53 protein-coding genes and 1 pseudogene are annotated in these 53,138 nt (G+C 57.3%); 34 read left to right on the top strand and 20 right to left on the bottom strand.

Going from position 1 to position 53,138, the window contains the following annotated elements; genetic code table 11:
* The 3 genes from AC0TNJ_RS00760 to AC0TNJ_RS00750 form a co-directional block, all read left to right on the top strand.
* Positions 1–1,076: porin (locus AC0TNJ_RS00760; protein WP_473769912.1), on the top strand; the 1,076-nt coding region annotated here is incomplete at its 5' end.
* Between the two features lie 174 nt (positions 1,077–1,250).
* Entirely contained in the window at positions 1,251–1,898 is a 648-nt protein-coding gene (locus tag AC0TNJ_RS00755) for a BON domain-containing protein (protein ID WP_122000007.1), read from the top strand.
* A 314-nt stretch (positions 1,899–2,212) separates the two neighbouring features.
* Entirely contained in the window at positions 2,213–2,869 is a 657-nt protein-coding gene (locus tag AC0TNJ_RS00750; RefSeq protein ID WP_473769911.1) for a 50S ribosomal protein L21, read from the top strand.
* Between the two features lie 32 nt (positions 2,870–2,901).
* On the opposite strand, the gene AC0TNJ_RS00745 is transcribed toward AC0TNJ_RS00750, so the two are convergent.
* Positions 2,902–5,040 (bottom strand): lytic transglycosylase domain-containing protein, encoded by a 2,139-nt coding sequence (locus AC0TNJ_RS00745; protein WP_473769910.1) that lies wholly within the window; start codon positions 5,038–5,040, stop codon positions 2,902–2,904.
* A 397-nt stretch (positions 5,041–5,437) separates the two neighbouring features.
* Between AC0TNJ_RS00745 and dapA the strand changes: the two genes are divergently transcribed.
* Positions 5,438–6,319 carry a 4-hydroxy-tetrahydrodipicolinate synthase gene (gene dapA / locus AC0TNJ_RS00740; RefSeq protein WP_473769909.1) on the top strand — a complete coding sequence of 294 codons (882 nt, stop codon included), beginning with the start codon at positions 5,438–5,440 and terminating at the stop codon, positions 6,317–6,319.
* Between the two features lie 91 nt (positions 6,320–6,410).
* A complete protein-coding gene (gene smpB, locus AC0TNJ_RS00735; protein ID WP_122000010.1) occupies positions 6,411–6,887 on the top strand; it encodes an SsrA-binding protein SmpB in 477 nt (158 codons plus the stop codon).
* A 23-nt stretch (positions 6,888–6,910) separates the two neighbouring features.
* Here smpB and AC0TNJ_RS00730 read toward each other — a convergent pair whose 3' ends face one another.
* Together AC0TNJ_RS00730 and AC0TNJ_RS00725 are read right to left on the bottom strand one after the other, a co-directional pair.
* On the bottom strand, positions 6,911–7,561 hold the full coding sequence (locus AC0TNJ_RS00730; protein WP_473769908.1) for a uracil-DNA glycosylase: 651 nt from the start codon (positions 7,559–7,561) through the stop codon (positions 6,911–6,913).
* 30 nt (positions 7,562–7,591) lie between these two features.
* Positions 7,592–8,167, bottom strand: a complete 576-nt coding sequence (locus AC0TNJ_RS00725) for a LabA-like NYN domain-containing protein (RefSeq protein WP_112592144.1) — start codon at positions 8,165–8,167, stop codon at positions 7,592–7,594.
* A gap of 394 nt (positions 8,168–8,561) precedes the next feature.
* Here AC0TNJ_RS00725 and rpoZ point away from each other — a divergent pair, with 394 nt between their 5' ends.
* The 5 genes from rpoZ to hemN all read left to right on the top strand — a co-directional run bounded on the left by rpoZ (position 8,562) and on the right by hemN (position 14,597).
* A complete protein-coding gene (gene rpoZ / locus AC0TNJ_RS00720) occupies positions 8,562–8,966 on the top strand; it encodes a DNA-directed RNA polymerase subunit omega (protein WP_022569110.1) in 405 nt (134 codons plus the stop codon).
* 277 nt (positions 8,967–9,243) lie between these two features.
* Entirely contained in the window at positions 9,244–11,490 is a 2,247-nt protein-coding gene (locus AC0TNJ_RS00715) for a RelA/SpoT family protein (RefSeq protein ID WP_122000012.1), read from the top strand.
* Between the two features lie 7 nt (positions 11,491–11,497).
* The gene (gene pyrE / locus AC0TNJ_RS00710) at positions 11,498–12,076 is read left to right on the top strand and encodes an orotate phosphoribosyltransferase (RefSeq protein WP_473769907.1); all 579 of its coding nucleotides are present in this window, start codon (positions 11,498–11,500) and stop codon (positions 12,074–12,076) included.
* Between the two features lie 226 nt (positions 12,077–12,302).
* A complete protein-coding gene (locus tag AC0TNJ_RS00705) occupies positions 12,303–12,968 on the top strand; it encodes a helix-turn-helix domain-containing protein (RefSeq protein ID WP_473767662.1) in 666 nt (221 codons plus the stop codon).
* A 294-nt stretch (positions 12,969–13,262) separates the two neighbouring features.
* Positions 13,263–14,597, top strand: coding sequence for an oxygen-independent coproporphyrinogen III oxidase (hemN, locus tag AC0TNJ_RS00700; RefSeq protein WP_122000015.1), 1,335 nt, complete (start codon positions 13,263–13,265; stop codon positions 14,595–14,597).
* Between the two features lie 178 nt (positions 14,598–14,775).
* On the opposite strand, the gene AC0TNJ_RS00695 is transcribed toward hemN, so the two are convergent.
* Complete coding sequence (locus AC0TNJ_RS00695) at positions 14,776–15,987, bottom strand: MFS transporter (RefSeq protein ID WP_122000016.1); 1,212 nt, start codon at positions 15,985–15,987, stop codon at positions 14,776–14,778.
* A 132-nt stretch (positions 15,988–16,119) separates the two neighbouring features.
* Here AC0TNJ_RS00695 and AC0TNJ_RS00690 point away from each other — a divergent pair.
* From AC0TNJ_RS00690 to recO, 8 genes and pseudogenes are all read left to right on the top strand, one after another.
* Positions 16,120–16,235, top strand: a pseudogene (locus tag AC0TNJ_RS00690) (flagellar basal body P-ring protein FlgI); the annotation flags it as partial.
* 217 nt (positions 16,236–16,452) lie between these two features.
* The gene (locus tag AC0TNJ_RS00685; protein WP_473767675.1) at positions 16,453–17,292 is read left to right on the top strand and encodes an AraC family transcriptional regulator; all 840 of its coding nucleotides are present in this window, start codon (positions 16,453–16,455) and stop codon (positions 17,290–17,292) included.
* Between the two features lie 47 nt (positions 17,293–17,339).
* Entirely contained in the window at positions 17,340–17,915 is a 576-nt protein-coding gene (bspA, locus tag AC0TNJ_RS00680; RefSeq protein ID WP_122000018.1) for a type IV secretion system effector BspA, read from the top strand.
* On the top strand, positions 17,912–18,316 hold the full coding sequence (acpS, locus tag AC0TNJ_RS00675; RefSeq protein WP_122000019.1) for a holo-ACP synthase: 405 nt from the start codon (positions 17,912–17,914) through the stop codon (positions 18,314–18,316). Before bspA ends, acpS begins: the two co-directional genes overlap by 4 nt.
* Before the next feature lie 123 nt (positions 18,317–18,439).
* Complete coding sequence (gene lepB / locus AC0TNJ_RS00670; RefSeq protein WP_473769906.1) at positions 18,440–19,222, top strand: signal peptidase I; 783 nt, start codon at positions 18,440–18,442, stop codon at positions 19,220–19,222.
* Position 19,223: 1 nt separating this feature from the next.
* Positions 19,224–19,928, top strand: coding sequence for a ribonuclease III (gene rnc / locus AC0TNJ_RS00665; RefSeq protein ID WP_122000021.1), 705 nt, complete (start codon positions 19,224–19,226; stop codon positions 19,926–19,928).
* Positions 19,929–20,079: 151 nt separating this feature from the next.
* The gene (gene era / locus AC0TNJ_RS00660) at positions 20,080–21,015 is read left to right on the top strand and encodes a GTPase Era (RefSeq protein WP_122000022.1); all 936 of its coding nucleotides are present in this window, start codon (positions 20,080–20,082) and stop codon (positions 21,013–21,015) included.
* 115 nt (positions 21,016–21,130) lie between these two features.
* Positions 21,131–21,862 carry a DNA repair protein RecO gene (recO, locus tag AC0TNJ_RS00655; protein ID WP_473769905.1) on the top strand — a complete coding sequence of 244 codons (732 nt, stop codon included), beginning with the start codon at positions 21,131–21,133 and terminating at the stop codon, positions 21,860–21,862.
* Positions 21,863–21,911: 49 nt separating this feature from the next.
* Here the strand turns inward: recO and AC0TNJ_RS00650 are convergent, their stop codons facing one another.
* Genes AC0TNJ_RS00650 through ygfZ form a run of 3 tightly spaced genes read right to left on the bottom strand, consistent with a single transcriptional unit; the run spans position 21,912 to position 23,901 of the window.
* The gene (locus AC0TNJ_RS00650) at positions 21,912–22,421 is read right to left on the bottom strand and encodes a tyrosine phosphatase family protein (RefSeq protein ID WP_473769904.1); all 510 of its coding nucleotides are present in this window, start codon (positions 22,419–22,421) and stop codon (positions 21,912–21,914) included.
* Complete coding sequence (locus AC0TNJ_RS00645; RefSeq protein ID WP_473769903.1) at positions 22,418–23,038, bottom strand: YfbR-like 5'-deoxynucleotidase; 621 nt, start codon at positions 23,036–23,038, stop codon at positions 22,418–22,420. Before AC0TNJ_RS00645 ends, AC0TNJ_RS00650 begins: the two co-directional genes overlap by 4 nt.
* Positions 23,038–23,901 (bottom strand): CAF17-like 4Fe-4S cluster assembly/insertion protein YgfZ, encoded by an 864-nt coding sequence (ygfZ, locus tag AC0TNJ_RS00640; RefSeq protein WP_473769902.1) that lies wholly within the window; start codon positions 23,899–23,901, stop codon positions 23,038–23,040. The genes AC0TNJ_RS00645 and ygfZ overlap by 1 nt, the downstream gene beginning before the upstream one ends.
* A gap of 85 nt (positions 23,902–23,986) precedes the next feature.
* Here ygfZ and AC0TNJ_RS00635 point away from each other — a divergent pair, with 85 nt between their 5' ends.
* From AC0TNJ_RS00635 to AC0TNJ_RS00615, 5 genes are all read left to right on the top strand, one after another.
* Positions 23,987–25,321: a dihydroorotase gene (locus AC0TNJ_RS00635; RefSeq protein WP_473769901.1), complete on the top strand. Its 1,335-nt coding sequence runs from the start codon at positions 23,987–23,989 to the stop codon at positions 25,319–25,321.
* Positions 25,322–25,331: 10 nt separating this feature from the next.
* A complete protein-coding gene (locus AC0TNJ_RS00630) occupies positions 25,332–25,619 on the top strand; it encodes a YciI family protein (protein ID WP_473769900.1) in 288 nt (95 codons plus the stop codon).
* Positions 25,620–25,736: 117 nt separating this feature from the next.
* Positions 25,737–26,303 carry an isochorismatase family protein gene (locus AC0TNJ_RS00625; RefSeq protein WP_122000028.1) on the top strand — a complete coding sequence of 189 codons (567 nt, stop codon included), beginning with the start codon at positions 25,737–25,739 and terminating at the stop codon, positions 26,301–26,303.
* Complete coding sequence (locus tag AC0TNJ_RS00620) at positions 26,300–27,301, top strand: GlxA family transcriptional regulator (protein ID WP_473769899.1); 1,002 nt, start codon at positions 26,300–26,302, stop codon at positions 27,299–27,301. Before AC0TNJ_RS00625 ends, AC0TNJ_RS00620 begins: the two co-directional genes overlap by 4 nt.
* Before the next feature lie 132 nt (positions 27,302–27,433).
* Positions 27,434–27,838 carry a hypothetical protein gene (locus AC0TNJ_RS00615; protein ID WP_473769898.1) on the top strand — a complete coding sequence of 135 codons (405 nt, stop codon included), beginning with the start codon at positions 27,434–27,436 and terminating at the stop codon, positions 27,836–27,838.
* Positions 27,839–28,042: 204 nt separating this feature from the next.
* Here the strand turns inward: AC0TNJ_RS00615 and AC0TNJ_RS00610 are convergent, their stop codons facing one another.
* From AC0TNJ_RS00610 to AC0TNJ_RS00595, 4 genes are all read right to left on the bottom strand, one after another.
* Positions 28,043–28,777, bottom strand: coding sequence for a hypothetical protein (locus AC0TNJ_RS00610; RefSeq protein ID WP_473769897.1), 735 nt, complete (start codon positions 28,775–28,777; stop codon positions 28,043–28,045).
* Positions 28,778–28,851: 74 nt separating this feature from the next.
* Positions 28,852–29,118 (bottom strand): hypothetical protein, encoded by a 267-nt coding sequence (locus AC0TNJ_RS00605; protein WP_122000031.1) that lies wholly within the window; start codon positions 29,116–29,118, stop codon positions 28,852–28,854.
* A gap of 156 nt (positions 29,119–29,274) precedes the next feature.
* Positions 29,275–29,649 (bottom strand): TIGR02301 family protein, encoded by a 375-nt coding sequence (locus AC0TNJ_RS00600; protein ID WP_473769914.1) that lies wholly within the window; start codon positions 29,647–29,649, stop codon positions 29,275–29,277.
* Positions 29,650–29,720: 71 nt separating this feature from the next.
* Positions 29,721–30,176 (bottom strand): NUDIX hydrolase, encoded by a 456-nt coding sequence (locus AC0TNJ_RS00595; protein ID WP_473769896.1) that lies wholly within the window; start codon positions 30,174–30,176, stop codon positions 29,721–29,723.
* Between the two features lie 214 nt (positions 30,177–30,390).
* Here AC0TNJ_RS00595 and AC0TNJ_RS00590 point away from each other — a divergent pair, with 214 nt between their 5' ends.
* Positions 30,391–31,170 carry an SOS response-associated peptidase gene (locus AC0TNJ_RS00590; RefSeq protein ID WP_473769895.1) on the top strand — a complete coding sequence of 260 codons (780 nt, stop codon included), beginning with the start codon at positions 30,391–30,393 and terminating at the stop codon, positions 31,168–31,170.
* A gap of 79 nt (positions 31,171–31,249) precedes the next feature.
* On the opposite strand, the gene AC0TNJ_RS00585 is transcribed toward AC0TNJ_RS00590, so the two are convergent.
* A complete protein-coding gene (locus tag AC0TNJ_RS00585) occupies positions 31,250–31,417 on the bottom strand; it encodes a hydrolase (RefSeq protein ID WP_122000034.1) in 168 nt (55 codons plus the stop codon).
* Positions 31,418–31,800: 383 nt separating this feature from the next.
* Here AC0TNJ_RS00585 and cysS point away from each other — a divergent pair, with 383 nt between their 5' ends.
* The 5 genes from cysS to AC0TNJ_RS00560 all read left to right on the top strand — a co-directional run bounded on the left by cysS (position 31,801) and on the right by AC0TNJ_RS00560 (position 38,400).
* Positions 31,801–33,318, top strand: a complete 1,518-nt coding sequence (cysS, locus tag AC0TNJ_RS00580; RefSeq protein ID WP_473769894.1) for a cysteine--tRNA ligase — start codon at positions 31,801–31,803, stop codon at positions 33,316–33,318.
* Positions 33,319–33,346: 28 nt separating this feature from the next.
* On the top strand, positions 33,347–33,835 hold the full coding sequence (locus AC0TNJ_RS00575; protein WP_473769893.1) for a GFA family protein: 489 nt from the start codon (positions 33,347–33,349) through the stop codon (positions 33,833–33,835).
* Positions 33,836–33,868: 33 nt separating this feature from the next.
* Complete coding sequence (gene cimA, locus AC0TNJ_RS00570) at positions 33,869–35,482, top strand: citramalate synthase (protein ID WP_122000037.1); 1,614 nt, start codon at positions 33,869–33,871, stop codon at positions 35,480–35,482.
* Between the two features lie 137 nt (positions 35,483–35,619).
* Complete coding sequence (gene rarD, locus AC0TNJ_RS00565) at positions 35,620–36,540, top strand: EamA family transporter RarD (protein ID WP_122000038.1); 921 nt, start codon at positions 35,620–35,622, stop codon at positions 36,538–36,540.
* Positions 36,541–36,657: 117 nt separating this feature from the next.
* The gene (locus AC0TNJ_RS00560) at positions 36,658–38,400 is read left to right on the top strand and encodes a peptidoglycan DD-metalloendopeptidase family protein (RefSeq protein WP_473769892.1); all 1,743 of its coding nucleotides are present in this window, start codon (positions 36,658–36,660) and stop codon (positions 38,398–38,400) included.
* Here AC0TNJ_RS00560 and rsmA read toward each other — a convergent pair whose 3' ends face one another.
* The 6 genes from rsmA to lptF form a co-directional block, all read right to left on the bottom strand.
* On the bottom strand, positions 38,401–39,237 hold the full coding sequence (gene rsmA, locus AC0TNJ_RS00555) for a 16S rRNA (adenine(1518)-N(6)/adenine(1519)-N(6))-dimethyltransferase RsmA (protein ID WP_473769891.1): 837 nt from the start codon (positions 39,235–39,237) through the stop codon (positions 38,401–38,403).
* A gap of 2 nt (positions 39,238–39,239) precedes the next feature.
* Positions 39,240–40,265, bottom strand: coding sequence for a 4-hydroxythreonine-4-phosphate dehydrogenase PdxA (gene pdxA / locus AC0TNJ_RS00550; RefSeq protein ID WP_473769890.1), 1,026 nt, complete (start codon positions 40,263–40,265; stop codon positions 39,240–39,242).
* Positions 40,266–40,376: 111 nt separating this feature from the next.
* Positions 40,377–41,336 (bottom strand): peptidylprolyl isomerase, encoded by a 960-nt coding sequence (locus tag AC0TNJ_RS00545; protein ID WP_473767642.1) that lies wholly within the window; start codon positions 41,334–41,336, stop codon positions 40,377–40,379.
* A 289-nt stretch (positions 41,337–41,625) separates the two neighbouring features.
* Positions 41,626–43,992, bottom strand: a complete 2,367-nt coding sequence (locus AC0TNJ_RS00540; RefSeq protein WP_473769913.1) for an LPS-assembly protein LptD — start codon at positions 43,990–43,992, stop codon at positions 41,626–41,628.
* Between the two features lie 20 nt (positions 43,993–44,012).
* The gene (gene lptG / locus AC0TNJ_RS00535) at positions 44,013–45,101 is read right to left on the bottom strand and encodes an LPS export ABC transporter permease LptG (RefSeq protein ID WP_122000044.1); all 1,089 of its coding nucleotides are present in this window, start codon (positions 45,099–45,101) and stop codon (positions 44,013–44,015) included.
* Positions 45,098–46,306 carry an LPS export ABC transporter permease LptF gene (gene lptF / locus AC0TNJ_RS00530; protein WP_473769889.1) on the bottom strand — a complete coding sequence of 403 codons (1,209 nt, stop codon included), beginning with the start codon at positions 46,304–46,306 and terminating at the stop codon, positions 45,098–45,100. Before lptF ends, lptG begins: the two co-directional genes overlap by 4 nt.
* A 643-nt stretch (positions 46,307–46,949) precedes the next feature.
* On the opposite strand from lptF, the gene AC0TNJ_RS00525 reads away from it, so the two are divergent.
* The 4 genes from AC0TNJ_RS00525 (at position 46,950) to AC0TNJ_RS00510 (ending at position 49,797) form a co-directional block, all read left to right on the top strand.
* Positions 46,950–48,446 carry a leucyl aminopeptidase gene (locus AC0TNJ_RS00525; protein ID WP_473769888.1) on the top strand — a complete coding sequence of 499 codons (1,497 nt, stop codon included), beginning with the start codon at positions 46,950–46,952 and terminating at the stop codon, positions 48,444–48,446.
* Between the two features lie 62 nt (positions 48,447–48,508).
* Entirely contained in the window at positions 48,509–48,958 is a 450-nt protein-coding gene (locus tag AC0TNJ_RS00520) for a DNA polymerase III subunit chi (protein ID WP_473769887.1), read from the top strand.
* Positions 48,958–49,518, top strand: a complete 561-nt coding sequence (gene bspB, locus AC0TNJ_RS00515) for a type IV secretion system effector BspB (RefSeq protein WP_473769886.1) — start codon at positions 48,958–48,960, stop codon at positions 49,516–49,518. Before AC0TNJ_RS00520 ends, bspB begins: the two co-directional genes overlap by 1 nt.
* Before the next feature lie 33 nt (positions 49,519–49,551).
* The gene (locus AC0TNJ_RS00510; RefSeq protein WP_473769885.1) at positions 49,552–49,797 is read left to right on the top strand and encodes a hypothetical protein; all 246 of its coding nucleotides are present in this window, start codon (positions 49,552–49,554) and stop codon (positions 49,795–49,797) included.
* Between the two features lie 126 nt (positions 49,798–49,923).
* On the opposite strand, the gene AC0TNJ_RS00505 is transcribed toward AC0TNJ_RS00510, so the two are convergent.
* Both AC0TNJ_RS00505 and AC0TNJ_RS00500 read right to left on the bottom strand, forming a co-directional pair.
* Complete coding sequence (locus tag AC0TNJ_RS00505) at positions 49,924–51,807, bottom strand: ATP-binding cassette domain-containing protein (RefSeq protein WP_122000240.1); 1,884 nt, start codon at positions 51,805–51,807, stop codon at positions 49,924–49,926.
* A gap of 52 nt (positions 51,808–51,859) precedes the next feature.
* Positions 51,860–52,372 (bottom strand): DinB family protein, encoded by a 513-nt coding sequence (locus AC0TNJ_RS00500; protein ID WP_473769884.1) that lies wholly within the window; start codon positions 52,370–52,372, stop codon positions 51,860–51,862.
* Between the two features lie 165 nt (positions 52,373–52,537).
* On the opposite strand from AC0TNJ_RS00500, the gene ndk reads away from it, so the two are divergent.
* Entirely contained in the window at positions 52,538–52,960 is a 423-nt protein-coding gene (ndk, locus tag AC0TNJ_RS00495; protein ID WP_006466421.1) for a nucleoside-diphosphate kinase, read from the top strand.
* The last annotated feature ends 178 nt before the right edge of the window (positions 52,961–53,138 follow it).

Raw genomic sequence — 53,138 nt, 5'->3', positions numbered from 1 at the left:
CTCAGGCTGCCGACGCAATCGTCGCGCCAGAGCCAGAAGCCGTTGAATATGTCCGCGTTTGCGATGCTTACGGCGCTGGCTACTTCTACATCCCAGGCACCGAAACCTGCCTGCGCATCCATGGCTACGTTCGTTACGACGCCAAGGGCGGCGATCGCGTTTACGCTCGTGAGCGGGCCGACCTCGAGCGCGACACCTGGGGCAAGAACGCCCGTGCAACGCTTCGCTTCTCGACCGCTTCGGAAACCGAACTCGGCACCCTGAAGACGTTCACCGAACTGCGTTACAACTGGAACGGCGGCGGCGACGGCGAAGAATACGCATACGGCTCGAGCGAAAACAGCTCGCTGCGTTATGCTTACATCCAGCTCGGCGGTCTGCGCGTTGGTCTCGACGAATCGGCTTTCGTAACCTTCCCTGGTTACCTCGGCAACGTCATCAACGACGACGTGATCCTCGCTGGCGGCTACCGCACCAACCTCATCAGCTACACCTTCACCGGCGGCAACGGCTTCTCGGCCATCCTGTCGCTTGAAGAAGGCGGCAACGGCGACTCCGACGTTGACGTAACGCTCAAGGACTACACGCCGCACGTTGTTGGCGGTCTGAAGTACGCTGGCGGCTGGGGCTCGATCGCTGGTGTTGTCGCTTACGACGCCCGCAACGAAGAGTGGGCTGGTAAGGTCCGCGCTGACGTCAACATCACCGACCGTTTCTCGGTTTGGGTAATGGGCGGTTACAAGTCCAACGACGACAACTACTACGTCACGCAGGAATTTGCTGACGGCAGCTGGCGCGGTATCCGCCGTATCGACTCGTTCTACGGCACCTGGGGCGGCGATTGGGCCGTTTGGGGCGGCGCAGCGTTCAAGGCAACCGAAAAGGCTACCTTCAACGTTCAGGTCGCTTACGAAGATGCAGAAACCTTCGCAGCAACCGCAAACGTTGCTTACGAACTGGTTCCTGGCTTCACCATCACCCCGGAAGTTTCCTACACCAAGTGGAACGACAAGCACTCCGAACTCAAGGGTGAAGATGCTTGGCAGGGCATGGTTCGCTTCCAGCGCTCGTTCTAATCCCTTCGGGATTGTTCAAAAGAACCCGGCAGCATCGCTGCCGGGTTTTTTGTTTTTCGATTTTCACGGTTGTGACCTTGCTTTCACCGGAAACTCAGTCTTTGTACGGATAAGAAAGCGATACGTGTTTCGTCGCTTCGTTTCCGATCATTTCCAGCGTGGAGACGCCACGACATGTTCAAATGGTTTTGGCCCGGCATAACGTGGACCGCAGCGCTGACGGCGCTTGCCCTCTGGTTCGGTGCGGACCGGGTTGAGACGGATATCGCGACGCGCACCGGCGAGGCACTCGCTCCATTCGTGTGGGCGGGCTTTGATGTGGACGGCCGCGATGTCACGCTGAAGGGCATTGCGCCCGATCCAGAAGTACAGTCTGCTGCCAAAGATGCGCTGGAAAAGGTATGGGGGCTTCGCGAGGTCACCGATCTGACGAGCGTTCTACCGCTCGTGTCGCCCTACGCATTGCAGATAAAGAAGAGTGCTGACGGAATTGTCCTGTCCGGTTCCGTGCCGGATAATGACGTAAGAGACCGAATCATGACTGCTGCTGAAAGTGCGGCTCCGGGCATTCCGCTTGACGATCAAATGGCGGTAGGCCGCGGCAGCCCGCCGGACTTTGCTGATTCGGTGGAGTTTTCTCTGCAACTCCTGTCGGGATTGCGGGAAGGGGAGATCGGGATTTCCGATCGCAATATTTCGATCAAGGGCAGGGCAGCAGACGCAGCAAGCTATCAAAAGCTTCAGGCTCGATTGAGTTCTTCGCTTCCCTTCGGTCTGAAGGCTGAACGGGTTGAGATTGGCGAAGCTGAGCCTTCACAGTGAGCAAGGCCGGTCCGATTTGGAATTCATCTCCGCCAGTTTTCTGTTCGGAATTGACAGCCCGCCTGTTCGGGCCTTTCCTTTCGCACTATGAATAGGCATAGCGGAGCATATGTTCCGTTTCCGGAATAGAAAGCGGACCTGACAATGCTTTATTTAGCCGTATCGTTTTGGCCGGTTCTCGTCGTGGCGGTTCTGATTGGCGCGGTTGTCGGCTGGCTGACCGGTTCAAAGTAGTGGTTGCAAATTTGGGGCGGGGAAAATTAACGGCGAATATGTTCGTCGGGCTTGAGTAATTTGGAGTACGAGGAAACCATATGCCGTTGCTGATTGTTCAACTGGCTGTTCTTGTTGCCATCGCTTTTATTGTCGGCTGCCTTCTAGGCCGCTTCGTCAGGCGCAGAAACGCTGCAGTCCCAGACCGCGAACGCACAATCATTGCCGCAGCACGCGCCACATTGCCCGTCGAAGAAAAGCAGGAAACGGCCAAGGAAGCTGAAGCACCAGCGGAAGCCGAAGGCCCCAGGACCTCACCGCAGCCGAGCGAGCCGCAGACGCTTTCGGTCAAAGTCGTGCCCGAGGCAGAAGTGGTTGGAAACTGGCCTTTGCAAGCCGAAAGCCAGGAGGCCGATGCGGAACCCGTTCTCGATCCGGGCCGTCCAGAGCTTCTTGAAGCTGCACGTCGTGGAAAAGCTGATGATCTCACCGTCATCAAAGGTATCGGTCGGGCCGTTCAGGGATTGCTCAACGGTATCGGCGTATTTCATTACGACCAGATTGCCAGCTGGAACGATGAAGAATCGCGCTGGATTGAGCGAAATATAGGTTTTCCGCGCCGCGTCGAGCGCGAGGACTGGATCGCGCAAGCCGCAAAACTGGTGAATGCAGCGAACAAAGCCAGTGCCAGGCATGCGGAAAAGCCGCGAAAGGCGACCAAACCCAAACCGCGACGGACAAAAAAAGCAGGCGAATGAGCCTGCTTTTTCTTTGTCTTGCATATTCCCGCTTAACGCCGGCCGTAAATCAGGTCAGCCTGGATATCGGCGCTGCCGGTCAGTCGGGCCTTATATACCTCGTAGTTTTCCATCACCCGCTGAACGTAGTTTCGTGTCTCGGAGTACGGGATGCGCTCTATCCAGTCCACCACCTGATCAATGGGCTTGCCGCGCGGATCGCCGTATTTCTCGATCCATTCCGATGCGCGGCGGGGGCCGGCATTGTATCCGGCGAAGGTGAGCACGTATGACCCGTTGAAACGATCGAGCTGTTCTCCGAGGAAATGGGCGCCAAGCGTGGCATTGTATCCTGCGTCCGTCGTGAGACGCGGTGCGGAGAAGTTCATGCCGTTACGGGTCGCCACATTTTTCGCTGTTGCGGGCATCAATTGCAGCAAGCCGCGTGCCCCGGCCTTTGAAACAGCACCAACGTTGAACTCGCTTTCCTGCCGGGCAATTGCATAGGCAAGGGCTTTGCCTGATCCGCTTATATTGGCGCTTGCCGGGATTGCGCCAAGCGGATGCGACAGGGCACCAACGTCGAGGCCGCGTAACGCAGCATTCTTGCCGACGCGCAGAGCCAGATAATGATTCTCGTTGCGTTCAGCCATGACCGCCAGCAGGGCCAGTTCGCCTACACTGTCGAGCTCTTGCGACAGCTGGTTATAGAGGGTGGTTGCCCGACTGCTGTAGCCCACCTGCTCCAACCGCTTGATTGCCTGTACCGCAGGGCGGCCGGCAAAACGCGTACGATCTGCCTCGGTTGGCTTTGGATAGATGAGTTCCGGTGCTTTTTCGCTTAGTTTGGCTGCTGAAAGCTGTCCGTAGAATGTCGTGCCGAAATGAGCGGAGCGGCGATAATAGTCGCGGGCATCGCCACCGGAACCGGCTTCAGCGGATCGCCCGAGCCAGTAGAAGGCACGAGACGCCGAAATTGGACGGGAAGAAATTTCTGCGATTCTGGCAAAATGCGGCGCAGCCGTCTTCGGTTGGTTCAGGGCGCGGAGCGCATACCATCCGGCATGGAATTCCGCTTCTGCGGCCATGGTGGGCGATTCGGCGGCATGGGCCGAAACCAGCTTGTAGGCGAGCTGCGGCTTTCCAAGATCAAGCAGCTCTCGTGAAAGGATGCGGCGTTCGACCCACCATGCATCCGGATCGACAAGCGCCGACGCCTGACGCGGAGCTTTCAGCATGAGGTCTGTCGCTTCATTGTAGCGTTCGGCACGCCGCAGATAGCGAATCTTCAGAAACTGATAGGCGGCATTGCCCTGCCAGCTGCGGTCGACATCCGCTATCGCCTTGGCGGCATTCGGAGATTTTTGTGCAACTGCTGCAAAGGCGTTATAGAGCGATTGCGCCTGCGCAGGGCCTGCAAGCAGCTTTGCCGACTGCATGCGGTCATTATAGAGAGAGCGCAGAATGCGGCGCTGATGATCCTCGCGGGTCAGGACGCCCGAAAACTCTTTCAGTATCTTTTGCTCGTCTTCGGCAGAAAGACGCTGCGTTGCCCACCACGGCGAAAGCAGCTCTCGCGCCTTGGCGGCATTGCCGGTGCCGATATAGGCGCGGGCAAGTACAATCATGCCTTCGGTAGTCTCTGGCCGCCTGTTGCCGAGCGATGCGATGACGGTTGCAGGGGCCGGATTTTCCTTGAGCAGAGCCCGCTCGGAATTGCGCCGCAGGACTGGAGTTCCCGGCCAGCCGCGCAGCTCTGCAACCGCCGTGGCGATTTCAGCGCTCGGAACGCTGTCGAGGCCGGAAGTGGCAATTGCCCAGGTCAATATCTGGCGGTCAAGCGAACCATGCGGCATTCCATTACGGAACGCAATCGCGCTCGCGGCGTCTCGGGAGGAGAGGGCGTCAAGGCCGCTCTTGAGCGTTCCGCCTATCGCGGCCGGATTTTCCATGCGGCTGACTGCTGACGTCATGACCGGATCGGGCGTATTCGGGCGCGGTTTCGGCGTCACAAGATTCATCGGCGACTGATGTGTCACGGTCGGCGCAAACGGGCGCGCGAGCGGAGTTGGAATATCTGTCGGTAGCGACGATTGCGCGAGCGAAATCACCGGCTGCAAGGCAACAGCAACAAAGCAACTCGCGAGGAGCGCTTTTTTCTTCAAGGATATCGCTGCGACGTGTTTTGACATTGGCTAACTAGAACAAAGACTTGGTTGATGCGCAATATGTTGTTGAAATCAGGCTTTTCTTAGCCCGGCTTTTGACGGTCTATTTCGCCATTGAGGTTAGGTCCTGAGCCTAGGCTCAAGGAATGAATCTATCCTTAATAAAGCGTTATCTCCGATCTTTGCTGGCACAGACCTCCCGCAACGTTTGATGTTCTTTTAATCAATCCGGTCTATCATCGGCAGTGCACGGAACTAGCAACAAATTTTGCCGCAAAACTGCCGCATTGCGCCTGTTTTGCCAGCATACCCCGCTTGCTCCACTCGTGCTGCAAGACTATTGTGCAACGCCTCTACCTGGTCACATGCCCAAGATGATCGGGGAATGAGGTCCCGTCTTTCTTTTCTCAGGAGTTCACTAATGCTGAAGGGCTCAATTACCGCGCTTGTCACGCCATTCGATTCCGAAGGAGCGTTCGACGAGAAAGCCTTTCGCGCATTCGTAAACTGGCAGATCGAAGAAGGCACCAAGGGTCTTGTTCCGGTCGGCACGACCGGTGAAACGCCAACGTTGTCGCATGACGAGCACAAGCGCGTCATCGAGGTTTGCATCGAGGTTGCGGCTGGCCGCGTTCCCGTGATTGCCGGTGCTGGCTCCAATAATACGGTGGAAGCGATCGAACTGGCGCAGCATGCCGAAAAGGCTGGCGCTGATGCGGTTCTCGTCGTCACGCCTTATTATAACAAGCCGAACCAGCGCGGTCTTTACGAACATTTCTCGCGTGTGGCGCGCTCTATTTCGATCCCGCTCATCATCTACAATATTCCGGGCCGTTCGGTCATCGACATGACGCCGGAAACGATGGGCGCTCTTGTTCGCGACCACAAGAATATCGTGGGCGTCAAGGATGCAACCGGCAAGATCGAACGCGTTTCGGAACAGCGTGCCACTTGCGGCAAGGATTTCATTCAGCTTTCCGGTGAAGATGCCACTGCCCTCGGCTTCAATGCCCATGGCGGGGTAGGGTGCATTTCGGTCACGTCCAATATCGCGCCGCGCCTTTGCGCCGAATTCCAGGATGCGTGCCAGGCCGGTAATTTCGCCAAGGCGCTCGAATTGCAGGATCGCCTCATGCCGTTGCACAAGGCGCTCTTCATCGAGCCGAACCCTTCGGGGCCTAAATATGCCTTGTCTCGCCTTGGTCGCGTCGAAAATGTGCTGCGTTCGCCGATGGTAACGGTGGAAGCCGCGACAGCAGAGAAGATCGATCGGGCGATGAAGCACGCGGGTCTGGTCAACTGACCTGCCAAGTTTACCGCTTTCGCTGATTTTTACGCTCCCGTAGCTTCGGGAGCGTTTTCATTTCCGGCATTGCACATTATATGGTGCCATCATGAACAAGCCCAAGAATTCTCCCGTGCGCAAGATTATCGCGGAAAACCGCAAGGCGCGATTCAATTTTGAAATTCTCGATACGCTCGAAGCCGGTCTGGTTCTGACAGGCACCGAGGTCAAGTCGTTGCGCGCCAATCAGTCCAACATAGCCGAAAGCTATGCGAGCTTCGAGAACGGCGAGTTCTGGCTCATCAATTCCTATATTCCGGAATATACGCAGGGCAATCGTTTCAACCACGAGCCACGGCGCCTGCGCAAACTGCTCGTCAGCAAGCGCGAAATGTCCCGTCTGTTCAATTCCGTATCACGGGACGGAATGACCGTGGTGCCATTGAAGCTATACTTCAATGATCGGGGCCGGGCAAAGCTGGAATTGGCGCTGGCGCGAGGCAAAAAGACTCACGACAAGCGCGAGACTGAAAAGAAGCGCGACTGGAACCGCGAAAAGGCTCGCTTGATGCGGGACAAGGGATAAATATCGGCAAAGAAAAGAGCGCTTCAGGCGCTCTTTTGATTCAGATAGTTGCGCACGTTGCGAAACACGGTGCGGAACATGGCGTCGGTCAGCCGTCCGGTATTCGTGTTATAGCGTGAACAGTGATAGCTGGAGAAAATCCGCAAATTGCCGATGTCACTCGCCTTGTCGTGACCGAACGGATGTCGCGCTACCGGTGCTCCAAGCGCACGGACAGTCGATTGATGTGCAATCGTTCCCAGCGTGACGACGGCCTGCAGATTTGGAAACCGGGTCAGCATTGGCGACAGGAACTGGCGGCAATTGTTGATTTCAGAGCCGATAGGCTTGTTTTCCGGTGGCACGCACCGCACCGCATTGACAATGCTGGCATCCAGCAGGCGCAGGCTGTCATCGGGGCGGGCCTCGAATTTGCCGGTCGCGAATCCGAATTCGCACAATGTACTGTAGAGAAGATCCCCGGCATAATCGCCGGTAAAGGGGCGCCCGGTTCTGTTGGCGCCACGCAAGCCCGGTGCCAGTCCGACAATCAGGAGCCGGACATCGTTATCATGCGCAGGCAGAAACGGCGGAACCGGTGAATTATGCCACGAAGGTTCCTTGCGCCGCCATTCCTGCAGGAAAGCATGCAGCCTTGGACAAATATCGCAATTGGGAGATGGTTCGGAAATCATGCCCTTGCATGAACCGGCTCGACGACGGCGTCAATAGCTGTCGTCGAGATCATCATCCTGACGGCGCGCCGGACGTTCTGACGGATCGCGACCGATCTCGGCCTTGAGGGAGACCAGATCGATGAAATGATCGGCCTGACGGCGCAGTTCATCCGAAATCATGGCGGGCTGTGTGGTCAGGGTCGAAACGACCGAAACCTTGCGGCCCTTGCGCTGAAGAGCTTCAGCGAGCGAGCGGAAATCACCATCACCGGAGAAAATCACAAAATGATCAACCGTATCGGTGAGCTGCATGGCATCCACGGTCAATTCGATGTCCATGTTGCCCTTCACCTTGCGGCGTCCCGTGGAATCGGTAAATTCCTTGGCAGCTTTGGTGACGACCTTGTAGCCGTTGTAATCCAGCCAGTCGATCAAGGGCCGGATTGACGAATATTCCTGATCTTCAACCAGGGCGGTGTAATAATAGGCGCGGAGCAGATAGCCGCGCTTTTGAAATGCTTTCAAAAGCTTCCGATAATCAATATCGAACCCCAAGGTTTTTGAGGCAGCGTATAAATTGGCGCCATCAATAAAAAGCGCAATCTTTTCACGAGAATCGAACATCGTGCAATATATCCACTCTACGGCCGGACGGGAGTGGACCGGCGACCGCTTATTCAGTTTGTTTTCTAAACGGCGGGTGGTATCGAATTTTACCAGTGCGTTTATTGCCTTCTAAGGACATATCACAGAAAAACAAGCAACCATTGGTTGTTATTTGCCTGCACTAAATTACCTAAGAGGGAGCCTTATATCAGTAATCTCTTTTTGGTTTATAAATTATTGTGCCGTTTCGACGCATTACGGGGTTTTTTGAGGCAAATCCGTGAAATCGGCGTTAATTTGCCAGATTTCATGCGGTGATGCACGAGCAATTCCGCTTTTGCTTGTAATTTGGCTCCGCACGCGTTATGTGGAAAAAAATCCAATAAAGTTCGAGAAATGAAAGGGACCGCGCATGGCCCGCGTCACTGTTGAGGACTGCGTAGATAAGGTCGAGAACCGTTTTGAGCTGGTTCTGCTGGCTGGTCACCGTGCTCGCCAGATTTCCCAGGGTGCACAGATCACCATCGACCGCGACAACGACAAGAATCCCGTCGTTGCCCTGCGCGAGATCGCCGATGAAACCCTGTCGCCGGACGATCTGAAAGAAGACCTTATCCACTCGCTGCAGAAGCATGTGGAAGTCGATGAGCCGGAAGCGGCTGCGCCTGCACAGATCGCCTCTTCGTCGGAAGACGTTGCGGAAGGCATTGCAGAAGCTGCCGAGGAAGACGTCGTTGCTTTCGACCGCATGTCGGAAGAAGAGCTGCTCGCCGGTATTGAAGGCCTCGTCGCACCAGAGAAGAACGACGATTTTTAATCGTCCTCTGGATTAATTCTTTTTGCATGCGCTGCGACTTTCCCGTCGTGGCGCATGTTTTTATGCGCGTGCTCGTGCGCGAGGGTCGGCAGCTGCGATGCTGGGCGCCTGCCCGGAAGACGCGCCGCGCTCCAAATGACGAGCGGTTTCTGCCGGAAATTAATATTGTCGGCAGAAAATTAAACCTAAACGTCGAGAACTGTTCGATTTTCGGTGATTTTGGGTCACAATACCCGATATGTTTCCAAACATCGGTTTCGAAAGGGAGTTCTCGTAGATGATGCGCCAATATGAGCTTGTGGAGCGTGTGCAGCGATACAAGCCTGACGTGAATGAGGCGCTTCTCAACAAGGCATATGTCTATGCCATGCAAAAGCATGGCAGTCAGAAACGTGCTTCCGGCGATCCCTATTTTTCGCATCCGCTCGAAGTCGCCGCGATCCTCACCGATATGCATCTCGACGAAGCGACGATTGCCATCGCCCTTCTGCACGATACGATTGAAGACACGACAGCCACCCGACAGGAAATCGATCAGCTTTTCGGTCCCGAAATCGGCAAGCTCGTCGAAGGGCTGACCAAGCTCAAGAAACTCGACCTCGTTTCGAAGAAAGCAGTGCAGGCGGAAAACCTTCGCAAGCTGCTTCTGGCGATTTCCGAAGATGTCCGCGTGCTTCTGGTCAAGCTGGCGGACCGTCTGCACAATATGCGCACGCTGGGCGTGATGCGGGAAGACAAGCGCCTGCGCATTGCCGAGGAAACGATGGATATCTATGCGCCGCTTGCTGGCCGCATGGGTATGCAGGATATGCGCGAAGAGCTGGAAGAGCTGGCATTTCGCTATATCAATCCCGATGCTTGGCGTGCTGTCACGGATCGTCTGGCCGAACTTCTGGAAAAGAACCGCGGCCTGCTGCAGAAGATCGAAAAGGACCTGTCCGAGATTTTCGAGAAACACGGCATCAAGGCCAGCGTGAAGAGCCGCCAGAAAAAGCCATGGTCCGTGTTCCGCAAGATGGAAACAAAGGGCCTGTCGTTCGAGCAGCTTTCCGACATTTTCGGCTTTCGTGTCATGGTCGATACGGTGCAGGATTGCTACCGGGCGCTCGGTCTTATCCATACGACATGGTCGATGGTTCCAGGCCGGTTCAAGGACTATATTTCCACGCCCAAGCAGAACGATTATCGGTCGATCCATACCACCATTATCGGGCCGTCGCGGCAGCGCATCGAACTGCAGATACGCACGCGCGAAATGGACGAGATTGCGGAATTCGGCGTTGCTGCCCACTCGATCTACAAGGATCGCGGCAGCGCGAACAACCCGCACAAGATCTCTACCGAAACCAATGCCTATGCATGGTTGCGCCAGACAATCGAGCAGCTTTCAGAAGGCGACAATCCGGAAGAGTTTCTCGAACACACCAAGCTTGAACTCTTTCAGGATCAGGTGTTTTGCTTCACGCCGAAAGGTCGTCTCATTGCTCTGCCGCGCGGTGCGACGCCGATCGATTTCGCCTATGCCGTTCATACCGATATCGGTGACAGCTGTGTTGGCGCAAAGGTCAATGGCCGCATCATGCCGCTGATGACCGAGTTGAAGAACGGTGACGAAGTGGAGATCATCCGGTCCAAGGCCCAGGTGCCGCCTGCGGCCTGGGAATCGCTTGTCGCTACCGGCAAGGCGCGCGCCGCCATTCGGCGCGCTACCCGCTCGGCTGTCCGCAAGCAATATTCCGGACTTGGCATGCGCATTCTGGAGCGCGCATTCGAGCGCGCCGGAAAGCCGTTCAGCAAGGATATTCTTAAACCCGGACTTCCGCGCCTGGCGCGCAAGGACGTGGAGGACGTTCTGGCCGCAGTCGGACGCGGTGAACTGCCGTCGACCGATGTGGTCAAGGCCGTTTATCCCGATTATCAGGATACGCGCGTGACTTCGCAGAACAGCCCCGCGAAGACTGGCGAGAAGGGCTGGTTCAACATTCAGAATGCAGCCGGCATGATATTCAAGGTGCCGGAGGGCAGCGAAGACGCGACAAAGACCGACGCCGACGCCGCGCCGAAGCCGGGGAAAAAGGCGCTGCCGATTCGTGGCACCAATTCGGACCTTCCGGTGCGTTTTGCCCCGGAAGGCGCTGTGCCCGGAGACCGTATCGTCGGCATTCTCCAGCCCGGTGCCGGCATCACCATCTATCCGATCCAGTCGCCGGCGCTGACGGCCTATGACGATCAGCCGGAACGCTGGATCGATGTGCGTTGGGACATTGACGAGCAGATGAGCGAGCGTTTCCCGGCGCGTGTCAGCGTCTCGGCTATCAACTCGCCGGGTTCGCTGGCGGAAATAGCGCAGATCGTGGCGGCCAATGACGCGAATATTCACAATCTTTCCATGGTGCGCACCGCACCGGATTTCACCGAAATGATTATCGATGTCGAGGTTTGGGACCTCAAGCATCTCAACCGTATCATTTCCCAATTGAAAGAAAGCGCGAGCGTCAGCGGCGCGAAACGCGTGAACGGATAGGACTAAGATGAACACCGAAGATGTGCTTGCCGTCTTCCGCGAAGCGGGGGCGATCCTTGAAGGCCACTTTATCCTCACATCGGGCCTGCGCAGCCGTATTTTCCTGCAAAAGGCACGTGTTTTCATGCATGCCGACAAGACGGAAAAGCTTTGCAAGGCATTGGCGGAAAAGATCGAGGCGGCAAATCTCGGAACCATCGATTACGTGGTTGGACCAGCCATCGGCGGTCTCATTCCTTCCTATGAAACGTCGCGCCATCTGCGCGTTCCGTCAGTCTGGGTGGAGCGCGAGAACGGGGTGTTCCGCCTGCGGCGTTTCGATGTGCCGAAAGGCGCACGCGTCGTCATCGTGGAAGATATCGTCACGACTGGGCTTTCCATCCGCGAAACGATCGATTGCATGAAGGACCTCGGTATCGAAGTCGTGGCCGCAGCCTGCATCGTTGACCGCTCGGCGGGGAAGGCCGATGTCGGCACGAAGCTGATCTCTCTCGCCGAATATGAAGTCCCAGCCTATCCTGCGGATAAATTGCCGCCAGAGCTTGCTGCAATTCCGGCAGTGAAGCCCGGTAGCCGCAACATTTAAGCAGGCAAGCCGATGGCTTTCCATGCGCTGCAGGGGGATACACCCCTGCGGCGAAATTCCGCTTTGCGGGACGCGTTATAGTTACCTATTTAAGGGTAACTGCCAGAGACGTTCTTCCGGCTTCCATAAACAGGATTCCATCGTGAGTGTAGCGCCTATCATATTCGATCCCAGATCGCCTTATCGTGCGCCATGTGGGGTATGCGTGGATTGCGATGTCCGGCGGATGGCCGTTTGCGCTGCGCTGGACGACGGCGATCTTGGCGCTCTGGAAGCAATCATGACCTCCAAGCGTCTCGATGCCAATGAGCAGCTGGTGGAGGAGGGCGAGCCGAAGCGTCGCGTCTTCAGTCTGACTTCCGGCATGCTGCGCATCTATACGTCGCTTCCTGATGGGCGTCGGCAGATTGCGGGTTTCCTGTTCCCCGGCGATTATCTTGGCCTGGCTGACGACGAGACTTACTCCCAGTCGGTTGAGGCAGTGGTGCCATCAGTCCTGTGCGCCTTTACCACCAGGGAGATGGACGATCTGATGGAGCGTTTTCCCAAATTGAAGGAGCGCCTGCATCAGATGACGCGGGCCGCGCTTCGCACGGCGCGCGACAATCAGCTTGTCCTCGGACGCCTTGCGCCGGTGGAAAAGCTTGCGAGCTTCCTGCTGGTCCTTTCTTCCCGTGCGGAAAAGCGCGGCGAGAAGCCCAACCCTGTTCATCTTTCGATGAACAGGACCGACATTGCCGACTATCTCGGCCTGACGATTGAAACCGTCAGCCGCAGCTTCACAAAGCTGAAGACGCAGGGGCTGATCCAACTGCTCGATGCCAATACGGTGGAAATCCTGTCGCGTCGTTCACTGGCAGCCGTTGCCGGAATGGACCCGGAAAGCCTCTAGCTTCAAGTCCACATCGCCCAAAGCCGGGTGAATTTCCGTTGATTCAAATCAATGCACTGCCCGGCTGAACAGCCTAATCCTGACCATAGAAATTGATGCGAACCCGTCTTGGGGCGCGCGATTCAAAATGGGGAAAACAGGTGCTGTTGTGGCTGGGAATTGCAATATCGGCTGTCATGCATGCGGGCTTCCTTGCCGCATCATGCCGTCTTGCCCCGCAGAATGTCGCCCCGGTTCCGGTGCGCGCATCGGCAGGGCTTCGCCGGAGCGACCAACGCTTAAGGTGGACGCGCTATGCATGAAGAAGCGATAAGACGCTACGCCGCATTGGCCGTACCCAGATATACCTCCTTTCCGACGGCTGCGGATTTCATGCCCGTGGGCGCTGAGACCACCCATCGCTGGCTGCGCCAGATCGGGCCGGAGGAAAGCGTTTCCCTTTACATCCATGTGCCCTATTGCCGGCAGCTGTGCCATTACTGCGGTTGCCATGCAAAAATGGCTGTCCGCAACGATGTGGTCGAGAATTTCTGTACTGCTCTGCTGAGCGAAATCGAGACCGTCAGCAAGAGCCTGACCGCCCGGCCGAATGTGGTTCACCTTCATTGGGGCGGGGGGACGCCCTCGATTTTGAACCCGCGCCAGTTTATGAGCATTCTGGCGGCGCTGCGCGTTGCATTCGACTTTTCGCCTCAGATGGAACATGCCATTGAGCTTGACCCGCGCACCGTCACGCCACAGCTCGTACGCACGCTTGCGCTCATGGGCGTCAATCGTGCCAGCCTCGGCGTGCAGGATGTAGACGCCGAAGTTCAGAAAGCCATCGGTCGCATTCAACCGATAGAGACGGTCGCCAAGGCTGCAAGTCTTCTGCGCGAAGTCGGCATTGATCGCCTCAACTTCGACCTCATCTATGGCCTGCCGTTGCAGACGGTGGAGACATTGCGCGAGACCTGCGAAAAGGTCGCAATACTCAAGCCCGATCGCGTTGCCTGCTACGGCTATGCGCATCTGCCCCAGCGCCGCGCCAATCAGCGCCTCATCGATGCGAGCCTCCTGCCGGATGCCGATGAACGCTTCGCTCAGGCACGTGTCGTCGCGGAAAGCTTCATCGGTTTCGGTTATGAACCTGTGGGGATCGATCACTACGCATTGCCTGACGACAGTTTGGCAGTTGCCGCGCGCAATGGCACGCTGCACCGCAATTTCCAGGGCTATACGGATGATCGCTGCCAGACTCTGATCGGTCTCGGCCCGTCATCGATTTCGCAGTTCCCCGGCGGCTATGCCCAGAATATCTCGGACGTGACGCAATATTCCAAGCGCGCCAACGCGGGCGAACTGGCAACGGTCCGTGGTTATGCGATGCGCGAAAGCGATCGTATCCGCGCCGGTATCATCACTGCGTTGATGTGCAATTTCCGGGTCGATCTGAACGCTACGGCCCCGGGTGTGGAGTTTTCCGACGAACTGGCCTTGTTGCGCCCTCTGGTCGCGGATGGGCTGGTGGAAGTCCGTGGCGGGGTCATCAGCGCGACAAGTGACGGCAAGCCGCTGATCCGTCTGGTTGCGGCTGCTTTTGATGAATTTCGCAGGGAGACGATGCACGGCTTCAGTTTCGCCGTCTGAACTTGCGTTGGAACAAAGATGTAGAGCGAAAGATGCTCTATCAAGAAAATGCTGCTGCACCGGGCCGTCAAGAAGGTCAGTAGCATGGGAGCACCGCCGTTGGGGGACGTGCGGTGCTCCACTATTTCAGAGCACAGCCCGAAAGCCAGGACGGCCTTCGGGCTGTGTGTTTTACGTGTCAGGCCTTGCGGTTCTTTTCCAGCTTGGGCAGGAAAATCGTCAGCAGGCCGAGCAGCGGCAGATACGAGCAGATGTTGTAGACATACTCTATGCCCTTTTGGTCAGCGACGACGCCAAGAACGGCGGCTGCGATACCGGCCATGCCGAAAGCAAAGCCGAAGAACAGGCCCGACACCATGCCGACACGTCCCGGCAGCAGTTCCTGAGCGAATACCACGATGGCCGGGAAGGCCGAGGCGAGGATCAGGCCGATGATGACCGTGAGGACAGCCGTCATTTCGAGATTCGCATAGGGCAGGGCCAGCGTGAACGGCAGGACGCCGAGGATCGAGGCCCAGATCACCTTGCGCGCACCGATCTTGTCACCGATGGGCCCGCCGATGATCGTTCCCGCGGCGACCGCGCCGAGAAACAGGAACAGAAGCAATTGCGATGCCTGCACCGTCACGCCAAAGTGGCTGATGGTATAGAACGTGTAGTAGCTCGTCAGGCTGGCCATGTAGATGTACTTGGTAAAGACCAGCATCGCCAGAACGCCAACCGAGACGAGAACCTTGTTGCGCGGCAGCGGAAGGGTTTTGTCTGGCTTCGCCTTGCTGGCGTTGGCAATCCGGTAGCGATTGTACCAGTTGCTCACATACCAGAGCAGCATCATGCCGATGAGCGCGGCGACAGAGAACCAGGACACGCTGATCTGGCCGAACGGCAGGACGATGAACGCTGCCAGAAGCGGGCCGATGGACGAACCGAAATTACCGCCCACCTGAAACAGCGACTGCGCGAAACCGTGCCGTCCGCCGGAGGCAAGCCGCGCCACGCGCGCCGCTTCCGGATGGAAAACCGACGAGCCGAAGCCAACAAAGGCCGCACCCAGAAGCAGGATCGAATAATGATGCGCGGTCGCCAGAAAGACGAGGCCGACAAGCGTGCAGCCCATGCCGAACGGCAGGGAATAAGGCATCGGCTTGCGGTCCGTGTAGATACCCACGAGCGGCTGGAGGATCGATGCCGTCATCTGGAAGGTGAACGTCAAAAGCCCGATCTGCCAGAATGACAGGCTGTAGTTGTCCTTCAGCATCGGATAGATGGCCGGAAGGAGCGACTGCATCATGTCGTTCAGGAAATGGCCCATGCTTGTGGCCAGAATAATGGCGAGGACAGTATTGTCCGCGCCGCTGTTTGATGGCTGCTGTGCAGCACTCATGCTCATACTGCTACTCCGAAGATGAAAGCCAGTCTTCTGGTGTATTTCCTGCGACACTATCTGACAGCAGGAAAAGAGATTTCAAGGAAATTGCGGATGTTGAGAGCCTGTTCCAAAAGTCGCCATGCCGGTCTGCAAATGGCAATTTTCTGCGTTCCGGTGCTCATGTACTGTTCAAGTACATTGTGCTCCGGTACTCGAAAATCGCCATTTTCGCCTCGGCCTGCCGCTTTTTGATTCAGGCTCTGATGAGAAACCGGCGAAAATTTGCGAATTTGATGCATGAACAGGCATGTGGCTTGCCCAAACGTCAAATTCATTTCGCCAGCGAATGTCGCGACCCATTCTCAGCACACTATTAATAGGACTATTGCCTCTCGCCCGCTTTCGTGATTTGGTCCAATAGTTTCGAGAGTGGGCCAAACAAAGGGCAAAGCTGCAATGAAACCGAAGTCGCCGCCGGGCCTGCTGCTGCCGGGAAGCGAGGAACTGCAGAAGTTCCACGAGCAGCGCATCGCCATGCTGGAAGGCATGAGCGGGCCGGTGATTGCTTTGCCGACGCGCTATCCCGACGGCTATTTCGTGCCGCGCCATCGTCACAGCCGGGCGCAGCTTCTGTGCGCGTCCCAAGGGGTGGTGCTGGTGACGACCGATGCCGGACGCTGGATGATACCCAGCGATCACGCCATGTGGATACCGGCGGGTGTGGAGCATTCGGTCGAAATTCTCGGCGAAGTTTTCATGCGGTCGATCTATATCTGCGTCGATGCCGTGTCGGGTGTGCCGGATTATCTTCATGTGGTCGGGCTGACCGATCTGATGCGGTGCCTCATAACCGATGCAACGGCGCAGGACAGCACGCCTGAACCCGACAGTCGCGATGCGCTGGTGATCGAACTTATATTGCGGGACCTTCACACGCTGCCGCAACGCTCGTTGGGCCTGCCTTTTCCATCCGATCCGCGCCTGGAGAAGCTGTGTCGGGAATTCGTGAAAAAGCCTTCTTCACGCGCCACAATTGACGACTGGGCGGACAGGATGGCGATGAGTCGACGCTCGTTCACCCGGCATTTCCAGCGGGAAACCGGCGTAAGCCTTTCGGTCTGGCGCCAGCAGGCATGCCTGTTCGCCGCGGTTCCCCGCCTCACGGAAGGGGAGGCGGTGACGAGCGTGGCGCTGGATTTGGGTTATGACAGCGTTTCCGCTTTCACGACGATGTTCCGCAGGATGCTCGGAGTTTCGCCACGGTTCTATTTGCCGCGGCTCGACACTGTTCCGTTTGAACGCAGCGATAGCGTCGCGGCGGAATAATAATAATAATAATTGTCTCTGCGATGGGAGCGCATTAATAGGACGACATGCTTTTTCAACGCCGTAATCCCCCGACCAGAAAAGAGCGTCTGAGGCTTCTGGTCTGGCCGCGCCGCTCCTTCTCCCGTTCCCTCCGGTACGGTGGCAAACGGATTCTGCGTATCACGGCCTCGCCGCATGCCGTTGCTGCCGGTCTAGCGGTCGGCGTGTTCTCGGCTTTTACACCTTTCTTCGGCTTTCATCTTATCATTGCGATTGTGCTTGCCTATTTTCTCGCAGGGAATATCGCCGCCGCAGCACTTGGCACGACGCTTGCCAACCCGCTGACGCTGCCTTTCATCTGGGGAAGTACGTTCGAGCTTGGCCGTTTCATCATGAATGGCAGCATCGACGATGCGCCGCCGGTGCGCCTCGGACGAGCCTTGGAAACTATGCGTTTCGATGAAATCTGGACTCCGCTCCTGAAACCGATGCTGTTCGGTTCCACCATTCTGGGCGCCGCATTCGCCGTCGTGGTCTATTTCGTCACCCGGTTTGCGGTTTCAGCCTTCCGTCGTCGCCGCATCGAGCGTCTTGCGGAAAAGCACCGCCTGCATCGCGCACAGGAGCCTCAGAAAGCATGATTGTCGGTATTGGCAGCGACCTCATCGATATTCGCCGTGTCGAGAGTGCGCTTGAGCGGCATGGCGACCGTTTCCGCAACAGGGTATTTACAGAGACCGAGCAGAAGAAATCGGATGGACGCAAGCAGCGTGCCGCATCTTATGCAAAGCGTTTCGCGGCGAAGGAAGCCTGTGCCAAGGCGCTCGGAACCGGCATAGCCCAGGGCGTTTTCTGGCGGGACATGGGCGTGGTCAATGCTCCTTCGGGAAAGCCCACCATGCATCTCACCGGCGGCGCGGCCAAACAGTTGCAGAAACTCTTGCCCGCCGGAACCCGCGCTGCCATACATCTGACAATTACCGATGATTTTCCTCTCGCGCAGGCTTTCGTTATCATCGAAGCCCTGTCTGAGACGAAATAATTGTGATTGTGACAGGCAAACTCCTGCTCATAATCGTGCGATAAACCGGCGTTCTGCCGGCGGCGTGATTGCGTCATGCATTCATAGTCGTTATTAGATCGCGTTATCGGAAGCGGAGATCCAATGAGCGTGTCCAGCAAGAGTGAGACAAAAAAATCCGGCGGCCTTGGCGAAACCATGAGCGTTATCGTGCAGGCGCTGCTGCTGGCACTGGTCATCCGCACCCTGCTTTTCCAGCCTTTCAGCATACCATCGGGCTCCATGCGCCCAACGCTTCTGGAAGGCGATTATCTGTTCGTTTCCAAATATGCCTATGGCTATTCGCGCTATTCGCTGCCGTTCGGGCTGGACCTGTTTTCGGGCCGCATCTGGAGCGCTGAGCCGAAGCGCGGCGACGTGGTGGTGTTCAAGCTGCCAAGCGATCCTTCTGTCGACTATATCAAGCGCGTGATCGGCCTGCCGGGCGACCGCGTGCAGATGCGCGGCGGTGTGCTCTATATCAACGATCAGGCGGTCAAGCGCGATCGCATCGGCACGATCAATAATCCCGATGTCACCGAGCAGAACCGCCCGGTCGAGGTCTATCGCGAAACCCTGCCGGAAGGCGTGACCTACGACACGCTCGACCTTGCGCCCAATTCCATCGGTGACGATACGCGCGTCTTCGAGGTTCCCGCCGGTCATTACTTCATGATGGGCGACAATCGCGACAACTCGCTCGATAGCCGCTTCGGTGTCGGTTATGTGCCGTTTGAAAATCTCGTCGGACGCGCCAACATCATTTTCTTCTCCATCGCCGACAAGGCAAGCCCGTTGGAAATCTGGAAATGGCCGTCCGAAGTTCGCTTTGGCCGACTGTTCAATTCAGTCAATGGCACACCGCATACAGCCGTAACCGGAAATTGAAATGGCTTCGGCAAATCAGACAGCAGCAATTCTGGAAGAGCGCACCGGACACCGTTTTCTTAATCTGAAACGGCTGGATCGTGCGCTCACCCACTCAAGTGTGCAGGCGCCATCGCGCGCAAATTATGAACGTCTCGAATTTCTCGGTGACCGCGTTCTGGGGCTGACCGTCGCCGAAATGCTGTTCGATGAATTCCCGGAAGCATCCGAAGGCGAATTGTCGGTTCGTCTCAATGCGCTGGTAAATGCCGAAACCTGTGCGGCGATTGCCGACGAGATCGGTCTTGCCGATCTCATTCATACCGGCTCCGACATCAAGTCACTGAATGACAAGCGCCTCTTGAATGTGCGGGCCGATGTGGTCGAGGCGCTGATTGCCACGATCTATCTTGATGGCGGGCTTGAAGCCGCGCGACGCTTTGTTAAGCGTTACTGGGAAAAGCGGTCCCTGCAAACGGGCGCCGCCCGCCGTGATGCCAAGACGGAACTGCAGGAATGGGCACACCAGCAGGGCAATGTCCACCCTGCCTATTCCATCATCAGCCGCACCGGCCCGGACCATGATCCGTTGTTCACGGTGGAGGTGACGGTCAAGGGGTTTGCTGCGGAAACGGGCGAGGGCCGTTCAAAACGGATAGCCGAACAACACGCGGCGGAAGCGATGCTTTATCGTGAAGGCGTCTGGAAGCGTGACAATCCGGCTTGATGCAAGAATTGGCAATTTTTAAATCGTGATCGGTTATAATGGTCTAATACGGATAAATGCCGCTTTCGCGTGCAGTTTTGTCGTATCTGGGACGTCGTGCGCTGGAGGACGGCGGCGTTCCGCAAGGAAATATCGTCTGGAAGGATAAACAATGAATAATCGGACGACGCCGGCTGACGGCGAGAACGAAGCAGGACAGACGCGTTCCGGCTTCGTGGCGCTGATCGGGGCGCCGAATGCGGGGAAATCCACGCTGGTCAATCAGCTTGTGGGAACCAAGGTTTCAATCGTCACGCACAAGGTGCAGACGACGCGCGCCCTTGTGCGCGGCATATTCATCGAAGATCAGGCGCAGATTGTCCTGGTGGACACGCCGGGCATTTTCCGCCCGAAGCGCAGGCTCGACCGCGCCATGGTCACCACGGCCTGGGGCGGCGCCAAGGATGCCGATATCATTCTGGTGCTTCTCGATTCGCAAGGCGGCTTGAACGAAAATGCCGAAGCGCTGCTTTCGAGCATGAAGGATGTGCGCCAGAAGAAGGTTCTGGTGCTCAACAAGGTTGATCGCGTCGATCCGCCGGTTCTGCTGGATCTTGCCCGCAAGGCCAATGAGCTTGTCGCATTCGACCAGACTTTCATGGTTTCCGCGCTGAACGGCTCGGGCTGCAAGGATCTGGCAAAATATCTGGCCGACAATGTTCCAAACGGCCCATGGTATTATCCGGAAGACCAGATTTCCGACATGCCGATGCGCCAGCTCGCGGCCGAAATCACCCGCGAAAAGCTCTATCTGCGTCTGCATGAAGAACTGCCCTATGCGTCGACCGTGGAAACGGAGCGCTGGGAAGAGCGCAAGGACGGCTCCGTTCGCATCGAGCAGGTCATCTATGTCGAGCGCGAAAGCCAGAAGAAGATCGTCCTCGGTCACAAGGGCGAGACAATCAAGGCAATCGGGCAGTCAGCGCGCAAGGAAATCTCCGAGATACTGGAACAGACCGTTCATCTCTTCCTTTTCGTGAAGGTGCGTGAGAACTGGGGCAACGATCCGGAACGCTACCGCGAAATGGGCCTTGATTTTCCAACCTAGAGCGCGTTTCGATCTGATGAAATCAGATCGGCGCTCTAACTTTGTACTGGCGCGCATCTTGTCCGAAAACCGTTTCACACTTTTCGGGATGCGCTAATTCATAAGACTGGCGGCCATGGAATGGCGCGATGAAGGCATAATTCTCGGGACACGACGCCATGGCGAGACAAGCGCCATCGTGGAAGTGATGACCCGTGAGCATGGCCGCCATATGGGTATGGTGCGCGGCGGGCGTTCCCGCCGCATGCAGCCTTTGCTCCAGCCGGGCAATCATGTTGATGTGACATGGTGGGCGCGGCTGGATGAGCATATGGGCAGCTTTACCATCGAACCGCTGGAGTTTGCTGCCGCGCGCCTCATCGAAACGCCGGTGGCGCTTTACGGTATCCAACTGGCGGCTTCCCACCTGCGCCTTTTGCCGGAACGCGACCCGCACCGCGGTCTTTACGAGACGTTTCGGCTTATCATAGAGCATTTTGACGACCCGCTTGCCTCTGGCGAACTGGTGTTGCGCTTTGAGGTGATGATGCTTGAGGAACTGGGCTTCGGTCTTGATCTCAAGGAATGCGCCGCGACGGGCGTCAAGGAAGACCTGATCTATGTGTCGCCAAAATCCGGGCGTGCTGTCTGCCGTGATGCGGGCGCGCCCTGGGCCGACAAGCTTCTGGTTCTGCCGGGTTTCGTCAACAACACGGCCGTTCGTGCAACGTCCTATGACGACATCGATCATGCCTTCACGATGACGGGTTATTTCCTGATGCGGCACGTCTGGGAACCACGTGCGATAACGCCACCCGATGCGCGCGGCGGGTTTCTGAACGCCCTCGGGCGGGCGATCAGTCCATAGTTTCATTGAAGCATGATCTTTTCCGAAAACCGGCTCCCACTTTTCGGGATCATGCTTTCACAGCCAGGCTGAAAACCTCACCTTCAAACGCGTCTGCTCCGCGCCCGATTGCGCGTATGGCGGCAACCATCCGCCCCTGTCGCCCCAGAATATCGTCTGCGAGCGCTATGAGCCGGATATTTGGCGTTGCCGATGGAGACCCACCACGCACAATCCCGGCAAGCACATTTTCATCGAGCGTGGGGTTCAAAGCCGAAGCGATGATGAAAGCCGCAGCCGTGGAACGGGAAATACCGGCGTAGCAGTGGATAAGCAAAGGCGCATCCATGGGCCAGCCCTTCGCGAAGTCCAGAAGCGCCTGCACGTGGCTTGCATCGGGAGCAACCAATCCCGCACGCGGTTCAACAATATCGTTGAATGTCAGCGAGAGGCGTACGGCATCATAGCCATCCGGCAGAGCCGCAGGGTTTTCGCTTCCAAGCGTCACAACATGGCTTGGCCGGTGCAATGCAAGTTGTGTTGCCAGTTGCGACAAGGGCGCCACGACGATCCGGCTCATCGGTTCTGCCGAGCTTTCTCCAATGCCGCAAACCGTGCGAGGAAATCCGTCTGCACATCCTGTGTCGGGCGCGGGGTGATATCCAGTCCTGCCGGATCGAAACCGCGCGGACGCCCGAAATATTTAACGGCTTCCGTCTCGGTGAAACCTGCAAGCCGTGTGGCTTCAAAGAAGGCTGCGACCTGATCGGCACGCTTGATGAGTGTCTTAAGCTGAGCGGGAACGGTGATCGGCAGTGAAAAGCGCAAGTGAATGGCATTTTCCAGCCGCGTTTCAATCATCTTGTAACTGCCGCCCATCACCGCCTTGAAGGGCGAAATCATGTCGCCGATCACGTATTCCGGCGCATCGTGCAGAAGCGAGAGTAGCTGCCATTCTATGCTGGCATCGGGCACCAGCCGGGTGAATATCTGGTCCACCAGCAGCGAATGCTGGGCAACCGAAAATGCGTGTTCACCGACCGTCTGCCCGTTCCAGCGCGCAACGCGGGCCAGACCATGGGCAATATCCTCAATCTCGACATCAAGCGGGGACGGGTCGAGCAGATCGAGACGGCGGCCCGACAACATGCGTTGCCAGGCGCGCGTCTTGCCGGAAGATCGGTCGGCGCTTGCCATCAGGCGTTTCCTGCTTCGGCTTCCGGAAATCCGAACCGCACGTGCGGCGGCAAGGTGAGGGTGACTGGCGTCTCGCCCGCAAGAATGACGTTCCCGGCATCCATCGCATCCTTGACCCGGTCGATGCGTACAAGCGCGATGCCGACCATATCAGCCGAGCTTCCCATCGTGCCGATCTCACGTCCATCAACGGTGAGCGGCGTGCCCATCGGCGGAAGAGGGGCCTCGGAGCGGGCCACCAGAACGCGCCGCCGTGCCGTGCCGCGATGCTGCATCCGGGACACGACTTCCTGGCCGATGAAACAGCCTTTCGGGAACGACACGCCGCCCGTCTGGTCGAAGTTGACGTCATGCGGGAACACGTCGCTGTAAGCGAAATCCGTTTCACCTTCCGCTATGCCATATTCCGCGCGCAGCTTCGTCCATGCGTTCTCATCGGTTGCGCCATCTGCCTGACCATAAATCCGGTAGACATTCAGTTCGGCTGGAAAACGGCTGTCGCGCTTGATTGAATCACTTTGTGAAGAATGTGATTCAGTTTGCCAGGAAACGCTGACAAGCGATTCTGGCAACTGCTTTATTTCGGCTTTCGCACGCAGCCGGTAGAGCGTGATACGCTTGATAAAATCGGCGGCAATGCTTGCCGGAAGATCGAAACGCAAGCCGCCATCGATGCGTGAAACGAGAAAGTCGAACAGGATTTTCCCTTGCGGAGCGAGCAAGGCTCCCGGTTTGAGCTCGTCAGCTCCAAGCTTGTCGAGATCGGTCGTAATCACAGCCTGCAGAAACTTTTCAGCCTCTTCGCCCGTGATGTGAACCAAAGCCCTGTTGGAAAGATTTACCGTTTCAGCTGCCGTCGTCATCGCTTCGTCCTTGCCTTTCGCGCCCTCGTTACGTAAGCCCCATTGCAGAGGCTCGCAAGTCCTATCAATCTGGCAGGAGACAACTATGGCCGAAACATTCGATACGATTTTGAAGGGTGCAACCATCGTCAATCACGACGGTATAGGCCAGCGCGACATCGGTATTCGCAATGGGCACATCGCTGCCATAGGCTCTCTTTCCACTCACGCGGCGGGCGAGGTGATCGATTGCACCGGCCTGCATATTCTGCCCGGCGTGGTGGATAGCCAGGTGCATTTCCGCGAGCCCGGCCTTGAACACAAGGAAGATCTCGAAACCGGCTCTCTTGCCGCCGTGTTGGGCGGTGTGACCTCGGTCTTCGAGATGCCGAACACGAAACCGCTCACGACTTCGGCGGAAACGCTGGAAGACAAGGTGAGACGTGGCCGTCATCGCATGCACTGCGATTTTGCTTTCTGGGTTGGCGGCACGCGCGACAATGCGAAGGACGTTGCCGAACTGGAACGCCTGCCGGGCGCTGCGGGCATCAAGGTATTCATGGGATCATCCACAGGCGATCTGCTGGTCGAGGACGACGACGGCGTGCGCTCGATCCTCAAGAACACGCGTCGCCGCGCGGCTTTCCATTCGGAAGACGAGTTCCGGCTTGAAGAGCGTAAGGGCCTGCGGGTTGAGGGCGATCCGTCGAGCCATCCGGTCTGGCGCGATGAAATTGCAGCACTTCAGTGCACCGAACGGCTTGTGCGCATCGCGCGCGACACCGGTGCGCGTATCCACGTGCTGCATATCTCCACTGCCGAAGAAATCGGCTTCCTGAAAGATCACAAGGATGTTGCGACGTGCGAAGCGACCCCGCACCACCTCACTTTGTCGGCAGACGATTACAAGACGCTCGGCAATCTCATTCAGATGAACCCGCCGGTGCGTGACAAGCGCCACCGCGACGGTGTGTGGAAGGGCATCGATCAGGGTATTGTCGATGTGCTCGGTTCCGACCATGCCCCGCACACGCTGGAAGAAAAGCAGAAGCCCTATCCGGCTTCGCCGTCCGGCATGACGGGCGTGCAGACGCTGGTGCCGATCATGCTTGACCACATCAATGCGGGCAGGCTTTCGCTGGAACGCTTTGTCGATCTTTCCAGCCACGGCCCGAACCGTATTTTTGGCATGGCCCGCAAGGGACGCATTGCGGTCGGCTATGATGCAGACCTCACCATCGTGGATATGAAGCGCCGCGAAACGATCACGCATGAGCAGGCCGGTTCGAAAGCTGGCTGGACGCCCTATCATGGCAAGACCGTCACCGGATGGCCGGTTGGAACTTTCGTTCGCGGTATCAAGGTGATGTGGGAAGCGGAAATCGTAAACGCCAACAAGGGCGAGCCGGTGGAGTTTCTCGAAGCATTGCCGCATCGCTGAAGGTCGTCTCATGTTTGTTGTCAACCTGACCTACACCAAGCCTCTTGAGGAGATCGGGAGGCATCTTGAAGCGCATCGGGAATTTCTGGACCGGCAATATGCGGATGGTGTTTTTCTGGCTTCCGGGCCGAAAAACCCACGAAATGGCGGCGTGATCCTCGCAAGCGGTAAGGTCAGCAAGCGTGAGTTGGATTCGATACTGAAGCTCGACCCCTTCATGCAATATGGACTGGCAACTTATGATGTCGTCGAGTTTACGCCAGCAAAGTATGCGCCTCCTCTTGGTGATCTTCTTTAAGGTAAGGAGCTGGTAGCATATTGGCGTGATCTGTCCGCTCTTTGTCCGTAAGGCGGCTTTCGGTCTTGGTTGCAAGGCGTATTCTCTCTCTATAGTCTTTTGATAGGGAGAACAAAAATGTCCGCTCACGATACTGCTCTGCTGGTAATCGACGCTCAGGAGTCGTTCCGCCACCGGCCTTATTACCGGGACGAAGAGGTTGGCGGCTATATCGAGCGCCAGCAGGCGCTGATTGATGGCGCCAAGCGCGCCGGTATTCCGGTGGTGCAGATTTTTCACGTCGAGAATGAAGGACCGTTCTCGGAAGCGTCGGGTCTGGTGAAGGCAATCTCGCCGCTATCGATTGAACCTGACGCAGTTTTCCGCAAGCGCCGCCACAGCGCGCTGGTCGGAAGCGGGCTTGACGTCTGGCTGGTCGCCAACGGCATCCGCCGCGTGCTGGTTTCCGGCATTCGCACCGAGCAGTGCTGCGAGACGACTACGCGGCAGGCTTCGGATTTCGGATATCAGGTCGATTTCGTCAGCGAAGCGACCCTGACCTTCCCGATGACGGACGCAACTGGCCGTGAATGGAGCGCTGCCGATATCAAGGCTCGTACCGAGCTTGTTCTGGCCAATCGCTTTGCCCGTATCGTAACTGTGGAACAGGCGCTGGCTGCGCCCGGAGAACGGAAGGCGGCATGAGTGGTCAAGCGGACATTGCCCGGATAGTTCCGGTTTATGTCGTTATCCCGCCCCGTGTGCTTTTGCTCGACGTGGCGGGACCGCTTGAGGTTTTGCGCAAGGCAAATCTTGAGCAGAATAAGGTGCGGTTCGATGTTCGCTATATCGGGCCCGCGCCAGCTGCGATCAGTTCCATTGGCCTCTCGGTCGCGGGTGTGGAACCGCTGCCGGAGGCGCTGCCAGATGGCGCGCTGGTCATTGTTTCGGGTGCGGCGGACGTTCCGCTCGGAAGTGCGGAGACCGACAGATCCGCCGATGCGGTGCTGGAAAAGGACATCGTTCTGTGGCTTCGCCGGGCGGTGCGTCCGGGCGTACGGCTGGTGACGATCTGTTCCGGCGCGCTGCTCGCAGCGCGTGCGGGATTGCTGGACGGCTATTCCTGCACTACCCATCATCTGACAATTGATGAACTTGAACGACTGGCCCCCGCAGCGCGTGTTCATGAAAACAGACTCTTCGTCGAGGATGGCGAGCGGCTGACGAGTGCGGGCATCACCGCAGGCATCGACCTGATGCTGCACATTGTTGCCGGGCTGACCGATCATGCCACGGCGCTGGCGGTCGCACGCTATCTGGTCGTCTATCTGCGTCGCAGCGGCAATGATCCGCAGCTATCGCCCTGGCTTGAAGGGCGAAATCACCTGAATCCCGTCGTGCATCGCGCACAGGATGCCATCGCGCATGATCCGGCAGCCGAATGGTCGGTGGAAAGACTGGCAAATATCGGCGGGGCCAGCCCGCGCAATTTTTCGCGGCTTTTCAACGAATATGCCGGAATGACGGTGACGGATTATGTCAACCGGCTCAAGATCAGCCTCGCGCGCGAGATGCTCATGAATTCGGAACTGGATATTGAAAATGTTGCGACAAAGGCCGGTTTTGCTTCTGCACGCCAGTTTCGTCGAGTCTGGCAGCGCATCTACAAGGAGCCGCCGAGCCGGATTCGCATTGCGGTCTGATTATTCGCCCGCTGTGAAAATAGTGCATATAAGCTTATATTTATTGATTTGCTACGATGCTAGTAAATATGTCAGGTATATTTTTAATTCACCTTTATGTATTGACAAAATGTAATGATTAAGGAGATTTCAATGGCAACTTATAGTATATTTAATTCAGAGCTTGAGCTTTATCTTCGATGTGATTACAATCCGTCCAATACTGCGTCTCCTGTTTATGGAGATGATTTGCCTTCATATGTATGGAATCTGGATGTATCTGAAATTGAACCAAATATTGAAAGCAGGATTCGCGTATCAGTATCTGGTGGTGACGGATATCTAAGCCGTGAGGGGAAGACTAATTTCGTTGACGCCAGGCCTTTGGGAACTAAGGATCCTCTAGTATTTACTTTTACGCCTACCGGGGTAAGGGATGGAGAGTACTACATCGGTGTTGCAGGTACATCTCTATACCTGATTATGGAGTCGGTATCTATCAACCCCACTGCGCTTGGTCCTACTGCTCAGGCTTGGGTGTTCAAGGCGAATGATTAAATGATGTAATAGCTCGAGCACCAATCTGATCGAAAATCAGATTGGTGCCTTATTCCTCCATTCTGACATATGGGACGAGTTGTACTCGAATTATGGACACCAAATGTGTCTTCGAGGTTCGATTTCGGCGCTGCGCGCCAGTTTCGTCGGGTCTGGCAGCGCATCTACAAGGAGCCGCCGAGCCGGATTCGCATTGCGGTCTGATTATTCGCCCGCTGTGAAAAAGCGCCAGCTGCCGTCAGGCCCAATGCCGATACTGTAGAAAATATAGCCGCCTGCCTTCTTCATATCCTCGAAATCACCGGCGGTGACGATCTCGAAAAGCTCCACGATCTGCGGCGGTGTCAGCTTGTCGAGAGGCATGGCGTAGAAATAGGGCCAGACATAGACCTCGTCCTCCTTGCCTGCATTCAGATGGACGTAGCCCGTGTCCAGAAGATCGACGATGATTGCGAGAACTTCGCGGCCTGCTTCATCGCCCGAGAGCGATTTGAGGAAATCGATAACATCTTCCTCGTGGTCTTCCAGCGAGAGCTGTGTCGCCTTGTCCTCGACGCCGAGAAGCGGACGTAATTGCTCGATGTCGCCGGAACGGGCGGCTTGCAACATGCGCTCACGCATCTGCTTCACAGGTTCCGGAAGCTTGTCGAAATCCCGGTGGATTTCCGGCATAGGCTTGGAGGCAGCCGAGGCAGGCGCGCTGTCCGGCGATATTCTCGGCAGTGCGCGGGGAAGCGCGCCGGGCAGGGGAATGGGGGAAGGGTTGTCACCTTCATCCGCCACAATGCGGGCGCCGGGGCGTTGCAGGAAATCCAACTGATCCGCCAGCGCGAGATCGAACGAATTTGCCGCTGCAGCGGGCAAGGCAATGCCGCAGGCAAGGAATATCCCTGCCAGTAAATTTCGAGGCGAGGCGGAGTTCCGGATCGGGAAAAACATCTGGCGCTGGAAGGGGGACGCCGGGAGGGAACTGCTGCGCCGGTCTGGTCCCGCGACCGGCGTTTTTTCTGCTCTTACTGAAGAATGCGCTGCGGCAGGAAGGTTCCTGCTACAATCTGCTCACGCATCTTTTCGATCAGCTCCAGCGCGCAGTCGTCGCCTGCCTCACGGATCAGTTCGGTAAGCGCGGTCGTGAAGGCTGCTTCGGCAAGGATTTCCGGTTCGATACCTTCAGAGATACCGTCAGCCCAGGCCTCATTATGATATTCGATTGCAACGAGCTTCTTCTCGCGCGCAATCATTTCGTCCAGATCGACCGGTGCATGTTCCATAGATTTCATCCTGGCTTTCGCCTTTCTGTCGCACTGGCGATGTCTCACCGTTTTGCGGGAGCTCAACCGCCTGGCAACCTGACTGCCTTCTTAAGACAGTGTTAACAGATTATCACGGATTTGAACGAACTAATCCTGTCAATCCGCACAAGAGTGAATGATTGGTTAATTTCCATAGCGTGAGATGATCTCGTTCGACAAGTCCCCGCCTTCCTTCATGTAGCGATCTATCGCCGCAAGCGCCGAGGGGGTGCAGCGGGTATAATTGTCGCTGAACACGCGATAGCCGTGGTTGAAGCTTGAAATGAGCCGCACCCGTTCGGCTTCGGAGGGCTTTTCCGCCGTCACGATTGCATCCATCCGATCGCGCCATTCGCTGCCAGCCTCGCCGCACAGATTGCGCAGATAGTGAAGCGAGCCGAGAATTTCGGCGAGCCGCAACATCTTCCCTTCATAGGGCGCGTCCTGAGCGAAAGCCGGAAGTGCCGCCCCGACCCACAAAGCGATCGAGAGGCAGACAGCCGGTCGAAAAAACGAAATGCCTTTCAATCGAAACCTCTCACCTGAAAATGAGCTATTGCCACAAATAGGGGCCACTTCAAGGCAGATTGCTAAACAGGATTAATATAGGAATGCTCGTCCTCGGTCTCTGCCACCGACCGGGCGACATCAAGGGTGCTGTCCGTCACTTTCGCGGACGCCATTTCCTCTATGGTCAGCCAGTGAATGGATGCGGCGTCGTCCCCGGCCATTTCCCGACCTGAAAATTCCATAGCCCGGAAGACAGACAGGAAATAGCTCTTGTCATAGGCCTTGCCTTCAAGCGCCAGGTCCACGGTTATGACGTGCGACAGGGCCTTTGCATCGAGCGCTGTTTCTTCCTTGAGTTCACGAATTGCCGCTTGTTGCGGCGTTTCGCCCGGTTCGATGCTGCCGCCCGGAAAGGCGAGCCAGCCCTTCCACGGCTCTTTCCCGCGCTCGACTAGAAGAAACCGCCTTTCGCGTCTGCAGATCAGCGAAACACCATGAACCTTTGCAGGTATCGGAAATACGGGAACTGTTTTCATGATGCTCAAGCTACACCATTTGGCAATGGAAAAGCACCCCTTGACCGCTCACCAAAAAGCTTGAACATGCTGGCGTATTGAATTTGACGTTGTTGCAAACGTCAAATTCAAAAAATCCACCAGATTGATAAACTTACCAGTGGTCTTTTAGATTCCGACATTTGCTCGGCACTGGTAACAATAGGAAGCAAATGTCGGAATCAGACCACTAGCCATGTGTGGACGTTTTTCATTGACTGCAAGCCGGGAAGAGCTGGAAGCCTTCGCGGCCGCGTTGATCGCGGAGGATTTTCCTCCACGGTATAATATCGCGCCGACGCAGCCTATTCTAACCATTATCGGCGGCGAAACGCCGCCGCCGGGGAGCAACAGGCCGGATCGCGTCGGATTGCTGGTGCGTTGGGGATTTGTGCCGTCATGGGTTAAGGACCCGAACGACTGGCCGCTGATGTTCAACATCCGCTCCGAAACGGCTGCGGAGAAGAATTCGTTTCGCGCTGCTCTCAATCATCGACGCGCCCTGATCCCGGCATCGGGCTTCTATGAATGGCGTCGCGAGGGGAAGAACAAGGCTCAGGCTTACTGGGTACGCCCGCGAAAGGGCGGCATTGTCGCTTTCGGGGGCTTGATCGAGACATGGAGCAGCGCCGACGGCTCGCAGATCGATACCGGGGGCATACTGACGACGAGCGCCAACGGCCGGTTGCGACCCATCCATGAAAGGATGCCGGTCGTCGTGCAGCCGGAAGATTTCGCCCGCTGGCTGGACTGCAAGCGTTTTCTGCCGCGGGAAGTGGCGGATATAATGCGCCCGGCTCAGGATGATTTCTTCGAGGCGATTCCCGTGTCGGACAAGGTCAACAAGGTAGCCAACACGACGCCCGATTTGCAGGATCGTGTGGAGGAGCAGCTATCTTCGGAGCGTGCAGTAGCGAAGCGAAAGAGCAAGCCCGAATCCGATGACGGCAATGACGGGCAGCTTTCGATGTTCTGACAGCATTCGCCAGTCTTCCTGGACTGGCGCTGTTTGTAACGCTTTCACCGACTCCGGGTGCTGAACCAGATAAGCTTTCTCAGCCGGGCTTCTTGACGGCGAGAATGGAGCGCCGACGATTGTCGTTACGACCGTCGCTGCTGCGCCGCGTTGCGTTCAGCAATGCTGCAACAAGCACGGCAGGCCCGATCTCGCGGTATTTATCAACCAGTCGGTCTTGGCGGGGTTGCAGTTCACTCTTAGACATTGGTCCTTCCTTTCGATAATGCCTGTTCACCATTTTGTGATTGATTGAGACCGAATGAAGGCTGTTTGGAGCCGGTTTTGGGGTATTCTGGGTGATGCAGTGGAGGGTGTATACGTGTTGCAAAATTGCAACATTTGCGGCCATCTGGCCAAACTATCAGGCACGTAGCGAAAGTTCTTGACGGAAGCACCCCTGCTGAGGATAAGTGCTGGCATGAAAACGCCGACCACGATCATTTGTATTTGTGCGATTATTATTGGCTAGCAGCTTGCTGGCCCGGCCGTTTTCGTCTCCCTTCATAAAAATTGGATGATAACGCCCCGGCTAGTTGGCTGCAGTCAGTCGCGCACTGATTTCACAGGTCTTTTTGGGGAATATTTACAATGGCTTATGCGCCGCAACTGCGTCTGTACAACACGCTGACCCGCACCAAGGAGGAATTTTCTCCCCTCGATGCCGACAATGTGCGCATGTATGTCTGCGGCCCCACGGTTTATGATTTCGCGCATATAGGCAATGCCCGTCCGGTGATCGTTTTCGACGTGTTGTTCCGCCTGCTGCGTCATATCTATGGCGCGGATCACGTTACCTATGCGCGCAACATTACGGACGTCGATGACAAGATCAACGCCCGCGCCGCGCGCGATTATCCTGATCTGCCGTTCAATGAAGCCATTCGCCGGGTGACGGAAAGCACCAACGCGCAGTTTCAGGCAGACGTGACGGCGCTTGGCAATCTGGCACCGAGCGTTCAGCCGCGCGCGACCGAGCATATGGACGAAATGCGCGCCATGATCGATCGTCTGGTGAAGCTTGGTGTGGCCTATGTGGCCGAGGATCACGTCCTCTTCTCGCCGTCCGCCATGAACGAGCGGAAGGGACCGCGCTACGGCGCGCTTGCCCGCCGTTCGCTGGATGAGATGCTCGCTGGCGCCCGCGTGGACGTTGCCTCCTACAAGCGGGACGAAATGGATTTCGTCCTGTGGAAGCCCTCGAAGGAGGGCGAGCCGGGCTGGCCGTCCCCCGCAGGGATCACGGTGTTGGGCCGTCCGGGCTGGCATATCGAATGCTCGGCAATGTCGATGGCCAAACTGCTTGAGCCGTTCGGCGGTGGCCTGAAATGCGACGATCCGCTGAAGAACCAGTTCGACATTCATGGCGGCGGCATCGATCTCGTTTTTCCACATCACGAGAATGAAATCGCGCAATCATGCTGCGCATTCGGCACCGAGCGGATGGCGAGCATCTGGATGCATAACGGCTTCCTGCAGGTCGAAGGGCAGAAGATGTCGAAATCGCTCGGTAATTTCATCACCATTCGCGATGTGCTGAATGAGGGCCTGCCGCAACTGGGCGTCTGGGACGACGCCAATGTGCGTGATCGCTGGGTTGGTCTGGCGGCGCGCCTGTCGATGTTGCAGACGCATTATCGCGAGCCGATCAACTGGACGGCGCAGCGTCTGGCGGAATCCGCCGAGGAGCTGCATCGCTGGTATGGCCTGCTGCGCGACAGGAATTTCACGGTGCCGGAAACGCTGACCGCAGTCGGCGAGGTGGTGGAGGCCCTGTCCGACGATCTCAACAGCTGGACAGCGATCACGGCATTGCGCAAGGCTTTCAAGGCGCGCGATGTTGCCGGGTTGGGCGAGGGCATGGCGCTGCTGGGCCTGTTCGATCCGCATTTCGTAACGGCTGAAGATATTCCGGTTTTCGCGAAGGCCGAAGTGGACAGCGAAGCTGTCGAAGCCCGGATTGCGGAGCGTCTGCGCTTTATCAGTGAGAAGAACTGGGCCGAGGCTGATCGTATTCGCGATGAACTGCTTGGCGAAGGTATCCAGCTCAAGGATGGCAAGGACCCGGAAACGGGCGAGCGCATCACGACATGGGATGTGGTAGGTTAGCCAAAGACTGGATCAAGGGGAGGACGACATGACGCTAGATAATAAACCGATCTATACCGGCGGCTGCCAATGCGGTGCGGTGCGCTTTCGCGTCGACGGCGCGCTGGGGTCCGCATCGATCTGTCATTGCCGCATGTGCCAGAAGGCGTTCGGCAATTTCTATGCGCCGCTGGTGTCGGTGAGAGAGGCGAAACTGGAATGGACCCGCAACGAGCCGAAGCGCTTCCGTTCGTCCAATCACGTGCAGCGTGGCTTCTGCCCTGAATGCGGCACGCCGCTTACCTATGAAGCGCCCGACGGGGTCGCTCTTGCCATCGGCGCTTTCGATGCGCCGGAGGAAATCGAGCCCACCATTCAATGGGGGATCGAAAAGCAACTGTCCTATGTGCCGAAGCTCGCAAATCTTCCCGGCTATCCAACGGAACGCGATCCGGAGAGCATCGAATATGTAAGAACGTTGGTTTCCTACCAGCATCCTGATTACGACACTGAAAGCTGGCCGCAACAGCAAGGTTGACCGAACCGCATACCCACCGACAGGCAGGCAAGAATGGCACGCGAGCGCATCTACATCTACGACACCACGCTAAGGGATGGGCAGCAGACACCCGGCATCGACTTCTCTGTGGAGGACAAGAAGTCGATTGTCGTGCTGCTGGAAGAACTGGGCGTCGACTATGTGGAAGGCGGATATCCGGGTGCCAACCCGACCGATACGGCGTTTTTCAAGCGCCGCCAGACTGCTCGCGCCAAATTCGCCGCCTTCGGCATGACGAAGCGTGCAGGCGTTTCGGCGTCCAATGATCCCGGCCTTTCCAGCCTGTTGCAAGCCTCTGCCGACGCGGTTTGCTTTGTTGCCAAAAGCTGGGACTATCATGTCCGGCTCGCGCTGGGCTGCACCAATGAGGAAAACCTGGAGTCGATCACGGCCTCGGTCACTGCTGCCCGCATGGCAGGGCGGGAAGCACTGGTCGATTGCGAGCATTTCTTCGATGGATATAAGGCCAATCCCGAATATGCGCTTGCCTGTGCCAAGGCGGCCTATTCCGCGGGTGCGCGCTGGGTCGTTCTTTGCGACACGAATGGCGGCACACAGCCGTCCGAAGTTGCCGAAATCATCGCTGCCGTTACGGCTGTGGTTCCGGGCGAAAGCCTTGGCATCCACGCCCATAACGACACGGAACAGGCGGTTGCGGTTTCGCTTGCGGCGATTGATGCAGGCGTGCGTCACGTGCAAGGGACGCTCAACGGTATCGGCGAGCGCTGCGGCAATGCCAATCTCATTTCTCTGATCCCGACCCTTGCGCTGAAACCCTATTGGTCTGAGCGTTTTGAACTGGGGATCAAGCCAGCCGCGCTGAAAGGCATCACGCGCATTTCACGCGCCTTCGACGACATCCTGAATCGTGCACCGGCGGAGCAGGCACCCTATACCGGCACCTCCGCTTTCGCGACCAAGGCCGGAATTCATGCCTCCGCGCTGCTCAAGGAGCCGCAGACCTACGAGCATGTGCCGCCTGAATCGGTTGGCAATGACCGGCGTGTCATGGTTTCGGATCAGGGTGGAAAGTCCAATTTCATCGCCGAACTGGAGCGCCGGGGCATTCGCGTCGCGAAAGACGATGTGCGCCTCGATACGCTGATTGCGCTGGTCAAGGAGCGCGAGGCGGAGGGTTATGCCTATGAGGGCGCGGATGCGAGTTTCGAGCTTCTGGCGCGCAACATGCTGACGCCGCAGCCGGAATTCTTCAAGGTCGAATCCTTCCGCTGTCTCGTCGAGCGGCGCTTCGATGCCAATGGCATGCTGAAGACTGTTTCGGAAGCCGTGGTCAAGGTGGAGGTCGATGGCGAGGTTCGCATGTCGGTGGCTGAAGGACACGGCCCCGTCAACGCGCTCGATATCGCACTGCGCAAGGATCTGGGGCGCTTTCAGGCCGAGATTGAGGATCTTGAACTGGTCGATTTCAAGGTGCGTATCCTCAATGGAGGAACGGCTGCTATCACGCGCGTCCTGATCGAGTCCGGCGACGCGACCGGCGCCCGCTGGCGCACAGTCGGCGTGTCGGACAATATCATCGATGCGTCGTTCCAGGCGCTGATGGATTCGGTCAATTACAAGCTGATGAAAAACCGCTCGATGGCCGGGCAGGCCGCTGCCGAGTAAACTCGTCTGTTCACGACGATTGATGCTTGGATCAGTTTAATTGAATGGATTTTATGGATTGTTGAGCGCATAGCGGTTCCATGTTGATCCGTCTGCCAATTGCAATGGGCGGACCGTTTTCGCCCGAGGAGAGAGGCATGTCTGATCAGACCATCACCGATACGCGCCTTTCCGATGGGGCACGCGGATTTCTGATGGCTCTTGGAGCCTATGGGCTCTGGGGTGCCTTGCCATTCTATCTCAAGGCGCTATCCCACATTCCGGCAATGGAGGTCGTGTCGCACCGTGTGATCTGGTCGGTGCCGGTCGCGCTCCTTCTGCTGGTTGCCCTCGGGCAGTTCCGGGACATTCTCAATGCGGTGCGCCAGCCGCGCATGCTGGCCATGGCGGCTTTGACAGCTGCACTTATCACCTCCAACTGGTCGATCTATGTCTGGGCTGTTGCGCACGATCAGGTGATGGGTGCGGCGCTTGGCTATTACATCAATCCACTGTTCAATGTCGTTCTGGGCGGGCTGTTTCTTGGTGAACGTCTGACGAAGGTCCAGTATATTGCCGTTGGATTTGCGTTTGCGGCAGTGCTTTTGCTGACTATCAATGCCGGCGGCCTGCCTTGGGTATCTCTGGCCTTGCCGATCACATTTGGTCTTTACGGATTCTTCCGTAAATCACTGCCTATGGCGCCGTTGCAGGGGTTCACGCTCGAAGTGCTGATTCTGTGCATTCCGGCGCTCGGCTATGTGCTGTGGCTGGCGGCAAACGGTCAGGACCATTTCTCGACCGGACCTGCCTTTAATGTGACGATGCTGCTTCTGGCCGGGCCATTCACGGCCATCCCGCTGATCCTCTATGCGGGCGGCGCGAAACTGCTTCGCTATACGACCATCGGTCTCATGCAATATATGACGCCGACGATGCTGTTCTTCTTCGCCATCTTCATTTTCCATGAGCCGTTTTCGGCCGCGCAGCTCGGTGCCTTCGCGCTGATCTGGGCGGGGCTTGCGCTCTATACGTGGTCGATGCTGATCGAACATCGCCGGGGGCGTGCGAAGGCCTGATCGCAACGGTTTTCTGAAATGGGTTCGCTTACCGTGGATATCTCCGCGGCGAGCCTTATTTTAGCCGCTGTCTTTATCGCTTATCCGTCGATAATCCAGCGGTAGAGAACTGTTAAAATGGCCTTCGGATCAGCTTCAGCAAGCGAAACAAGGGCTGCTGCAACGGCGGAGCGGGAGCTTGCGGCCTTTGGCGCCGCCCTGAAGGGGGAGCCGCTTTCCTCCCACAGCTTGAAACCATTCGGGCAGGTCCGGTTTTCCTTGCATACCCACCTGCGGTTCTGTCTGGCGCTGGCAGCCGCAACGGTCATTGCCGGAGGCGGACTTCTGTTTACGACCGGGCGGCTTGTGCGCCATGGTCACGCCGCACAACCTGTCTTGGTGAACCCAACGACCCTGACCCAACATCACGCTGCACTGAAAGAGGCGCGACTGCTGCCAGCAGTAAATGCCGATCCGGCCAGCCGCATATCGCGGCGTATCGATATCGCCGAAGGCGTCGAGGATGGTGACGCGCGTCTCTACACCTATCAGCATGTGGTTCTCGACCTCAAAGGTTCCAACCGATCTCAGATTGATGACACATTGCGCGGAGGGAACTCCGAACGGAAACCCATGCCGAAACGACCCGAGCAAGAACTGGAGCGAGGCGTGCCGATCAATGTCAGCCTCGCCAAACCGGCGGTTGGTGCGGGGGCAAAAGTGCATGAAATTGTCGTTGCGCCACAGTCTCGCGAACGATTGGGCGCGTTGTTGCAGGCGGCCGGTATCGCTGTCGAGGACAGCACGCGCCTGGAAGAAGCCCTGGCACGCACCGAACTGGTGCCGGGCGATAATCTTGAGCTGCTGGTCGACAAGTCCAGGCAGCAGGCCGATGGAGAGCAGCATATCGCGCTTGCGCGCTTCGTGCATGGCGATATCGATAAGGCAATTTATGGACGAGCTGACGACGGCGTTTTTCGGGCCACCGGCAACGAACGCCTCTTTGCCCGCTTGTCACGCGATGCGATGCTGACGGCTTATCGCCCGCAAAAGGCACCGGACAGCAGCGGCCCCATTCCGTTTCGGCTGGAGCAGGCGGGCGCACCGGGCGCCATCGTCAGCGAGGTCGAGAAGCTGGCTTCGCAGAACGGCATTTCGCTGAATGGCGCCAGAAAGCCGGACATGATCGACCTTCTGTTCCGCAGGAGCGCCGAGACAGAACCGGAACTGGTTTTCGTCGAGTTCACGACAGACGGGAAAAGCCGTCGCCTGTACCGACATGAAGGCGATGGCGGTGCCGGATATTTTAATGAAGATGGCTCGTCCATGACGAAATATCTCATGCCGAAGCCGCTGCCCAATGGCCGTCTCAACGATGGTTTCGGCTGGCGCGTTCATCCCGTTCTGCATGTGCGCAAACATCACAATGGCGTCGACTATGACGCGCCGACCGGCTCGCCCATCGTTGCGGCAGGCGATGGCGTGGTGGAACTGATCTCGTATCAAAAAGGATATGGCAAATATGTCCGTATCCGCCATCAGGGCGGCTATAGCACGACCTATGCGCATCTTTCATCGGCCAGAAAGGGCTTGAGGGTCGGCGAAAAGGTCAAGCAGGGAGAGGTAATCGCCTATGTCGGCTCGACCGGCTACTCGACCGGCCCGCATCTCTATTACGAGCTCAAGGTCGGCGATCAGTATGTCGACCCGCTGACAGCGCGTCTCAACGCTGGTGAAAAGCTGACCGGCTCATCCCTGAACAGCTTCCGCGAGGAAATCGACCATGTGGGGCAGATCGTCAACGAAATGAAGCTGCCCGTCATGCCTGCTGTGCCCGAAACCACAAAGTCAGCGTCGGGTAAAAGCAGCCGTCACCACTGATTACTTTATCGGTCGATAGGCATTCGCCAGCGCGACAAATTCCTCGACGCTGAGCGTTTCGGCGCGGCGTGTTCCGTCTATACCTGTCTTTTCGAGAAGCTCGGCTCCGCCAACCGGTTTCAGGCTCTGGCGCAGCATTTTGCGGCGCTGTCCGAAAGCAGCTTGCGTGATCTGGCCGAGAGCCTGCGCGTCGCAGGGCAGCGGATCTTCCCGCGGGATGATATGCACGACCGACGACATGACCTTCGGCGGCGGCGTGAACGCCTGCGGCGGCACGTCGAAGCTGATCTTGGAAACGGTTCGCCATCCGGCAAGCACACCCAGACGCCCATAGTGGTCGCTGTCGGGCGCCGCGACGATGCGTTCGGCAACCTCGCGCTGGAACATCAGCGTCATGGACGAATAGAAGGGCGGCCATGGCTCGACCAACAGCCAGTTGAGCAGAAGCTGCGTGCCGACATTGTAAGGCAGATTGGCAACGATGCGCGGCTTCGGCCCGTCTGGAAACAGGGCCGCAAAATCCTGCTCCAGCGCGTCGCCGGAGATAATGCGCAGACGCCCCGGATAATGCGCCTCGATTTCGGCCAGCGCATCCAGGCATCGTTCATCGCGCTCGATTGCCGTGACATAAGCGCCTTGCGCAAGAAGCGCGCGGGTCAGGCCGCCGGGGCCGGGACCGACTTCGATAACGGGCTGGTCTTGCAGATTGCCTGCCTGGCGCGCAATTTTCGAGGTCAGATTGAGATCGAAGAGAAAATTCTGGCCGAGCGATTTCTTCGGCATCAGGTCATGCCGTTCGATCACTTCACGCAAGGGAGGAAGATTATCTATGCTCATGCTCAACCGTTCGCCGCGTTTTCTGCCAATTGCTGCGCCAGACGAATAGCGGCCACGAGGCTGTCCGGACGGGCGATACCCTTGCCTGCAATATCGAAAGCGGTGCCGTGGTCGGGCGATGTGCGAATGAAGGGAAGGCCCAGCGTCACATTCACCGTTTCGTCAAAGGCCAGCGCTTTGGCGGGGATGAGCGCCTGATCGTGATACATGCAGATCGCGGCATCATAGGTTGCGCGGGCAGGCGCGTGAAACATGGTATCGGCAGGCAGGGGGCCGCGAGCGTCTATCCCTTCGTGGCGCAACGCCTCGATTGCAGGAAGGATGATGGCGTCGTCCTCCTTGCCCATGGTCCCGCCTTCGCCAGCATGCGGGTTAAGCCCGGATATGGCCAGTCGCGGGGAAGGAATGCCGAAGCGCACCTTCAGTTCGGCGGCGGTGATCCGCGAAATTTCGATGATATCCGCCGTGTTCAGCCGCACGGGAACTTCGGAAAGCGGAATGTGAATAGTGACTGGAACAGCGCGAAGCTGCGGCCCTGCCAGCATCATGACTGGCGTTACCGGCTTACCCGTGTGCTTGCCTGCAAGTTCTGCCAGAAATTCCGTATGGCCGGGATGCTGGAATCCTGCTTCGTAAAGCGGTTTCTTCGAAATCGGGCAGGTGACGACTGCCGCTGCCTCACCCTTCAGGGTAAGTTCAACCGCCCGCTCAATAGCTTCGATAATGCCCGCAGCGTTTTCCGGCAGAGGCTTGCCAACACACTCAGTCAGCTTGTTCTCAAGCGGGAGCACCGGCAATGCGTGAGCAAATACACGGCTTGCGGCGGAAACGGCGGTGATGTCCTCAATCTCGATTTGAAGTCCGAGATGTCGCGCACGCGCGTCCAGTTGCAGCGGATCTGCCAGCAAGGCAAACGGCGGTAACGAAAGCTCGTTGCGCCGCAACCATGCCGCAAGCGCAACATCGGGGCCTATGCCGGATGGATCGCCAATGCTGAGGGCGAGAGGAGGAACAGGTGCTGCCGACATCGCGTCAATATTCCATGGAGACAGATGAAACCGTCAGGGTTTTGCGTTGGAAAATGAGACAAAACAAGCAGTTAGAGCGTTTCCGACGTTTCCATTCAAACTGGAAATGCTCTAGCGATTGATGATTTTCGCCTTCTCGCGCAGTTCGCCCAGATATTTCTCGCTGAGCTGTTCCGCCTTCTTTTCCTGTCCCTCAGGAGAATCCGCGCCTTCCATGGAGAAAACGAGCTGGGCAACGCGGTCATCCGATACCTGCTTGGTTGAGCAGACAGCCAGGAACTCTACGCCCTTTTCGGTTTCCTGCGGCGGGGTGGTGCCGCCAACCGATGTGGACTTGATCGCTTTCGACCATTCGTTCGGCAATTGCTGCTCGATGATGCGGCCAAGATCGCGAACGGTCACGTCAAGAATGCCCTTGGCCTGCTGACGGGTCGCATCGCAGCTCTGGAAGCGCGAGCGGAGCGCGTTTGCCTCCTGCTTGCGCTTGGCAAGCAGGGCGGGGGAGCGCTTGGAAGCGGGTACCACGAAAATGACCTGCTGGAGGCGGTATTCGGTTGCGACGGGCTTCTTGCCGCCTTCCTTCAGCATGCGCTGGACCGCATCCTGCTCGCTGACCATGCCGGTCGCACGGAAGCGGGCGCTGACAAGACGACCCCAGCCCATCTGGACCATGATGTACTTCTTGAAGTGATCCGGCGTGACGCCCGACTGGTTCATCAACTGGTTCAGTTGCGCCAGGCTCATCTTGTTGCGGCTGGCAAACCCGGCATAAGCCTCGTCTACCTGCTGATCCGAAATGTTGATGCCGCGCGATTTCATTTCGATGCGCTTCAACATTTCGTCAGTCAGTTCCTGTTTGGCAACTTGACTGAGATTGCCGCCCTTGCGCTGCAATTTCAGGAAGGCCATACGGTGCTGAATGTCACTATTGGTGATGGCGTTGCCGGAAACGATGACCTTGACCTCAGAACCCGCACCTGCAGCGAATGCCGGAACTGCAACCGTCCCCAGCGTGGTCAGGCAGATTGCGGCGCTCAGCATGGAGGCGAAAAGAGGTCTTGCAATCATCATCTTTCTTTCCCGATTCCTTCCGGTTAGCCAACGACAATTCTCACCGGACATATCCCCGGCATGGTCATTGCCGCCATTCAGCCGAGCAACAATCATATCAGCGGCTCATCATAAGCTGCCTGTATAAATGAGCCAGTGCGGCGAAACAATGACCCAAAAGCTATTTTACGAAGCTTGTATCGTCTGAATACTGCAAAAAGGAAGCCAGATTAAGCTCTGAAGTGTAAATTTCTGTATCGAATGAAATGAAAAGACCGGAAGCATTTCCAACGCTTCCGGTCTCTTAAGTTTAGAATGTCTGGCTGCCACTGCCTATATCACCCAGTGTGCGCAGCGAAATGTTGAAGCCGACGCCATGGGATGCTTTATCATCGCCCGGGTTACGGGTCTGGATATAATTCATGGAGTAGGTGAAGCACTCGTCATCATAGGCGAGGCCTGACGATGCGCGGACCAGTGTTTCGGAAACCAGATCATAGGTGCCCGAACCGAAAACGCGCCAGTTCGTGTTGATACGCGCTGTGGCCGAACCGGTGATTTCCTGACGAAGGTCGTTATATCCGTAAGCTGGCTGAGGCGCGATATAGGCATATTGCGCCGAAACCGTCAGCTTCTGCCAGCTCTGCTGGGCTTCAAGTTCGCCGCGACGAACCGAGAAGCTATCCTTGTCGAAGCGTCCGCGAGCAGCGAGGGCAAGACCCGTCGAGTTGGATGTGCCGATCATGGCCACATAGTCGGAGCGTGCATCCTGCAGGCCGGAATCTGCGCCGACATTCAGGAAATCGCTCGTGCCGTACGAGTTCACGCCGCCCAGCTGGAAGGACTGGCCGCCAAGGGCGTAAAGAGCCCAGTCGCTATTGTCGAAGTTGCCCGAATAGCGCAGGCCGAGATTGGCGCGTGTGCCACCTTCAACACGGTCATAACCGGAGAACTTGTCACGCGAGAACAGGTTGGTCGCGTCGAAGACGAAGCTCTGTGCGTCCTCATTCGGCAATTCGCCTGCATAGCGTTCGTTATTGCGAATATAAAGCTGCGCAATCGGCTCGATAATATGGGTCGAGCTGGTGCTCGAGAACAGGATCGGCCAGCGCAGTTCAAGCCCGGCGGTCGCCATGGCGCGAAACGCCTCCGAACGCACGAGCGCATCCGTATAACCGGCATCTGCCAGATTGAAGTTCGTATTGGCGCCAATCGCGTCGCCGCGCAACGCCAGCAACGGCGTGATGACCAAACCGGCAGGCGTGATGAATGTACGCTTCCATTCCGCTTCTGTGGTCAGGCGCGCATTGGTTCCATCGAAGCCCGGAACACGGGGATAACGAGGGCCGATAAGGTTGCCGTTAACATCCCTGACCGCAGGCGTATAATTCGCATTCTGGCGATAAAGAACCTGCAAATTGGTATTGAAGTTCAGCTCGCCGCCATAGACCGGATCAGGCACCGTGTACGAATAATCCAGGCTCGGGAGGACCCAAGGCTGCTTCGAGTGCATCTCATACGGGCTGTCCGCGAGGAGGGATTCCTGCACGTTGAAGCGATAGAAATTCAGGTCGAAATAGTTACGGTTATTGATACCCGTGAGGTAGATCTTCGAAACCTGCGTTCCGGCATTATAGCCGTCAATGCTATAGGTGCGGCTGAAATTCCGGTCGGTCTGTGCCATCACATCCCAACCGAAGCGCCAGCGCGAATTGAGCTCGAAATCGCCCTTCGAGGCGACCATGCCGCGATTGTCTTCGTAGCGGTCTACAGAAGCCGCATCGAATTTTTCCGGCTTCATCTGGTGAATGCCGGCAATGCGAAGATTGTAGGTGCCGTTTTCAAGACGATGACGCCATTCCGCTTCGGTGAGGAAGCCCTGCTTGGTATAGCCGGTCGTGGAAAGCGTCAGGTCGTAGTTCGGCGCGAGCGCCCAGAAATACGAATTCTTGATGCCGACGCCCAGTTCATCCTTGTAGGAAAAGCCCGGAAACAGGAAGCCGCTCTTGCGCTTCACCGTCGGGTCGGCCATTTCGAATGCCGGGAACCATGCAAGCGGCATGCCGAGGAACTCGAAGCGGCCACGCTCGAAACGAACGGTCTTGGTCGCGCTGTTCCAGATAATCTTGCGGGCCTTGATCTGCCAGAGAACGGGCTTGTCGGGGTTCTTGGCGCAGGGTTCGCAGGCCGTATAGACGCCATTGTTGAACGTCGTGATTTCGCCATTGCTGCGCTCGGCGCTTTCGGCGGCAAAACGGGTATTGTCCGTCGTCTCGACGCGCAGGCCGTTTACGAAGCCGTCGCGGAAACTGTCGGTAATATCCATATGGTCGGAGTAGATCTTGTTACCGTCGCGCTCGACGATCTCAACATTCCCCGTTGCGGTCATGCGCCGCGTCTGCTGGTTATAGGTCACCTTGTCGGCAACCAGATGATTGCCGTCATACTCGATGCGCACCTTGCCCTGTGCCGTGACGGTGTTCACATCGCGGTCATAGACGAGCTCGTCAGCTTGCAGAAGCATGCGTGCACTTGGATCGCTCTGGTAATTGGCACCGAGAGCGTCCTGAGCCGATGCGGGTGAGGGCAGGGCCGCGACAGAAATGAAAGGCAAAGCAAGGACGCACGCCAAGGCCGTCCCGCGCGCAAGGCGCGAGAGTGAATGGGGCAATACCATGCGGGCGTTACTCGAACCCACTAACCATCCTCCTTATGCAACAGAAAGGAGACACCAAAGAATGTCGCGATAATAACCGGAACCCAGGCAGCCACGAACGGCGGAACGAATCCCGCATTCCCGAATGCCTTCACCAGCACCGAAACGACATAAAGCATGAAGCCTGCAATAACGCCACCCAGAATCATCGCTCCCGACTGGCCAAATCGCACAAATTTCAGCGACACTGTTGCAGCAATGAGAGTCATCGCCATCAGCAATGCCGGCAAAGCCAGAAGTGACTGGTATTGCATGTCAAATGCGTTTGCGGAGTAGCCGAAGGAACGCGCGACCTCGATCTTGCGGCGCAACTGCGTGAAGGGGATCGTGTCCGGCGTCGCGAGCTTTTCTTCCACATATTCCGGGCGCAGCTGCGTCTCGATCTGGAAACTCGCCATCTTCTGGGGTTCTTGGCCGCGCGCGAATCGCGTCACATCGGTCAGCTGCCAGTGTCCGTCCTTTAGCTGCGCCGTGCGTGCGTCGTAGCGTTCCTTGATGTTCTTCTTTTCATCGAACTGAATGAATGTCGCGTCGGCAAGCGTCGCGCCCTGATCGAGAATGCTTTTTGCGCCGATGATGGTTTCGCCTTCATCGGTCTTCTGGCGCAGCCATGGATCGCGCAGGGCGGAAACATCGGTAATCTTGCCGGTCTTCCAGGTGGAAGCGATCTCATCGGCCTTTGCAAAGCCGTAAGCGGCGAACGGATTGAGGACGAAGATCGTGGCCAGCCCGAACAGGAAGGCGCCGAAGCAGGCGGGCAGAAGAAACTGCCAGGCCGACACGCCGACCGAGCGGGCGACGACCAGCTCGTATTTTCTGTTGAGCGAGATCAATGTCGCCATTGCCGAGAACAGGGCGACGAAGGGGATCATCTGCTGCATGATGAAGGGCACGCGCATGGCGGAAAGCCCAAGCGCTGCCCACACGGAATAATCCGGCAGGTTTGAAAGCTTGCTCGCATTCTCGGTGAAATCGAGAAGCAGCGACAAAGCAAAAATGCCGAGCAGAAAATAGAGCGTGATCTGCACGTAGCGGATGAAGAAATAGCGCCCAAGCGTCCAGCCGATCATGCCTTTCCTCCGGCATTTTTGCGCGAACGTCCGGTGATGCGGGCATAGAGTGCCGAGCCCTGGCGTCTCAAACTGTCGAAACCGTCAAGAATGCGGTCGTTCCATTTGTCGGGCAGGCCGATGCGTCGCCCGGTGGCGAGCGCAAAGCCCGTCACGAGGATGACGGCAAGCGGGACGAGGTACATCACGACGATATAGCCTGCATCCTTGTCGGCGCGGTCAGAGGCGAAATAGCCTGCCCAATAGACGAGAAGGGCGGTGCTGATCGCCGAGAAGGACGCGGACACACGCGCCTCGCGATGCGAACGGGAATCGCCTGCGAAGGCCAGCGCAATCATCGCAAACACAACCGGATAGAGCCATTGCGTCAGGCGCCGGTGCAATTCGGCCTTGTAGCGCAGCGGACGCGTCTGGAGGATGGGATCGTTCGGGTCCGGGTTCAGCAGATAGGAAAGCGGCCGGTCCTTCGCATAGATGACGAAATCATCGCCTGCCGAGGCAAACTGGCTGAGATCGAACGCATAGGAATTGAACTTGATGATCGAAACCGTGCCATCCGACACATCACGGCGCTGCACTTCGCCGTTCTGCATCAAAAGCATGTCGCCGCTCGGCGTCGAAGCGATCGCGCCATCGGCAGCATAATAGATGAGGTCGAGCGCCGGATCGCGGGAATCGGCAATGAAAAGCCCGCCGATGCTGCCATCGGCGCGCCGTTCCGCGACCTGGATATAGAGATTGTCCGCAAGTTTGCGGAAATTGCCTTCCTGAACGATGACATTCATGAGGTCGGCGCTGGCATTGGCGATCATCGCGCGCATGTTCATGCGCGCATAGGGATCGACATAATTAGCAACCAGAAACGAAACGATGGAAATAGCCGCAGCGAGAATCAGGATCGGGCGCATGACCGCGCTGCGCGGCGCGCCGGACGCATTGATGACGACCAGCTCGGAATCCTGGTTCATGGTGGAAAGCGTCTGCGTGATCGCAATAATCAGCGCAAACGGCATCACAAGCGGAATGGCCGAGGGTATCAAAAGCGAACTGAACTGAACGATGGTCTGGAATGTCTGGCCGCTGGTGGTCAGAAAATCGATGCGCTGGAGCACCTGCACGGTCCAGGTGATTCCGACCGCAGCGCCAAGCACTGCGAGGAACATGATCGCCACCCGGCGCAGGATGTACAACTCGATCAATCGCATAGGTGGAGTCTACATCCCGGTTCCGTTGATGAGCGCGCACCCGGAAAAGGCTGCCGCACTCGTGATAATCACTAAACTAATGACGCTTGGCTAAGATTGACCCAATAAACGCGGTTAACAGATTACTAAAACCACCGCGAAGATGCCAGCGCTGTCATTGTCCTTAATGGGTGATGAGCCGCTTCAAGGCAACCAGTTTTTGCTGCGAGCGGATGCGACGGGTTTGCAATTGTGTCTTGCACGGTTTTCCTCTGGCTAGGCTGTAGTGACGAATTAACTTACGGTTTGGCGCGAGGGTATTTTGTTGCTGAACAGGAGAAACGACCGCCGTGGAGTTGATCTCCACAAGGGAGTTTCGACACATTCAGAAGCAAAATACACCGCGTCCCTTCGGGATATGGCAAAAAAATCTCCATCTTGGCGTCGCAAAACCTCGATGGAGATACACTCCACCTTCGGTTTCGCTCCTAAAGCTGAAGATTTTTTGCTCATACCAAACCACAAGTTAATTCGTCACTACAGCCTAAAACTGGAACAATCTTGGTTCCACTCTTGCTGTTTCGCCATATTCGTCTCACATGAGAAGGGAAAAGTCGCGACACAATCGTGTCATTCCCAAATCGACACCAAGTTTGGAGTTGTCATGTCTAAACGTCCTTCGATCTCTTTCAGCGATTTTGCAGCACCGGAAAAAGGCGTATCCATCGTCCTCGTCGCCAAGGGCGGCGGCTTTGCCGACGAAGCGGCTCTGGCTGCTGGCGGTGCGGAAAAGATCAGGCGTATTGCCGAAATTTCTGGATTCACTGGCGCGTTGGGCAAGACGGCTGAAGCAATCGAAACGACTTCCGGCGGCGTTGAGAAGATCGTGCTGGTCGGCGTTGGCGAGCCCGGCAAGCTTGGCAATGATGACTGGTTGAAGATTGGCGGCGCCGCATTCGCCCGAATCGGCAAGGCTGAACGCGCAACCGTTACGCTCGCCTTGCCCGAGACCACCATCGCCGGAGATGAAGCAGCCGATCTCGCCTTGGGCATGATTCTGCGCTCCTACAAGTTTGAACGCTACAAGACGCGCAAGAACAATGAGGACAATGGCGATCCGAAACACGCGGCCAAGGTCAGCATCTGCGTTGCCGATCCGCATACGGCAAAGCGTGCCTTTGAAGTTGCCGAAGCAGTGGCGGACGGCGTTATCCAGGCGCGCAATCTCGTCAACGAGCCTGCGAATATTCTGGGACCCGTCGAGTTTGCGCAGGAAGCCGAAAAGCTCGAAAAGCTTGGTGTGAAGGTCGAGATTCTTGGCGAAAAGGAAATGAAGAAACTCGGCATGGGCGCGCTTCTGGGCGTGGCGCAGGGTTCCGTTCGTCCGCCGCGGCTGGTCGTCATGGAATGGCAGGGCGCGAAGAGCAAGGAAAAGCCGATTGCCTTCGTCGGCAAGGGCGTGGTGTTCGATACGGGCGGCATCTCCATCAAGCCTGCTGCTGGCATGGAAGATATGAAGGGCGACATGGGCGGCGCGGCAGCCGTCACCGGGTTGATGCGCGCGCTGGCCGGGCGCAAGGCGAAGGTCAATGCCATCGGCGTTATCGGTCTTGTGGAAAACATGCCCGACGGCAACGCCCAGCGTCCGGGCGATATCGTTACCTCCATGTCCGGGCAGACGATTGAAGTCATCAATACCGATGCTGAAGGCCGCCTCGTTCTGGCCGATGCGCTGCACTATACGAACGACCGTTTCAAGCCGCGCATCATCATCAATCTGGCCACGCTTACGGGCGCTGTCATGGTCGCGCTCGGCCAGTATCATGCCGGTCTCTTCTCCAATGACGACGAACTTGCGGACCAGCTCTACGACGCAGGCCAGTCGACCGGCGAAAAGCTGTGGCGCCTGCCGCTCGGCACCGAATACGACAAGATGATCGATTCGAAATTCGCCGATATGAAGAACAGCGCTGGCCGTTATGGCGGTTCCATCACGGCGGCGCAGTTCCTCAAGCGCTTTGTTGGCGAGACCCCTTGGGCGCATCTCGACATTGCCGGAACCGCCATGGGTTCGCCTGCCAACGAATATAGCCAGACCTGGTCTTCCGGCTATGGCGTCCGCCTGCTGGACCGCCTTGTCCGGGATCATTTCGAAAGCTAAAACAATAAGATGGGTGGAGAAGCGGAATCAGTTTCTCCACCCTTTCGCGAAACGGATAGTGCATGGCGGAAATTCTCTTCTACCATCTGACGGAATCCACACTCGATGAGGCCTTGCCGGGTCTGGTCGAGCGCTCGCTCGGGCGTGGCTGGCGTGTCGCGATCCAGACCGTCAGTGAAGAAAGACGCGATGCGCTCGACGGCTTGCTCTGGACCTTCTCCGACACCTCTTTCGTGGCGCATGGCACCGACAAGGAGCCTCACCCCGAACACCAGCCGGTCCTGCTGACCACGAGTGAAGCCAACCCGAATGGCGCGACGGTGCGCTTTCTCGTGGAAGGTGCGGGGCTGGAACAGGCGGATGCCTATGAGCGGCTTGTCGTCATGTTCGATGGACACGATCAGGAGCAGCTCGATATTGCCCGGGCGCAATGGAAGAGCTTCAAGGTGGAGAACCACGATTTGACCTATTGGCAGCAAACGCCGGATCGCCGCTGGGAGCGCAAGGCGTGATGCGGGCATTTTTCATTTTGATGATCGTTGCCGGTTTCGGCCTTGCTATCGGCTATCCCTGGTATATGCGCCATTTCACGGGCAGCGAGATTGGCCGCTGGACCATGCTGGAAAACCGGCAGAGCGGCTTCAAGATACAGGAAGTCAGGCTGTCGGCGGCTGATGGTCCGGTGCGCGTGTTCATCGATGCGACGCCCTTGCAGGGCTATGTCCCAGCCGAACGGCGTTCGGCGGTGACGCTCGCTGTCAGCCGCGACGGGATGCCTGTTCTTTCGCAGGGGCTTGATTTTGCCTCGACCAGCGGCTCCATCAATACGGACCGCCCGCAGGACGGCAGCGTTCTGCGCCAGAGCGCAGGCGATATCGATCCCGTCATTCCGGGGCTTTATGCATTTCGTCTGATACAGGGAAATACGGACGGGCTTCAGATTTCAAAAGCCGATCTCGTGTTGCGGCGCGGGGCGGAAACGCCCGATGAGGTTTATACGACCATCGGCTTGATCCTCGGCGCATTCGGTCTTTATGCCTTGATGCGCACGCGACTGCGTCCCCAGAGCTGATTGATAACGATGTTTGGCCGGATTTCCGATAGATTGCTGCTGTTGCTGCTTTCGGCTCTGGCCGCGCTTCTCGCGCTGATACCGCTCGAAAGGCTGGGGCTCTTCGGTTCCTCTTTCGAGGGGCAAAGCGGTTATGCCGTTCTTTATTTTGGATTTCCGGTTCTGACTGTCGTTTTCGCGATTTTGGCGGTGCGGTTGATGCCTCGTCCCTTGCCGGTCGCCATGCGCCTTATCGGCTGGGTTGTGCTTGCAATCGCGCTTTTCTTGATGGCCGCATAGGGTACGGATCTAGAGCACGTCTCCCGAAAGTGGGAACCGGTTTCGGGAGACATGCGTAAAAACAAACAGATAGAGCGGCTCCAACGACTCCGTTTTAACCGGAATCGCTCTAAGTGATGGCCGCTTTTAATCGGCCATTGCTTCTTCATATTCGGCCGACATTTCCAGCCATTTGTCCTCAGCATCCGCAAGGGCAGAGCGTGCATCGCTCATGTCCTTGTTGATACGGATCGCCTTTTGCGGTTCCTTCTCGTAAAGGGCCGGGTCTTCGAGTTGTGACGAGAAGACTTGAATCTGTTTCTGCAGCTTTTGAATCAAGGCCTCGGTTTCCTTGATCTTTTTTTGCAGCGGCGCCATGGCCTCGCGCTTCTGGGCAGCGAGTTTTCGCTGTTCGGCCTTGTTGATCTTGGCACTGTCGTCACGGTCGGAAGCCGGTTCCCCCTTGGCGTCGGCCAGAACGATCTGACGGTATTCGTCGAGATCGCCTTCAAAGGCCTTCACGCCGCCTTCGCGCACCAGCCAGAGGCGTTCCATCGTGGCTTCGATCAGGTGGCGGTCGTGAGCGATCAGGATCACCGCGCCGTTGAACGCGTTGAGCGCATGCACAAGCTCTTCACGGCTGTCGATATCGAGATGGTTGGTCGGTTCGTCGAGGATCAGCAGGTTCGGGCCGTGGAAGGTCGCAAGACCCATCAGGAGGCGCGCTTTTTCGCCGCCGGAAAGGTCTTTCGCCGGTGTCAGCATCTTTTCCGTCGAAAGGCCCATCTGTGCGACACGGGCGCGGACTTTTGCTTCAGGCTCTGTCGGCATCAGCTTGCGCACATGCTCGATGGCATTGTCTTCCGGTATGAGATCATCCAGCTGATGTTGCGCGAAGAAGGCAACCTTCAGATTGGGCGAAACCGTGAGCGTGCCTTTTTCGGGCGTCAGGCGGCCGGCAATCAGCTTGGCCAGCGTGGATTTGCCGTTGCCGTTCGAGCCGAGGAGGGCGATGCGGTCGTCATTGTCGATGCGCAGCGTCACATTGCGCAGCACCGGCTTGCCCGGCACGTAGCCGACATCGGCGTTGTCCAGCGCGATGATGGGGGAGGCGGCCTTCTTTTCCGCATCCGGGAAACGGAAAGGCTGCACATGGCTTTCGACATAAAGCTCAATGGGTTTAAGCTTTTGCAGCGCCTTCAGGCGCGACTGGGCCTGCCGCGCCTTGGTGGCCTTGGCGCGGAACCGCTCCACGAAGCTTTCCATATGCTTGCGGTGGGCTTCCTGCTTGGCATGGGCCTTTTGCTGCAATTCCAGCATCTCGTGCCGCTGGCGCTCGAACTGGTCGTAATTGCCGCGCCAGAAGCTGATCTTCTTCTGGTCGAGATGCATGATCGAGCTGGTGGCCGAGTTCAGGAGATCGCGGTCGTGGCTGATGATGATGACCGTGTGCGGATAACGCTTCACATAGTCGACCAGCCACAGCACGCCTTCAAGGTCGAGATAGTTGGTCGGTTCATCGAGCAGCAGCAGGTCCGGCTCGGCGAAGAGAACCGCAGCCAGTGCCACGCGCATGCGCCAGCCGCCAGAGAAAGCTGACGCTGGCTGGCGTTGCGCTTCCGCGCTGAAACCGAGGCCGGAGAGGATGGCGCCAGCGCGCGCTTCCGCTGAATGGGCGTCGATATCGGCAAGGCGCGTATGAATTTCGGCGATGCGATGCGGATCGGTCGCGGTGGCCGCTTCTTCAAGAAGTGCCGCGCGCTCCTTGTCCGCTTTCATGACGATTTCGATCAGCGCTTCGTCGGTGCCGGGCGCTTCCTGCGCGACCTGGCCGATACGGGTGTTTTTCGGCAATGAGATGTTGCCGGTTTCCGGCGCGAGATCGCCCGTAATCACGCGAAACAGCGTGGATTTGCCGGTGCCGTTGCGTCCCACGAAACCCGTCTTCGATCCCGCTGGCAGCGTCACGCTGGCGTGGTCGATCAGGAGGCGTCCGGCGATGCGTACGGAAATGTCGTCAAGGATAAGCATGATGAAAGCGCTTTTGCACGGCTTGAAGCGTTTCCGCAAGTATCAACATCAGTCAGGCGAAACGCCGTCCGCCTTCCGTTCGCAGGAAATGCATGAGATCGAGTGATGGCGCTTCCGTCCCCAGTCTTGTGAACGCGGTATGGATCTGTCCGCGATGATGCGTCTGATGATTGAACATATGGGCAAGCGACGGAGCCAGCCGCTGGCTTATCGTGCGCATTTCATTGAGCGCCGTGTAGCTGTAGCGACCGCCAAGCTTCTGGGTGTCGAGTTCGTCCGCATAGCGGCATATGCGCGCGTCTTCCGCCTGCCGCAGATCGCGCAGCATGATGAAATTGTCGGAAATGATTGCATCGAGCGTCTTCGGATGGTCGCCTTCGGTGGTGAACCGTTTCATCCAGATGCGGTCGGCAACCAGTATGTGATTGAGCGTGCGATGGATGGAGCCGAAGAACAGGCCGAGATCAAGCCTGTATTCCTCGTCGCTCAACTCGGCGGCGGCGGCATAGACCAGTTCATTTGCCCATCGGTTGTAATAGGCGAACATTTGAAAGTGCTGTTCCATGAAAGCCCCTAGCTGTCGCTCCCTGCGCGGTTGAATCGACGCGGCATCATCTATGCAATCAATTTTCTGTCGTCTCAAGGTGCTAATCGGTTCGCCTCTTGGCAATCGTGCCTATCGACGGTATAGAGCCTCACTTTTCTGAAAATCCCAGCACAAGGTGTCATAATGGCAATCGAACGTACCTTCTCCATGATCAAGCCCGATGCGACCCGCCGCAACCTGACCGGCGCCATCACCGCCAAGCTCGAAGCAGCTGGCCTGCGCGTCGTCGCTTCGAAGCGCGTCTGGATGAGCCTGCGTGAAGCTGAAGGCTTCTATGCTGTTCACAAGGATCGCCCTTTCTTCGGCGAACTGACCGAATTCATGTCTTCCGGCCCGACGGTCGTTCAGGTTCTGGAAGGCGAAAACGCCATCGCCAAGAACCGCGAAGTCATGGGCGCAACCAACCCGGCAAACGCTGACGAAGGCACCATCCGCAAGGAATTCGCCCTGTCGATCGGCGAAAATTCCGTACACGGTTCGGACGCTCCGGAAACCGCCGCGGAAGAAATCGCATACTGGTTCTCGGGCACTGAAATCGTCGGCTGATCCCAACGAGAATATAAAGAAAAAGCCCGGTTCGACCGGGCTCAGGCTGCTGACAAACCCCTGGCTATGTCGGGGGTTTTGTGATTCTGTGGGTCATGTTGAAGAAACCCGCCGCCGAACAGACCGCGCTCGAGATGGTGACGCTCGATCAACTGGTCCCGAAAGATCATCTGCTTCG

It is taken from the genome of Ochrobactrum sp. PL_is483 (assembly GCF_055816855.1).
Note: the sequence above shows the minus strand (reverse complement) of the source record. Positions and strands in the feature narration are given on the sequence as shown.

Excerpts from the sequence above, each read along its gene's own strand:
- lptG (WP_122000044.1), bottom strand. The coding sequence starts at position 45,101 with ATGATCGGCTGGACGCTTGGGCGCTATTTCTTCATCCGCTACGTGCAG.
- AC0TNJ_RS00505 (WP_122000240.1), bottom strand. The coding sequence starts at position 51,807 with ATGCTTATCCTTGACGACATTTCCGTACGCATCGCCGGACGCCTCCTG.
- AC0TNJ_RS00575 (WP_473769893.1), top strand. The coding sequence starts at position 33,347 with ATGACGCTAGATAATAAACCGATCTATACCGGCGGCTGCCAATGCGGT.
- ndk (WP_006466421.1), top strand. The coding sequence starts at position 52,538 with ATGGCAATCGAACGTACCTTCTCCATGATCAAGCCCGATGCGACCCGC.
- AC0TNJ_RS00750 (WP_473769911.1), top strand. The coding sequence starts at position 2,213 with ATGCCGTTGCTGATTGTTCAACTGGCTGTTCTTGTTGCCATCGCTTTT.
- pdxA (WP_473769890.1), bottom strand. The coding sequence starts at position 40,265 with ATGTCGGCAGCACCTGTTCCTCCTCTCGCCCTCAGCATTGGCGATCCA.
- AC0TNJ_RS00625 (WP_122000028.1), top strand. The coding sequence starts at position 25,737 with ATGTCCGCTCACGATACTGCTCTGCTGGTAATCGACGCTCAGGAGTCG.
- hemN (WP_122000015.1), top strand. The coding sequence starts at position 13,263 with ATGCATGAAGAAGCGATAAGACGCTACGCCGCATTGGCCGTACCCAGA.
- rsmA (WP_473769891.1), bottom strand. The coding sequence starts at position 39,237 with ATGAGCATAGATAATCTTCCTCCCTTGCGTGAAGTGATCGAACGGCAT.
- era (WP_122000022.1), top strand. The coding sequence starts at position 20,080 with ATGAATAATCGGACGACGCCGGCTGACGGCGAGAACGAAGCAGGACAG.
- rarD (WP_122000038.1), top strand. The coding sequence starts at position 35,620 with ATGTCTGATCAGACCATCACCGATACGCGCCTTTCCGATGGGGCACGC.
- ygfZ (WP_473769902.1), bottom strand. The coding sequence starts at position 23,901 with ATGACGACGGCAGCTGAAACGGTAAATCTTTCCAACAGGGCTTTGGTT.
- AC0TNJ_RS00715 (WP_122000012.1), top strand. The coding sequence starts at position 9,244 with ATGATGCGCCAATATGAGCTTGTGGAGCGTGTGCAGCGATACAAGCCT.
- AC0TNJ_RS00540 (WP_473769913.1), bottom strand. The coding sequence starts at position 43,992 with ATGGTATTGCCCCATTCACTCTCGCGCCTTGCGCGCGGGACGGCCTTG.
- AC0TNJ_RS00650 (WP_473769904.1), bottom strand. The coding sequence starts at position 22,421 with ATGAGCCGGATCGTCGTGGCGCCCTTGTCGCAACTGGCAACACAACTT.
- AC0TNJ_RS00545 (WP_473767642.1), bottom strand. The coding sequence starts at position 41,336 with ATGATGATTGCAAGACCTCTTTTCGCCTCCATGCTGAGCGCCGCAATC.
- AC0TNJ_RS00525 (WP_473769888.1), top strand. The coding sequence starts at position 46,950 with ATGTCTAAACGTCCTTCGATCTCTTTCAGCGATTTTGCAGCACCGGAA.
- AC0TNJ_RS00645 (WP_473769903.1), bottom strand. The coding sequence starts at position 23,038 with ATGGCAAGCGCCGACCGATCTTCCGGCAAGACGCGCGCCTGGCAACGC.
- rnc (WP_122000021.1), top strand. The coding sequence starts at position 19,224 with ATGGCTTCGGCAAATCAGACAGCAGCAATTCTGGAAGAGCGCACCGGA.
- AC0TNJ_RS00730 (WP_473769908.1), bottom strand. The coding sequence starts at position 7,561 with ATGATTTCCGAACCATCTCCCAATTGCGATATTTGTCCAAGGCTGCAT.
- AC0TNJ_RS00590 (WP_473769895.1), top strand. The coding sequence starts at position 30,391 with ATGTGTGGACGTTTTTCATTGACTGCAAGCCGGGAAGAGCTGGAAGCC.
- dapA (WP_473769909.1), top strand. The coding sequence starts at position 5,438 with ATGCTGAAGGGCTCAATTACCGCGCTTGTCACGCCATTCGATTCCGAA.
- AC0TNJ_RS00560 (WP_473769892.1), top strand. The coding sequence starts at position 36,658 with ATGGCCTTCGGATCAGCTTCAGCAAGCGAAACAAGGGCTGCTGCAACG.
- lptF (WP_473769889.1), bottom strand. The coding sequence starts at position 46,306 with ATGCGATTGATCGAGTTGTACATCCTGCGCCGGGTGGCGATCATGTTC.
- rpoZ (WP_022569110.1), top strand. The coding sequence starts at position 8,562 with ATGGCCCGCGTCACTGTTGAGGACTGCGTAGATAAGGTCGAGAACCGT.
- recO (WP_473769905.1), top strand. The coding sequence starts at position 21,131 with ATGGAATGGCGCGATGAAGGCATAATTCTCGGGACACGACGCCATGGC.
- AC0TNJ_RS00520 (WP_473769887.1), top strand. The coding sequence starts at position 48,509 with ATGGCGGAAATTCTCTTCTACCATCTGACGGAATCCACACTCGATGAG.
- bspB (WP_473769886.1), top strand. The coding sequence starts at position 48,958 with ATGCGGGCATTTTTCATTTTGATGATCGTTGCCGGTTTCGGCCTTGCT.
- AC0TNJ_RS00630 (WP_473769900.1), top strand. The coding sequence starts at position 25,332 with ATGTTTGTTGTCAACCTGACCTACACCAAGCCTCTTGAGGAGATCGGG.
- AC0TNJ_RS00745 (WP_473769910.1), bottom strand. The coding sequence starts at position 5,040 with ATGTCAAAACACGTCGCAGCGATATCCTTGAAGAAAAAAGCGCTCCTC.
- AC0TNJ_RS00605 (WP_122000031.1), bottom strand. The coding sequence starts at position 29,118 with ATGAAATCTATGGAACATGCACCGGTCGATCTGGACGAAATGATTGCG.
- AC0TNJ_RS00755 (WP_122000007.1), top strand. The coding sequence starts at position 1,251 with ATGTTCAAATGGTTTTGGCCCGGCATAACGTGGACCGCAGCGCTGACG.
- AC0TNJ_RS00610 (WP_473769897.1), bottom strand. The coding sequence starts at position 28,777 with ATGTTTTTCCCGATCCGGAACTCCGCCTCGCCTCGAAATTTACTGGCA.
- cysS (WP_473769894.1), top strand. The coding sequence starts at position 31,801 with ATGGCTTATGCGCCGCAACTGCGTCTGTACAACACGCTGACCCGCACC.
- AC0TNJ_RS00595 (WP_473769896.1), bottom strand. The coding sequence starts at position 30,176 with ATGAAAACAGTTCCCGTATTTCCGATACCTGCAAAGGTTCATGGTGTT.
- smpB (WP_122000010.1), top strand. The coding sequence starts at position 6,411 with ATGAACAAGCCCAAGAATTCTCCCGTGCGCAAGATTATCGCGGAAAAC.
- AC0TNJ_RS00725 (WP_112592144.1), bottom strand. The coding sequence starts at position 8,167 with ATGTTCGATTCTCGTGAAAAGATTGCGCTTTTTATTGATGGCGCCAAT.
- AC0TNJ_RS00620 (WP_473769899.1), top strand. The coding sequence starts at position 26,300 with ATGAGTGGTCAAGCGGACATTGCCCGGATAGTTCCGGTTTATGTCGTT.
- bspA (WP_122000018.1), top strand. The coding sequence starts at position 17,340 with ATGCTTTTTCAACGCCGTAATCCCCCGACCAGAAAAGAGCGTCTGAGG.
- AC0TNJ_RS00705 (WP_473767662.1), top strand. The coding sequence starts at position 12,303 with ATGGCCGTTTGCGCTGCGCTGGACGACGGCGATCTTGGCGCTCTGGAA.
- AC0TNJ_RS00500 (WP_473769884.1), bottom strand. The coding sequence starts at position 52,372 with ATGGAACAGCACTTTCAAATGTTCGCCTATTACAACCGATGGGCAAAT.
- AC0TNJ_RS00695 (WP_122000016.1), bottom strand. The coding sequence starts at position 15,987 with ATGAGCATGAGTGCTGCACAGCAGCCATCAAACAGCGGCGCGGACAAT.
- cimA (WP_122000037.1), top strand. The coding sequence starts at position 33,869 with ATGGCACGCGAGCGCATCTACATCTACGACACCACGCTAAGGGATGGG.
- lepB (WP_473769906.1), top strand. The coding sequence starts at position 18,440 with ATGAGCGTGTCCAGCAAGAGTGAGACAAAAAAATCCGGCGGCCTTGGC.
- AC0TNJ_RS00585 (WP_122000034.1), bottom strand. The coding sequence starts at position 31,417 with ATGTCTAAGAGTGAACTGCAACCCCGCCAAGACCGACTGGTTGATAAA.
- AC0TNJ_RS00635 (WP_473769901.1), top strand. The coding sequence starts at position 23,987 with ATGGCCGAAACATTCGATACGATTTTGAAGGGTGCAACCATCGTCAAT.
- AC0TNJ_RS00615 (WP_473769898.1), top strand. The coding sequence starts at position 27,434 with ATGGCAACTTATAGTATATTTAATTCAGAGCTTGAGCTTTATCTTCGA.
- acpS (WP_122000019.1), top strand. The coding sequence starts at position 17,912 with ATGATTGTCGGTATTGGCAGCGACCTCATCGATATTCGCCGTGTCGAG.
- pyrE (WP_473769907.1), top strand. The coding sequence starts at position 11,498 with ATGAACACCGAAGATGTGCTTGCCGTCTTCCGCGAAGCGGGGGCGATC.